At 66.4% G+C, this 46,146-nt stretch carries 44 protein-coding genes and 2 pseudogenes; 24 read left to right on the forward strand and 22 right to left on the reverse strand.

Annotated features, from left to right (window positions below; all coding sequences use genetic code 11):
- From AC3WON_RS23970 to pdeM, 4 genes and pseudogenes are all read left to right on the forward strand, one after another.
- Nucleotides 1–1,386, forward strand: a 1,386-nt coding sequence (locus tag AC3WON_RS23970) for an NAD(P)/FAD-dependent oxidoreductase (protein WP_492352873.1), incomplete at its 5' end; no start/stop codon positions are given.
- Between the two features lie 202 nt (nucleotides 1,387–1,588).
- Nucleotides 1,589–2,191 (forward strand): annotated as a pseudogene (locus tag AC3WON_RS23975) (DNA ligase-associated DEXH box helicase); the annotation flags it as partial.
- Nucleotides 2,182–2,700: pseudogene (locus AC3WON_RS23980) on the forward strand (DNA ligase-associated DEXH box helicase); the annotation flags it as partial. The pseudogenes AC3WON_RS23975 and AC3WON_RS23980, both read left to right, overlap by 10 nt.
- Nucleotides 2,697–3,413, forward strand: a complete 717-nt coding sequence (gene pdeM, locus AC3WON_RS23985; RefSeq protein ID WP_492352874.1) for a ligase-associated DNA damage response endonuclease PdeM — start codon at nucleotides 2,697–2,699, stop codon at nucleotides 3,411–3,413. The pseudogene AC3WON_RS23980 and the gene pdeM, both read left to right, overlap by 4 nt.
- On the opposite strand, the gene AC3WON_RS23990 is transcribed toward pdeM, so the two are convergent.
- Nucleotides 3,398–4,171, reverse strand: a complete 774-nt coding sequence (locus tag AC3WON_RS23990) for an SDR family NAD(P)-dependent oxidoreductase (RefSeq protein ID WP_492352875.1) — start codon at nucleotides 4,169–4,171, stop codon at nucleotides 3,398–3,400. The two genes, pdeM and AC3WON_RS23990, sit on opposite strands and share 16 nt — an antisense overlap.
- Nucleotides 4,172–4,528: 357 nt before the next feature.
- Between AC3WON_RS23990 and AC3WON_RS23995 the strand changes: the two genes are divergently transcribed.
- From AC3WON_RS23995 to fusA, 3 genes are all read left to right on the forward strand, one after another.
- Nucleotides 4,529–5,458 carry a LysR family transcriptional regulator gene (locus tag AC3WON_RS23995; RefSeq protein ID WP_492352876.1) on the forward strand — a complete coding sequence of 310 codons (930 nt, stop codon included), beginning with the start codon at nucleotides 4,529–4,531 and terminating at the stop codon, nucleotides 5,456–5,458.
- Nucleotides 5,459–6,027: 569 nt separating this feature from the next.
- Nucleotides 6,028–6,906, forward strand: coding sequence for an oxidoreductase (locus AC3WON_RS24000; protein WP_492352877.1), 879 nt, complete (start codon nucleotides 6,028–6,030; stop codon nucleotides 6,904–6,906).
- Between the two features lie 208 nt (nucleotides 6,907–7,114).
- Nucleotides 7,115–9,169 (forward strand): elongation factor G, encoded by a 2,055-nt coding sequence (gene fusA / locus AC3WON_RS24005; RefSeq protein WP_492352878.1) that lies wholly within the window; start codon nucleotides 7,115–7,117, stop codon nucleotides 9,167–9,169.
- A gap of 23 nt (nucleotides 9,170–9,192) precedes the next feature.
- Here fusA and boxA read toward each other — a convergent pair whose 3' ends face one another.
- From boxA to AC3WON_RS24025, 4 genes are all read right to left on the reverse strand, one after another.
- A complete protein-coding gene (gene boxA, locus AC3WON_RS24010) occupies nucleotides 9,193–10,473 on the reverse strand; it encodes a benzoyl-CoA 2,3-epoxidase subunit BoxA (protein WP_492352879.1) in 1,281 nt (426 codons plus the stop codon).
- A 193-nt stretch (nucleotides 10,474–10,666) separates the two neighbouring features.
- The gene (boxB, locus tag AC3WON_RS24015) at nucleotides 10,667–12,094 is read right to left on the reverse strand and encodes a benzoyl-CoA 2,3-epoxidase subunit BoxB (protein ID WP_492352880.1); all 1,428 of its coding nucleotides are present in this window, start codon (nucleotides 12,092–12,094) and stop codon (nucleotides 10,667–10,669) included.
- A 45-nt stretch (nucleotides 12,095–12,139) separates the two neighbouring features.
- Nucleotides 12,140–13,798: a 2,3-epoxybenzoyl-CoA dihydrolase gene (boxC, locus tag AC3WON_RS24020; protein WP_492317402.1), complete on the reverse strand. Its 1,659-nt coding sequence runs from the start codon at nucleotides 13,796–13,798 to the stop codon at nucleotides 12,140–12,142.
- Between the two features lie 159 nt (nucleotides 13,799–13,957).
- Nucleotides 13,958–14,920 carry a helix-turn-helix transcriptional regulator gene (locus tag AC3WON_RS24025; protein WP_492317401.1) on the reverse strand — a complete coding sequence of 321 codons (963 nt, stop codon included), beginning with the start codon at nucleotides 14,918–14,920 and terminating at the stop codon, nucleotides 13,958–13,960.
- A gap of 90 nt (nucleotides 14,921–15,010) precedes the next feature.
- Between AC3WON_RS24025 and AC3WON_RS24030 the strand changes: the two genes are divergently transcribed.
- The 4 genes from AC3WON_RS24030 (at nucleotide 15,011) to AC3WON_RS24045 (ending at nucleotide 20,127) form a co-directional block, all read left to right on the forward strand.
- Nucleotides 15,011–15,475: a DUF4863 family protein gene (locus AC3WON_RS24030; protein WP_492317400.1), complete on the forward strand. Its 465-nt coding sequence runs from the start codon at nucleotides 15,011–15,013 to the stop codon at nucleotides 15,473–15,475.
- An 8-nt stretch (nucleotides 15,476–15,483) separates the two neighbouring features.
- The gene (locus AC3WON_RS24035) at nucleotides 15,484–17,031 is read left to right on the forward strand and encodes a 3,4-dehydroadipyl-CoA semialdehyde dehydrogenase (protein WP_492352881.1); all 1,548 of its coding nucleotides are present in this window, start codon (nucleotides 15,484–15,486) and stop codon (nucleotides 17,029–17,031) included.
- Between the two features lie 85 nt (nucleotides 17,032–17,116).
- Complete coding sequence (locus AC3WON_RS24040) at nucleotides 17,117–18,721, forward strand: benzoate-CoA ligase family protein (RefSeq protein WP_492352882.1); 1,605 nt, start codon at nucleotides 17,117–17,119, stop codon at nucleotides 18,719–18,721.
- Nucleotides 18,722–18,768: 47 nt separating this feature from the next.
- Nucleotides 18,769–20,127, forward strand: coding sequence for an MFS transporter (locus tag AC3WON_RS24045; protein WP_492317397.1), 1,359 nt, complete (start codon nucleotides 18,769–18,771; stop codon nucleotides 20,125–20,127).
- 102 nt (nucleotides 20,128–20,229) lie between these two features.
- On the opposite strand, the gene ycaC is transcribed toward AC3WON_RS24045, so the two are convergent.
- On the reverse strand, nucleotides 20,230–20,856 hold the full coding sequence (gene ycaC / locus AC3WON_RS24050; RefSeq protein WP_010812838.1) for an isochorismate family cysteine hydrolase YcaC: 627 nt from the start codon (nucleotides 20,854–20,856) through the stop codon (nucleotides 20,230–20,232).
- A 91-nt stretch (nucleotides 20,857–20,947) separates the two neighbouring features.
- Nucleotides 20,948–21,625 (reverse strand): isochorismatase family protein, encoded by a 678-nt coding sequence (locus AC3WON_RS24055; protein WP_013953523.1) that lies wholly within the window; start codon nucleotides 21,623–21,625, stop codon nucleotides 20,948–20,950.
- A 152-nt stretch (nucleotides 21,626–21,777) separates the two neighbouring features.
- Here AC3WON_RS24055 and AC3WON_RS24060 point away from each other — a divergent pair, with 152 nt between their 5' ends.
- The 4 genes from AC3WON_RS24060 to AC3WON_RS24075 all read left to right on the forward strand — a co-directional run bounded on the left by AC3WON_RS24060 (nucleotide 21,778) and on the right by AC3WON_RS24075 (nucleotide 23,993).
- The gene (locus AC3WON_RS24060; RefSeq protein WP_492352883.1) at nucleotides 21,778–22,686 is read left to right on the forward strand and encodes a LysR family transcriptional regulator; all 909 of its coding nucleotides are present in this window, start codon (nucleotides 21,778–21,780) and stop codon (nucleotides 22,684–22,686) included.
- A 430-nt stretch (nucleotides 22,687–23,116) separates the two neighbouring features.
- A complete protein-coding gene (locus AC3WON_RS24065; protein ID WP_037023361.1) occupies nucleotides 23,117–23,341 on the forward strand; it encodes a hypothetical protein in 225 nt (74 codons plus the stop codon).
- A 98-nt stretch (nucleotides 23,342–23,439) separates the two neighbouring features.
- Nucleotides 23,440–23,661: a translation initiation factor IF-1 gene (infA, locus tag AC3WON_RS24070; RefSeq protein ID WP_008646230.1), complete on the forward strand. Its 222-nt coding sequence runs from the start codon at nucleotides 23,440–23,442 to the stop codon at nucleotides 23,659–23,661.
- Between the two features lie 77 nt (nucleotides 23,662–23,738).
- On the forward strand, nucleotides 23,739–23,993 hold the full coding sequence (locus AC3WON_RS24075; protein ID WP_018308947.1) for a hypothetical protein: 255 nt from the start codon (nucleotides 23,739–23,741) through the stop codon (nucleotides 23,991–23,993).
- A 30-nt stretch (nucleotides 23,994–24,023) separates the two neighbouring features.
- On the opposite strand, the gene AC3WON_RS24080 is transcribed toward AC3WON_RS24075, so the two are convergent.
- The 4 genes from AC3WON_RS24080 to AC3WON_RS24095 form a co-directional block, all read right to left on the reverse strand.
- Nucleotides 24,024–24,398, reverse strand: a complete 375-nt coding sequence (locus AC3WON_RS24080; protein WP_492317394.1) for a hypothetical protein — start codon at nucleotides 24,396–24,398, stop codon at nucleotides 24,024–24,026.
- A gap of 93 nt (nucleotides 24,399–24,491) precedes the next feature.
- Nucleotides 24,492–24,818, reverse strand: coding sequence for a hypothetical protein (locus AC3WON_RS24085; protein WP_492317393.1), 327 nt, complete (start codon nucleotides 24,816–24,818; stop codon nucleotides 24,492–24,494).
- 141 nt (nucleotides 24,819–24,959) lie between these two features.
- Nucleotides 24,960–25,262, reverse strand: a complete 303-nt coding sequence (locus tag AC3WON_RS24090; protein ID WP_492317392.1) for a hypothetical protein — start codon at nucleotides 25,260–25,262, stop codon at nucleotides 24,960–24,962.
- Between the two features lie 178 nt (nucleotides 25,263–25,440).
- Entirely contained in the window at nucleotides 25,441–25,644 is a 204-nt protein-coding gene (locus tag AC3WON_RS24095) for a cold-shock protein (RefSeq protein WP_010812830.1), read from the reverse strand.
- 324 nt (nucleotides 25,645–25,968) lie between these two features.
- Between AC3WON_RS24095 and AC3WON_RS24100 the strand changes: the two genes are divergently transcribed.
- A complete protein-coding gene (locus tag AC3WON_RS24100) occupies nucleotides 25,969–26,196 on the forward strand; it encodes a hypothetical protein (RefSeq protein ID WP_010812829.1) in 228 nt (75 codons plus the stop codon).
- An 81-nt stretch (nucleotides 26,197–26,277) separates the two neighbouring features.
- On the opposite strand, the gene AC3WON_RS24105 is transcribed toward AC3WON_RS24100, so the two are convergent.
- Nucleotides 26,278–28,515, reverse strand: coding sequence for an NADP-dependent isocitrate dehydrogenase (locus AC3WON_RS24105; protein WP_492317390.1), 2,238 nt, complete (start codon nucleotides 28,513–28,515; stop codon nucleotides 26,278–26,280).
- A gap of 338 nt (nucleotides 28,516–28,853) precedes the next feature.
- Between AC3WON_RS24105 and AC3WON_RS24110 the strand changes: the two genes are divergently transcribed.
- Complete coding sequence (locus tag AC3WON_RS24110) at nucleotides 28,854–30,215, forward strand: esterase-like activity of phytase family protein (RefSeq protein WP_492317389.1); 1,362 nt, start codon at nucleotides 28,854–28,856, stop codon at nucleotides 30,213–30,215.
- A 69-nt stretch (nucleotides 30,216–30,284) separates the two neighbouring features.
- Here AC3WON_RS24110 and AC3WON_RS24115 read toward each other — a convergent pair whose 3' ends face one another.
- Nucleotides 30,285–31,826, reverse strand: coding sequence for a methyl-accepting chemotaxis protein (locus AC3WON_RS24115; RefSeq protein WP_492317388.1), 1,542 nt, complete (start codon nucleotides 31,824–31,826; stop codon nucleotides 30,285–30,287).
- Between the two features lie 279 nt (nucleotides 31,827–32,105).
- Between AC3WON_RS24115 and AC3WON_RS24120 the strand changes: the two genes are divergently transcribed.
- Nucleotides 32,106–32,534 (forward strand): phasin family protein, encoded by a 429-nt coding sequence (locus tag AC3WON_RS24120; protein ID WP_010812825.1) that lies wholly within the window; start codon nucleotides 32,106–32,108, stop codon nucleotides 32,532–32,534.
- 12 nt (nucleotides 32,535–32,546) lie between these two features.
- Here AC3WON_RS24120 and AC3WON_RS24125 read toward each other — a convergent pair whose 3' ends face one another.
- Nucleotides 32,547–32,852, reverse strand: a complete 306-nt coding sequence (locus AC3WON_RS24125; protein WP_492317386.1) for a DUF1272 domain-containing protein — start codon at nucleotides 32,850–32,852, stop codon at nucleotides 32,547–32,549.
- A 167-nt stretch (nucleotides 32,853–33,019) separates the two neighbouring features.
- Here AC3WON_RS24125 and AC3WON_RS24130 point away from each other — a divergent pair, with 167 nt between their 5' ends.
- The 5 genes from AC3WON_RS24130 to AC3WON_RS24150 all read left to right on the forward strand — a co-directional run bounded on the left by AC3WON_RS24130 (nucleotide 33,020) and on the right by AC3WON_RS24150 (nucleotide 35,825).
- A complete protein-coding gene (locus AC3WON_RS24130; RefSeq protein WP_492352884.1) occupies nucleotides 33,020–33,223 on the forward strand; it encodes an STAS domain-containing protein in 204 nt (67 codons plus the stop codon).
- A gap of 255 nt (nucleotides 33,224–33,478) precedes the next feature.
- Complete coding sequence (locus AC3WON_RS24135; protein ID WP_492317384.1) at nucleotides 33,479–34,087, forward strand: C39 family peptidase; 609 nt, start codon at nucleotides 33,479–33,481, stop codon at nucleotides 34,085–34,087.
- Entirely contained in the window at nucleotides 34,084–34,995 is a 912-nt protein-coding gene (locus AC3WON_RS24140; RefSeq protein WP_492352885.1) for a hypothetical protein, read from the forward strand. Before AC3WON_RS24135 ends, AC3WON_RS24140 begins: the two co-directional genes overlap by 4 nt.
- A 32-nt stretch (nucleotides 34,996–35,027) precedes the next feature.
- Nucleotides 35,028–35,462 carry a hypothetical protein gene (locus AC3WON_RS24145; protein WP_492317382.1) on the forward strand — a complete coding sequence of 145 codons (435 nt, stop codon included), beginning with the start codon at nucleotides 35,028–35,030 and terminating at the stop codon, nucleotides 35,460–35,462.
- 48 nt (nucleotides 35,463–35,510) lie between these two features.
- Nucleotides 35,511–35,825 (forward strand): hypothetical protein, encoded by a 315-nt coding sequence (locus AC3WON_RS24150; protein WP_492317381.1) that lies wholly within the window; start codon nucleotides 35,511–35,513, stop codon nucleotides 35,823–35,825.
- Nucleotides 35,826–36,227: 402 nt separating this feature from the next.
- Here the strand turns inward: AC3WON_RS24150 and AC3WON_RS24155 are convergent, their stop codons facing one another.
- Nucleotides 36,228–37,157, reverse strand: a complete 930-nt coding sequence (locus AC3WON_RS24155) for a LysR family transcriptional regulator (RefSeq protein WP_010812822.1) — start codon at nucleotides 37,155–37,157, stop codon at nucleotides 36,228–36,230.
- A 178-nt stretch (nucleotides 37,158–37,335) separates the two neighbouring features.
- Between AC3WON_RS24155 and AC3WON_RS24160 the strand changes: the two genes are divergently transcribed.
- Nucleotides 37,336–38,310: a tripartite tricarboxylate transporter substrate-binding protein gene (locus AC3WON_RS24160; RefSeq protein ID WP_492317379.1), complete on the forward strand. Its 975-nt coding sequence runs from the start codon at nucleotides 37,336–37,338 to the stop codon at nucleotides 38,308–38,310.
- Nucleotides 38,311–38,318: 8 nt separating this feature from the next.
- Here the strand turns inward: AC3WON_RS24160 and AC3WON_RS24165 are convergent, their stop codons facing one another.
- The 7 genes from AC3WON_RS24165 to AC3WON_RS24195 all read right to left on the reverse strand — a co-directional run bounded on the left by AC3WON_RS24165 (nucleotide 38,319) and on the right by AC3WON_RS24195 (nucleotide 45,887).
- Complete coding sequence (locus AC3WON_RS24165; RefSeq protein WP_492317378.1) at nucleotides 38,319–38,606, reverse strand: XapX domain-containing protein; 288 nt, start codon at nucleotides 38,604–38,606, stop codon at nucleotides 38,319–38,321.
- Nucleotides 38,607–38,645: 39 nt separating this feature from the next.
- Nucleotides 38,646–40,106: an aldehyde dehydrogenase family protein gene (locus AC3WON_RS24170; protein WP_492352886.1), complete on the reverse strand. Its 1,461-nt coding sequence runs from the start codon at nucleotides 40,104–40,106 to the stop codon at nucleotides 38,646–38,648.
- A 160-nt stretch (nucleotides 40,107–40,266) separates the two neighbouring features.
- Entirely contained in the window at nucleotides 40,267–41,892 is a 1,626-nt protein-coding gene (locus AC3WON_RS24175; RefSeq protein WP_492352887.1) for an MFS transporter, read from the reverse strand.
- Complete coding sequence (locus AC3WON_RS24180; protein WP_492317375.1) at nucleotides 41,889–42,338, reverse strand: DoxX family protein; 450 nt, start codon at nucleotides 42,336–42,338, stop codon at nucleotides 41,889–41,891. The genes AC3WON_RS24175 and AC3WON_RS24180 overlap by 4 nt, the downstream gene beginning before the upstream one ends.
- 34 nt (nucleotides 42,339–42,372) lie before the next feature.
- Nucleotides 42,373–44,313, reverse strand: coding sequence for an amidohydrolase (locus AC3WON_RS24185; protein ID WP_492317374.1), 1,941 nt, complete (start codon nucleotides 44,311–44,313; stop codon nucleotides 42,373–42,375).
- A 5-nt stretch (nucleotides 44,314–44,318) separates the two neighbouring features.
- On the reverse strand, nucleotides 44,319–45,140 hold the full coding sequence (locus tag AC3WON_RS24190) for an alpha/beta fold hydrolase (RefSeq protein ID WP_492352888.1): 822 nt from the start codon (nucleotides 45,138–45,140) through the stop codon (nucleotides 44,319–44,321).
- A gap of 60 nt (nucleotides 45,141–45,200) precedes the next feature.
- Nucleotides 45,201–45,887 (reverse strand): hydrolase, encoded by a 687-nt coding sequence (locus AC3WON_RS24195; protein WP_010812814.1) that lies wholly within the window; start codon nucleotides 45,885–45,887, stop codon nucleotides 45,201–45,203.
- Nucleotides 45,888–46,146: the final 259 nt, after the last annotated feature.

The following is a 46,146-nucleotide window of genomic DNA, read 5'->3' on the forward strand; positions in this document are numbered from 1 at the left end:
CGCCCGTACGACCCCGCCTACGACCCGCTGCACACCCCCAACCCCGGCCACGGCCGCGAGTACGCGCCCACCTACTGGATCGGCACCGCGGGCGAGCCGCCCGCCGACGACGGCCCGATCACGCACGACATCGACGTGGATGTGGCGATCATCGGCTCGGGCTTCACTGGCCTGACCTGCGCCATCTTCCTGGCACAGGAATACGGCATCAAGGCCACCGTGCTCGAAGCCAACCGCGTCAGCTGGGGCTGCAGCACGCGCAACGGCGGCCAGGCGCAATGCGCGTCCGGGCGGCTCAAGCGCTCGCAGTGGATCCAGCGCTACGGCCTGGATACCGCGCTGCGCCTGCATGAGGAAGTCTGCGACGGCATGGAGACCTTCAAGGGCCTGATCAAGGACATCAACTGTGACCCGCAGCCGGGCGGCCACCTGTATATCGCGCACCGCGCCAAGGTGATGCCGGCGCTGGAGAAGGAGGCCAAGCTCCTGCGCGAAGTCTTCAAGTACGACGCACGGATCATGGACGCCGACACCGTGCGGCGCGAGTATGTCGACGACAAGGAAGCCGCCGGCGCCATGCATGAGCCCGAAGGCATCGGCATCCACGCCGGCAAGCTCGCCTTCGGCTACCTGCGCCGCGCGCGCGAGCTGGGCGCCAAGGTGCATCCGTCCAGCCCGGTGACCGGCTGGGAAACGCGCAACGGCGTGCACTACCTGCGCACCCCCGGCGGCATCGTGCGCGCCCGCGCGGTGGGTGTGGCCACCGGCGGCTATACCTCGCAGACGCTGCACCGCGAGCTCAAGAACCGGCTGTTTCCGATCCTGTCGAACTCCATCGTCACGCGCCCGCTCACGGCCAGCGAACTGGCCGCGTGCAACTTCCGCACCACGCAGGTCATCACCGACACCCGCATCCTGCGCCACTACTACCGCCTGATGCCAGACGGCCGCCTGCAGATCGGCAGCCGCAGCGCCATCACCGGCAACGACGCGCCGCAGGAGCAGTACAAGCACAAGCTGATCGGCGACATGTACCGCAAATTCCCAGCGCTGCAGGGGATCCAGGTCGATTACTCATGGTGGGGCTGGGTCGATGTCAGCCACGACATGATGCCGCGCATCACCCAGCCGGATCCGGCCCAGTCGATCTACTACGCCATGGGCTATGGCGGCAATGGCGTGATGTACTCCGCGCAGGCCGGCAAGCGGCTGGCGGCGTTGATTGCCGGCAAAGCTGCCGCGCTGCCGGAACTGCCGATCTTCCGCTCGCCGCTGCCGTTCCCGAACGTGCGCGAGATGGTGGAATCGCAGATGTTCGCGCCGTTCCGGAGGATGGGGCAGCGCGTGCTGTACCACTGGTATCACTTGAAGGATGACGTGCTTTGAGGAATGTGGTCGGGCGGCTGCATCGAGGACGCCGGCAACGCGATAGCAGGCCTTCGCCTCCCATCCTTGTCGGCCCCCCACCGACACCCAAACCGGACCCCACCGCCTCCCCAGCCAGCGCAACGCAGCAGTATGATTCCCAGGTCTCCCGCCCCGGGAGCATCGCGGCCGCGCACCGGCCGCAGTGCATCAGGAGGCACGCTTGGCCCTACCCCGGCCGCTATCGCCCAAGCCTTCCCATGCCGGCGACCTGATCGTCGCCCGCCCGGAGGGCCTGTATTGCCCGCCGGGCGACTTCCATATCGATCCCTGGCGCCCGGTCGAGCGCGCCGTCATTACCCATGCCCACTCTGACCACGCCCGTTTCGGCCACGCCCATTACCTGTGCGCGGAACCGGGCCGCGGCGTGCTGCTGGCGCGCCTGCCCGGCATCGACCTCAATACCCAGCCCTACGGCAAGCGCATCCGCCACCACGGCGTCACGCTGAGCTTGCATCCCGCAGGACATGTGCTCGGCTCGGCCAAGGTGCGCATCGAGTACGGCGGGCAGGTCTGGGTCGCCTCCGGCGACTACAAGCTCGAAGCCGACGGCACCTGCGACCCGTTCGAGCCGGTGCCGTGCGGTACCTTCATCACCGAAAGCACCTTTGGCCTGCCGATCTACCGCTGGCCACCGCAGGCCGCATTGATGGCGGAGATCTTCCACTGGTGGCAAACCAACGCGCAGGCCGGCCGCGCCAGCATCGTCCACGCCTACACCTTCGGCAAGGCCCAGCGCATCCTGCACGGCCTGCTGCGCGGCGCTTCCGCGAGATCGCGCGCATTGCCGGGCTGATCTTCCAGGGCTATCCCGGCGCACCCAAGAGCGCGCGCCAGTTGCAGGCGTCGTCGAGCCTGTTCTACGAGGTGTTCCGCAAGCACGCCCCCCGCAACCTGCTGCTGGGCCAGGCCGAGCGCGAGGTGCTGACGCAGGAGCTGGATGCGCACCGGCTCGCCGATACGCTGGAGCGCCTGTCGGCGCTGAAGCTCGACCTGCATGACCTGAAGCGGCCCACGCCGCTGTCGTTCCCGCTGGTGGTGGAGTTCCTGCGCGAGAAGCTGAGCACCGAGAAGCTGGCCGACCGCATCGCCCGCATGCTGGCCGACCTGGAACTGGCGGCAGGTCCGGAGCCAGGCGAAGCGGAAAGCATGCCGGCCGAGGCGCTGGCCGAAGCCGCCCGATTTGGCATGGCCGACCACGCCGGCCCGTCCGGGCGCACGCCGCGCAAGCCGCGCCGCGTGCGCAAACCTTCAAAGCCCTTACCGCTCCTATGAACCCGGATGCCCGCACATTGGAAGCGAACGGCGCTTTCGCCGTGACGGCCGCCGGCGAGACGCTGTGGCTGCTGCCCGAGCATGCGATCTGGTGGCCCGCGGCAGGCATGCTGATGGTGGCGGATGTCCGCTTCGGCAAGGCCGCGGCGTTCCGCGCACTGGGGCAGCCGGTGCCGCACGGCACCACCGGCGACAACCTGGCGCTGTTGACACGGCTGACCCGGCAGCTGTCAGTGGATGAGCTGGTCTTCCTCGGCGACTTCCTGCATGCGCGTGCCGCCCGTGCGCAGGCAGTGCTACGGGCGCTGGACGACTGGCGTCACCGCCTGCCGCCGCAGGTCTGCTGCACGCTGGTGCGCGGCAACCATGACGCGCGCGCCGGCGACCCGCCTGAGTCCCTCGACATCTCCGTGGTGACCGAGCCCGCCGTGGCGGGCCCCTTCGCGCTATGCCATATGCCCGGTGCTTCTGCACAGGGCTATGTACTGGCAGGCCACCTGCATCCGGCCTGCCGCCTGCGCGGCGCAGGCGCAGACAGCCTGCGCCTGCCCTGTTTCCTGTTCGGCCCGCATGGCGCCATCCTGCCGGCTTTTGGCGCCTTCACCGGCCACGCCACCGTTCGGCCGCAACCGGACGAGCGCGCCTATGGGGTCGGCGGCGGCCGGGTCTGGCCAGTTAGGCCTGCCGGACGTCCGGCTCAGAACAGCGTATAGCCACCGTCGATCACGAAGGTGTCCCCCGTGTGGTATGCGGAAGCCGGGCTCATCAGGTACACCGCAATCCCGGCGAAGTCGCTGCCCTCGCCCCAGCGGCGCATCGGCACGCGCTTGTGCACCATTTCCTGGAAGGCATCGTTGCCCTGGGCCACGCTGGTCATCTCGGTCTTGATCCAGCCCGGCAGGATCGAGTGCGCGCGGATGCCCTTGCGCGCGTACTCCACCGCCAGCCCCCGCATCATCGAAATCACGCCGCCCTTGGTGGCGGCATAGTGCTCGGAGCGCGGCGCGCCTTCAATCGCTGCAACCGAGGCCGTACTGCACAGCACCCCGCCCTCGCCCTGCACCAGCATCTGCCGCACCGCGGCGCGCAGCGTGAAGAAGGCACCGTCCAGGTTGACGCGCATGGTCCTGCGCCAGGCCTCGGTCGGCATCTGGTCGAACGGCCCCTTGTTGCCGCTGCCCACCCCGGCATTGGCAAAGCAGCCGTCAATGCGCCCCAGCGCCGCCACCGTGCGCTGCATTGCAGCATCGACCGCCTGCTCGTCGCCAACGTCGCAAAGCTCGGTATGCACCTTGCGCCCATGCTGGGCCAGGCGGTCGGCGGCGGCAGCGTTCTTGGCGGCATTCGTGCCCCAGATCGCGATATCGGCGCCGGCCGCGGCCAGCCCTTCGGCAATGCCCAGGCCGATGCCGCCGTTGCCGCCGGTCACCAGTGCCACTTTGCCGCTCAGGTCGAATGGATGCTTTGTCATGTGATTGTCTCCTTGGGTGGTGGGACATTGTTCACATGGCAAAGGGTTCAAGGCGTCGTCGGAATGGATGAAATCGCCGAGGCAGCTGACGGGCGCCGGACAGGCCATGAACGGCCAGCCGGTGAATGCGCATACGAACGAACTGGGCGTCAAGGGATTAGCCGAAATCGCGTTGGTGGGCGTGGCGCCGGCCGTGACCAACGCCGTGTTCCACGCAACCGGAAAGCGCGTGCGGGAGCTTCCGATCCGCGTCGAGCACCTGGTCGAGCAAAAGTCTGCGCACTGGCCTGCCCTTGCTGTTTTCGTACTACCGGCTGGCATTATGATGGCCACATTCCCAACCTCTGGTTGCCAGTCATGGACAAGGCCCGTGTCCTCACCCTCTTCCTCGGCGTGGTACGCGCCGGCAGCTTCCACCGCGCCGCGGTGGAAGCGGGCGTCACGCCGCAGGCCGCCAGCAAGGCCGTGCGCACGCTGGAGGATCATCTCGGCGTGCGCCTGCTGCACCGGACCACGCGCAAGCTCAGCCTGACGGAAGAAGGCGCACGCCTGTTCGAGCTGGCCGCGCCGGGCATGCGCCAGCTTGACGAAGCGCTAGAGCAGGTCCGCAGCAGCAAGAGCGACGACGACGGTCTGATCCGCCTGACCGCTCCGCCGTCGCTCGGCAGCCGCGTGCTGGTCCCGCTGGTGCGCGGCTTTCGCGAACAATATCCCGGCATCACCTTCGATGTGGTGCTGAGCGACCTCTTCACCGATCTTGTGGAAGCCAAGATCGACGTCGGCTTCCGCGTCGGCACCAGCCCCGGCCAGAACCTGGTGGCGCGGCGGCTGTGCGACCTGCCGCTGGTCATCTGCGCGGCGCCGGATTACCTGGCTCGGCACGGTGAGCCGGCCACCCTCGACGACTTGCTGCAGCACCAGTGCACGGGCTTCCGCCGCCCCGCGACCGGGCGCATGGTGCCGTGGGAGCTGCAGGTGGACGGCGACCTGATCTACCAGGAGGTGCCTGCGGTGGCGAGCTTCAATGACGTGGAAACCGAGGTCGAAGCGGTGCGCGCCGGCATGGGCATCGGCCAGCTCCCCGCCTACATGATCCACGCCGACCTCGTGAGCGGGCGGCTGAAGGCGATCCTGCCGGGGTACAGCAGCAGCAATGTCGGCTTGTACATGTACTACCCGCATCGCAGCCAGATGCCGGTGCGGGTCCGGCGCTTCATCGACTTCGTGGTGGAGGCGGGCCGGGGCGCGGAGCAATCGCTGTCGCGCCTGGTCGGGATCGTGCCCTGAGCCGCTTCACCACCGCTTGTTTGCAACGACGACAGCAGCAAGCACCCCGCCGCCAAAGCACGTCTGCAAACGCCCTCCCTCCCCTTTCGCTTGATTCTTCTCAACCGAAAACGCCGGAAATATCGTTTGTCGCGCAAGCCGACGACGACAACCATTACGCCAAGGCCAACCAACAGCGATCTCAGACCAGCTCTATCCGCTCTGGAGCGCGGAACCCGTCCCCAACTGCTCGCGTCGCGCGACCGCGCCACCGGCGAGTGGATCTTCCCGGCGCTGCCAGCCCGACTCGCCACTGGCGGACGGGCACGAGACCGTCGCCATCCCGGCACGGGCGTGCTCTACAGCTTCACCGTGTCCACCCCGCGCGCAAGAGCGGACTGGCTCCGCATGCGCTCGGCTATGTCGATTTCGTCGGCTCGACGCGCCGGCCTTCCATTCACAACTAATGGTTGTCGTTGAAACGCGATTACATCGCCTAGTGTTGTGGGCGTTGCCGGCCTAAATTGGTCTCCGTGGCCCCCGCCATCAGACATCGCAGTCAAACCGAGCACCCTGAAAGGAGATTCACCATGTCCGCCAACACCACCAACACCGCCATCAACGCTGCCAGCAAGGTCTGGTTCATCACCGGCGCTTCGCGCGGCTTCGGCCTGGAACTGACCCGTGCCGCGCTGGCACGCGGCGACCGGGTCGTCGCCACCGCGCGCCGCCCGGAAACCATCACCGCCGCACTGGGCGAGCACGACAACCTGCTGGGCGTGGCGCTGGACGTCACCAACGAAGCGCAGGCGATCGCCGCCGCCGAGGCCGCCGTGGCCAGCTTCGGCCGCATCGACGTGCTGGTCAACAACGCCGGCTACGGCCTGCTCGGCGCGGTCGAAGAGGCCTCCGCACAGGAAGTCGAGCAGCAGTTCGCCACCAACGTGTTCGGCGTGCTGACCGTGACGCGTGCGGTGCTGCCGCAGATGCGCCGTCAGCGCAGCGGCCGCATCCTCAACATTTCGTCGATCGGTGGCTACGCCGCGTATCCCGGCTGGGGCGTCTATGGCGCCACCAAGTTTGCGGTGGAGGGCCTGACCGAAGCGCTCGATGCGGAACTGTCGCCGCTGGGCATCCGCGCCACCGTGGTCGAGCCGGGCTTCTTCCGCACCGACTTCCTCGATGCCAGCTCGCTGGTGCGCGTGCGCACCGAGATCGCCGCATATGCCGATACGGTCGGGGCAATGCGCGAGCACATGGCTTCGGCCAACCACCAGCAGCCCGGCGACCCGGCCAAGCTGGCGGCAGCGCTGCTGACCCTGGCCGACAGCGAAACCCCGCCGGTGCGGCTGCCGCTGGGCTCGGACACGGTCTACCGCATCACCGAGAAGAACCGCAAGGTGGAAAGCGAACTGGCCGCCTGGCAGGCGCTGGCGGTGTCGACCGACCACGACGACGTGCGCCGCTGATCTTGCTGCAACGCAGCAGCGCACGCTTTGCTGCAATGCGGGCAAGCTGTGTGAAACGCGAAGCGGGGCCGGCCGCGCGCCGGCCCGCCCCCCGCCACTTGCGAGCCATCTTGCGTCAGGCAATGCACCGAGTCGGGCATCCGCGTATGTCGCTTCCGGCGAATTTGGCCAATAATTCCCGGACAGCCATTGCCGGACGAGAGCCACCATGCACGATAGTCCCGATGCCATCCGCACCGTCGCCTTGCTAGGGCACGCGGGGTGCGGCAAGACCTCGCTGGTCGAAGCGCTGTTGCACAAGGGCGGTGCCCTGCACACGCCCGGCAGCGTCGAACGCGGTTCCACGGTCTGCGACAGCGACCCGCTCGAGCGCAAGTACAAACGCTCGCTCACCACCGCCGCCGCCCACCTGCACTACCGCGACACCCGCATCTACCTGCTTGACACCCCCGGTTACCCCGACTTCTCCGGCCTCGCCATCAGCGCGCTGGCGGCGGTGGAAACCGCCGCCATCGTCATCAATGCCCAGACCGGCATCGAGATGACCACGCGCCGCGCGATGGCGTGGGCGCAGGCGCGCCAGCTGTGCCGGATGATCATCGTCAACGGCATCGACGGCGACAAGGTCGACCTGCCCGCGCTGCTTGCGGATATCCAGGAGGCCTTTGGCAAGGAATGCCTGCCGATCAACCTCCCTGCCGGCAACGGCAGCCAGGTGGTGGACTGCTTCTTCAATCCGGCCGGCGAGTCGGATTTTTTATCTGTTCCCGCCGCCCACGATGCGCTGATCGACCAGGTGATCGAGATCGATCCCGAACTGATGGAGCTGTACCTGGAACAAGGCGAGGCGATCACGCCGGAGCAGCTGCATGCGCCATTTGAGCGCGCGCTGCGCGAAGGCCACCTGGTGCCGATCTGCTTTACCTCGGCCGCCACCGGCGCCGGCATCACGGAACTGCTCGACGTGTTCGTGCAACTGCTGCCCAACCCGACTGAAGGCAATCCGCCGCTTTTCTATCGCGATACGGGCGATGGCAGCGAACACCGCAAGGCCGTGCGCGCCGAGCCCGTGCCTGACAAGCACGTGCTGGCCCATGTCTTCAAGGTGGTGATCGACCCCTATGTCGGCAAGCTGGCGGTGTTCCGCATCCACCAGGGCACGGTCACGCGCGACAGCCAGCTCTATATCGGCGACGGGCGCCAGCCGTTCAAGGTGGCGCACCTGCTGCGGCTGCAGGGCAAGGAGACCCAGGAGATCCCACGGGCCGGCCCGGGCGATATCTGCGCGGTGGCCAAGGTCGACGAACTGGGCTTCGATGCCGTGCTGCACGACGCCACCGAGGACGGCAATATCCACCTGACGCCGCTGGAGTTTCCAACCCCCATCTACGGCCTGGCGATCGAACCGGCGCGGCGCGGCAACGAGCAGCGCCTGGCCGAAGTGCTGCACAAGCTCAGCGCGGAAGACCCGTGCCTGCGCGTCGAGCATCCGGTTGGCACCAATGAGACCGTGGTGTTCGGCCTGGGCGAATTCCACCTGCGCTGCGCGCTCGAGCGGCTGACCGAGCAATACAAGCTGGAGGTGGTGACGCGCCCGCCCAAGATCGCCTACCGCGAAACCATCGGCGGCAAGGCCGAGGGCCATCACCGGCACAAGAAGCAGACCGGCGGCGCCGGGCAGTTCGGTGAAGTAATGCTGCGCGTGGAGCCGCTGTCGCGCGGCGAGGGCTTCGACTTTGTCGATGCGGTAAAAGGCGGCGCGATTCCCGGCCAGTTCATTCCCGCCGTGGAAAAAGGCATCCGCCAGGTGCTGGACAGCGGCCCGCTGGCGGGCTTCCCGATGCAGGACGTGCGCGTAACCGTGTATGACGGCAAGAGCCATCCGGTCGATTCCAAGGAAGTCGCGTTCGCGACCGCCGGGCGCAAGGCCTTCATCGACGCGGTGCTCAAGGCCAGGCCCAGCGTGCTGGAGCCGATCGTCGAGATCGAGGTGACGGCGCCGGGCACAGCCATGGGCGACATCATCGGCGACCTCTCCACCAAGCGCGGCCAGGTCCACGGCACGCGCACCGCGGTCGGCAACGCCGTGGTGGTGGCCGGCCAGGTGCCGCTGTCCGAGCTCAACGACTACCAGTCACGGCTGAACAGCATCACCGGCGGCCACGGCAGCTATACCATCCAGTTCAGCCACTACGACAACGTGCCGCCGGCGCAGCAGGACAAGATGGCATCGAAACACAAGGCGCAGCAGGATACGGATTGAGCGGTTCGCGCCCGCGGCTGCATCTAGTACGTTTCCAGATGCAGTCGCCCCTCCCGCTTCAACCCTTCAGCCAGCGCCTCCCATTGCAACCCCGCCTGCTGCGCTACGTCCCTCAGCGCCAGCACCACGCCCTCTTCCATGCTCTTTAGCCCGCACACATAGAAGCAGGTGTCGGAACTCGCCAGCAACGCTGCCAGGTCCGCCGCGCGCTCGCGCATCAGGCCCTGCACATAGCGCTTGGGCTGCCCCGGCGTACGCGAGAACGCCAGGTTGATGTCGATGAAATCCTTGGGCAGGTTCTGCAGCGGGCCGAAATAAGGCAGATCCTCCTGCGTGCGCGCGCCGAAGAACAGCATCAGCTTGCCGCCGTCGAACTTGCCGGCCTTGCGCAGGCGCCGGCGCCATTCGGTCATGGCGCGCATCGGTGCGCTGCCGGTGCCGGTGCAGATCATCACGATGTTGGAGCGCGGGTGGTTGGGCATCAGGAAGCTGGCGCCGAACGGGCCGATCACTTCGACCTTGTCGCCGACCTGGAGGTCGCACATGTAGTTGGAGGCCACGCCACGCACCGGGTTGCCGTCATGGTCCTGCAGCACGCGCTTGATGGTCAGCGACAGGTTGTTGTAGCCCGGACGCTCGCCGTTGCGCGGGCTGGCGATCGAGTACTGACGGGCATGGTGCGGGCGGCCGCCGGCGTCGGTGCCGGGCGGCACGATGCCGATCGACTGACCTTCCAGCACCGGGAACGGGGTCGCGCCAAAGTCCAGCACGATGTGGTGCGTGTCGTATTCGCGGCCCACTTCGGTCACGCGCACATTGCCGGTCACGGTAGCGGTGATGGTCTTGTTGGCGGACTTCGCGCCATACAGGTTGGTGTATGCATGCGCGGCGGACCAAGGCGGCACCGTGGCGCCGTAACGGGCGCCGTTGATGGCATCTTCGCCTGAGCCGGCCAGCGGCGACGCGGCGGGAATCTCCGGCGCGGCGGTCTGCAGCTCGGCGCCGGGTGCCAGGTCGGCCAGTTGCTCGGGCGTCAGCTCTTCGGGCAGCGTGTCCCAGCTGAGCTGCTCTTCGATGCTGTAGGCGCGCAGCTTCGGCATGGCGCGCCAGTTGTCGATCGAGCCGGTCGGGCACGGGGAAATGCAGGCCATGCACAGGTTGCACTTGTCGGCATCGACCACGTAGTTGCGCGAGTCGTGCGTGATCGCGCCCACCGGGCAGGTGGCTTCGCAGGTGTTGCAGCGGATGCAGATCTCGGGATCGATCAGGTGCTGCTTGATGACTTGAATTTCTGCCATGTCCATGGCGGTCTCCAGAATCAGAGTGCGTCCAGGGCGTGTATCCCTGCCCTCGGTGTTCCCCTCTCCCCTCAGGGGAGAGGGGAGGGTGAGGGGTGGTTTAAGCACCGGCGCTTCGTTGATGCTCCCGCCCTCACCCCACCCCTCTCCCGCATGCGGGAGAGGGGCGCAAACCCGCAGCGGGCGGATGGCCCGAAGCTCAGTTAAACCGCACGTACTCGAAATCCACCGGCTGGCGGTTGATGCCCATCACCGGCGGCGCGATCCAGTTGGCGAACTTGCCCGGCTCGACCACGCGGCCCATCAGGCTGGCGACAAAGGCGCGATCGCCTTCGCCGGGCAGCCACTGGTCGCGGAAGTCGCGCCATTCGGCGTCGGAGATCACGCGGCCGTCCGGCGATACCTTGACGCCCGCCAGCGCGCCGATATTGCGGTGGAAGGCCTTGTGCGGCACCTTCAGGCGGAACGGGATGCCGGCCTTCTCGATGACCTTGTTCCAACGCTCCACACCGCCCATGCTGTCCTTGATATAGTCGTCGCGCAGCACTTCATTGAGCGCGTTGAGCATCGGCACTTCCTTCTCGGTCAGCTGGCCGTTCTGCGCCTGCAGGATGCGGTAGGTCTGGCCCTTGAGCACGTGGTCGTCCATGCGCTTGCCTTCTTCGTAGCGGCCCTTGAGGCCGGTGCTGTAGAAGGTGGCGGCGTTGCTCGACTCATCGGCACCGAACAGGTCGATGGTGACGCTGTAGTGGAAGTTCAGGTAGCGCTGCAAGGTCGGCAGGTCGATCACGCCGGCCGCGCGCAGCTTGGCGGGATCGTCGGTCTTGAGTTCGTTCATCACCTGGCAGGTGCGCTGGATCACGCGCGACACGCCGGACTCGCCCACGAACATGTGGTGCGCTTCCTCGGTCAGCATGAACTTCGTCGTGCGCGCCAGCGGATCGAAGGCGCTTTCCGCGAGCGCGCACAGCTGGAACTTGCCGTCGCGGTCGGTGAAGTAGGTGAACATGAAGAACGACAGCCAGTCCGGGGTCTGCTCGTTGAACGCCTGCAGGATGCGGGGATTGTCCTGCTGGCCGCTGCGGCGCTCCAACAGGGCCTCGCCCTCCTCGCGGCCGTCGCGGCCAAAATACTTGTGCAGCAGGTAGACCATCGCCCACAGGTGGCGGCCCTCTTCCACGTTGACCTGGAACAGGTTGCGCAGGTCATACATGCTGGGCGCGGTCAGGCCCAGGTGGCGCTGCTGTTCGACCGACGCGGGTTCGGTATCGCCCTGCGTCACGATGATGCGGCGCAGGTTGGCGCGGTATTCGCCGGGCACGTCCTGCCACGCATCCTCGCCCTTGTGGTCGCCGAAATGGATCTTGCGGTTGGCCTCGGCCGGGTTCAGGAAGATGCCCCAGCGGTAGTCCGGCATCTTGACGTGGCCGAAGTGGGCCCAGCCCTGCGGATCGACGCTGATCGCTGTGCGCAGGTAGATGTCATGGCTGTGCGAGCCTTCCGGGCCCATGTCGTTCCACCAGCTCAGGTAGTTAGGCTGCCATTGCTCGAGCGCGCGCTGCAGGGTGCGGTCTTCGCTCAGGTTGACGTTGTTGGGGATCTTGTCGCTGTAGTTGATGCCGGACATGGTGGTCTCCTTCGGGGGACGATTCGGTTGTCGTGTAAGGCTGGATCAGACGCGGTTCCAGTCGAAGGCGGCCTTGTCGCCCTTGCCGTAGACCTTGAGCGCGCCCTTGTCGCCCACCGCGTTGGGACGCTGGAAGATCCAGTTCTGCCACGCGGTCAGGCGGCCGAAGATGCGGGTGAACATGTTTTCCTGGCCGTTGAAGCGCAGGTTGGCTTCCATGCCGGTGAGCGCATCGGGCGACATCGCCACGCGCTCTTCCAGCGCGATGCGCACTTCGTCGGTCCAGTCGATGTCGTCGGGGTTGGCGGTGACCAGGCCCAGCGCATAGGCGGCATCGGCATCGAGCGGCTGGCCGGCCTTGGCGCGCACCGCGTCCAGCGCGGGCTGCTCGTCGTAGAAGCGGCGTCCCAGGCGGCTCTGGCCGGTGGCCATCGGGTACAGGCCGAAATTGACTTCCGCCACGGTGATCTTCGGTGCGCGCGCCTCGTCGTCCGGCAGTGCCAGGTGGTAGCTGCGGTCGCAGGCCAGCGCCAGTTCCAGGAAGGTGCCGGCAAAGCAGGACTGCGGCTCGATCAGCGCGAACAGGCTGCGCGACGACACGTCCAGGCGGCTCAGCGTGCGGCGCAGCAGGCCGATGGTCTCGCGCACCAGCCAGTGGTCCTTGTGCGCGAGCAGCGTGGCGTCGGTGGCCAGTACCGCGGCGGCATCGCCGCTGGTCTTGATCAGCCAGGTGCCGATGTCGAGTTCATTGGTGCGCATCGACAGGATCGCGTCTTCCAGTTCGCGCGCCAGTTGCAGCGGGTACCAGGCGGCGCCGGCGGCGACGATCTCTTCGATGCTCTGCGGTTGCGCACCGACGGGCGCCTTCACGGTGAAGGTCGCGGTACGGCCGGTGCGATCGATCTCGACCGTCACATGCGTATAGCGCAGCGCATCCGCTTCGATCGTCCGCTCGATCGGCTCGAGCGCCACGCCCTGCGCATCGGCCGGACGATCGCTCTGCGCGGCCAGCGCCAGCGCGCGCTCCTGCACCTTCTGCGCGAACACGGCGGGCTTGGCGATATCGTCCACCAGGCGCCAGTCCTTGGCACGCTGGCCGCGCACGCCTTCGGTGGTGGTGCAGAAGATGTCGGCGAGGTCATGGCGCACGTGGCGCTTGTCGGTCACGCGGGTCAGGCCGCCGGTGCCGGGCAGCACGCCCAGCAGCGGCACTTCCGGCAGGCTCACGGCCGACGAGCGGTCGTCCACCAGCAGGATCTCGTCGCAGGCCAGCGCCAGCTCATAGCCGCCGCCGGCGCAGGCGCCATTGACCGCGGCCAGGAACTTCAGGCCGCTGTGCGCCGAGGAATCCTCGATGCCGTTGCGGGTCTCGTTGGTGAACTTGCAGAAGTTGACCTTCCACGCATGGCTGCTGACACCCAGCATGAAGATATTGGCGCCGGAACAGAACACCTTGTCCTTGCCGCTGGTGACGACCACGGTGCGCACTTCCGGGTGCTCGAAGCGGACGCGGTTGAGCGCGTCGTTCAGTTCGATGTCGACGCCGAGGTCGTAGCTGTTGAGCTTGAGCTTGTAGCCGGGGCGCAGGCCGGCGTTCTCGTCGATGTCCACCGCCAGCGTGGCGACGGGGCCGTCGAACGTCAGCTTCAGGTGTTTGTATTGGGCGGGGGCGGTCTGGTAGTCGACGCGGGGGGCGGTTGTCACGGCGGTGTCTCCTCTGCGAAACTGCACTATCGTGCATGAACAGGAATCTGGTGAGACGAACTATAGTTCATCGCTCAGATTTTCTGCAAGCACTATTGTGCAGATTTCTCAGGAGGTGCCGGTCGCTGGCCCCGATGCCGCGTTATTGCGCCCCAGCCGTCACAACGGCATGCGCAAGGCCTGGCGCACCAGCTCGCGCAGCGCGGTAAATGTGGGTTCCAGCGGTTGCGCGCTGGTGTCCAGCGCGAACTCCGCCTTGGAATAGAAGGCCGCGCGACCGGCCAGGATATGGCGCAGGTCCTCCATGGCCTCCTTGCTTGCCGCCATCGGACGGAAGTCGCCCTGCCCGCGCACCCGCTCCATATGGTCTTCCGGCTCCGCCTGCAGCCAGACCGTGGTGCAGTGGGCCAGCAGCAGGTTGAAGGTGGCCGGATCGGAGACCAGGCCGCCGGGCGTGGCGATCACGGCCTCGGGGTAGATCTGGATGGCTTCTTCCAGCGCGCGCCGCTCATAGCGGCGATAGGCGTTCATGCCATACAGGCCCTGGATCTCCGAGATGCTGCAGCCGGCAAACTTCTCGATCTCGCGGCTCAGCTCGACAAAGGGGAAGTCCAGGTCTTCGGCCAGCATCCCGCCCAGCGTGCTCTTGCCGGCGCCGCGCAGCCCGATCAGCGCCACGCGCGGGCTGCGCGCGGCCTGGCCGGCATTCTCGCCACCCGTGCCGAGCATCTCGCCCACGGCAATGCGCACGCGCCGCAGCGTGGCTTCGTCACGGTGCTCCAGCAGTTCGCGCAACAGGATCCATTCCGGCGACGAAGTGGTGACGTCGCCCAGCAGCCCGGCCAGCGAGCACTGCAGCGCATCCGCAATCTGCTGCAGCACCAGGATGGAAGCGTTGCCGCTGCCGTATTCCAGGTTTGCCAGGTGCCGCTCCGATACGCCGGCGGCCTGCGCGGCGGCCTTTCGGGTCAGGCCTCGGCAGGCGCGCAACTCACGCACACGCTCGCCCAGCGCGACCAGAAACGGGTTCTTCTCAGTGCCATTGGCAGCGCTTGCATCTGAATCATGGTGCATGTCGGCTGCCGGGGTTAACCCAGATTTATGCAATATAGTGCTTGACATGATTTCTGTGCGGCTCTATTTTCCATACATGCACAATAATGCATGAAGCCAGTGATAGCAACTGGCGAATCAGATGGAGCCCCCAACACCATGTCCCCCACAGAATTCCGCAGCCAGATCGCGCAGCTCACCGCGCAACTGGCAGGCCGCCCGCTGGATGCCGCACTCGATGCGTGGCTCAATGCCGAGCACGGCGCCGGCAGCCCCACCTACCAGCAACTTAAGGACGCCTGCCAGGCCGGCGTGGCCGAAGGCTGGCTGTGCGACCGCGAAGGCGGCGGCATCCGCTACGGCCGCATCTTCAAGCCGGCTGACGACCTGCACGGCTTTTCCGTCGACGTGGTCGACATGCAGGACATTGCCGGCCCGCATCACACCCATCCCAACGGCGAGATCGACCTGATCATGCCGCTCGAGGGCGACGCGCAGTTCGACGGCCGCCCCGCCGGCTGGCTGGTGTGCCCGCCGGGCAGCGCCCACCGCCCCACCGTCAGCAACGGCCGCGCGCTGGTGCTCTATCTGCTGCCGGAAGGCCGCATCGACTTCACGCGCTGAGATCCCCCATGACTGAATTGCTATCCAACTACCTCGGCGGCAAGTGGCAGGCCGGCAGCGGTGCCGGCACGCCCTTGTTCGATCCGGTGCTGGGCGACGAACTGGTGCGCGTTGACGCCACCGGGCTGGACCTCGCTGCCGGCTTCGCCTTTGCCCGCGAACAGGGCGGCATGGCCCTGCGCGCGCTGACCTATCGCCAGCGTGCCGCGTTGCTGACTGACATCGTCAAGGTGCTGCAGGCCAATCGCGATGCCTATTACGACATCGCCACGGCCAACAGCGGCACCGTCAGGAACGACTCCGCGGTCGACATCGACGGCGGCATCTTCACGCTGGGCACTTACGCCAGGCTGGGCGATGCGCTCGGCGACCGGCACTACCTTCCGGATGGCGAGGCCGCGCGGCTGGGCAAGGACCCGTTGTTCCAGTCGCAGCACGTGCTGGTGCCCACGCGCGGCGTGGCGCTGTTTATCAATGCCTTCAACTTCCCGAGCTGGGGACTGTGGGAGAAGGCGGCGCCGGCATTGCTGGCCGGCGTGCCGGTGATCGTCAAACCCGCTACCGCCACCGCCTGGCTGACCCAGCGCATGGTGCGCGACGTGGTCGAGGCCGGAGTGCTGCCGGCCGGCGCGTTGTCGGTGGTGTGCGGCAGCTCGGCCGGACTGCTGGACCAGTTGCAGCCCCTTGACGTGGTGTCGTTCACCGGTTCGGCCGATACGGCCGCGGTGATCCGCTCGCATCCCGCCATCGCGCAACGCTCTGTTCGCGTGAATATCGAAGCGGACAGCATCAATTCCGCCGTGCTGCTGTCGCAGGACGGCCCTGATACCGCCGCCTTCGACCTGCTGGCGAAGGAAGTCGTGCGCGAGATGACGGTCAAGTCCGGCCAGAAATGCACCGCGATCCGGCGCGTGTTCGTGCCTGAAGCGCTGTATGGCCAGGCCGCCGAGGCCATTGGCGCACGGCTGTCGAAAGTGACCGTGGGCAACCCGCGCAACGATACGGTGCGCATGGGTGCGCTGGTCAGCCGTGCGCAGTTCAACGCCGTGCAAGACGGGCTGGCAACCCTGCGCAAGCAGGCACAGGTGCTGCATGACGGCACGCAGCAGCCGCTGGTCGATGCCGATCCGGCCGTGGCCTGCTGTATCGGCCCGACGCTGCTGGGCGTGACCGATGCGGACGCCGCCGCCGCGGTGCACGACACCGAAGTGTTCGGCCCGGTGGCCACGCTGCTGGCCTATCGGGATACCGCCCATGCACTGGCACTCGTGCGCCGTGGACAGGGCTCGCTGGTGGCATCGCTCTATGGCAGCGACGCGGCCGCGCTCGGCGCGGCCGCCGTCGAGCTGGCCGACAGCCATGGCCGCGTGCATGTGATCTCGCCCGACGTGGCGCAGCTGCACACCGGCCACGGCAACGTCATGCCGCAATCGCTGCATGGCGGCCCCGGCCGCGCCGGCGGCGGCGAGGAACTGGGCGGACTGCGCGCCCTGCACTTCTATCACCGGCGCAGCGCCATCCAGGCCAGTACCGCGGTGCTCGACGCGCTCGCCTGACCGTTCAAGCCAACCCGCTTCACCGCGCCGCCACGTCCGCATGGCGGCGCGCGGCACACCGTACACCAGCAACGGGGAGACACCCATGACCGCCACGCCTTCAGAACCACCCGTCCGGCCACCCGGCACGTCCTTCAACTTTGCCGGGCACCTGCTCGGCTGCAATGCCGGGCGCGCCGGCAAGGTGGCCTATATCGATGACGACGGCCAGCTCACCTACGGCGAACTGGCGCAGCAGGTGCGGCGCCTGGCCGCGGCGCTGCTCGGCGCCGGCATCCGCCGCGAGGAACGCGTGCTGCTGCTGATGCACGACTGCAGCGACTGGCCGGTCTGCTTCCTGGGCGCGATGTACGCCGGCATCGTCCCGGTGGCCGTCAACACGCTGCTGACCGCCGACGACTACAGCTACATGCTGCAGCACAGCCGCGCGCAGGCGGTGCTGGTGTCGGCCGCGCTGCTGCCCGTGCTGCAGGAGGCGCTGGCACGTCCCGGGCATGAAGTCGGGCAAGTGTTCGTGTCCCGTGCGCATGAGCCGCTGCCTGATGGCATGGCGGCGCTGGATGCGCTGCTTGCCGCGCAAACGCCGTTGCAGGCGCCTGCCGCCACCAGTTGCGACGGCCCCGGTTTCTGGCTCTACTCGTCCGGCTCGACCGGCCAGCCCAAGGGCGTGGTGCACAGCCACGGCAACCCGTACTGGACCGCGGCGCTCTATGCAGTCCCGGTGCTCGGCCTGCAGGAGCAGGATGTCTGCTTCTCTGCGGCCAAGCTGTATTTCGCCTACGGGCTGGGCAACGGCCTCAGCTTCCCGCTCAGCGTAGGCGCCACCGTGGTGCTGATGGCCGAGCGGCCCACGCCCGAGGCCACCTTCCGCCGCTGGCTGCAACACCGGCCAACGGTGTTCTTCGGCGCGCCGACAGGCTACGCCGGCATGCTCGCCTCGCCGGCGCTGCCGCAGCGCGCCGAGGTCGCGCTGCGGCTGTGCTCGTCCGCCGGCGAGGCCCTGCCCGCCGATATCGGCCAGCGCTTCACCGCGCATTTCGGCTGCGAGATCATCGACGGCATCGGCTCCACCGAGATGCTGCATATCTTCCTGTCCAACCGCCCCGGCCAGGTGCGCTACGGCACCACCGGCTGGCCAGTGCCGGGCTATGCCATCGAGCTGCGCGACGAAGAAGGCCGCCCGGTGCCCGACGGCGAGATCGGCGACCTCTATATCCAGGGCCCCAGCGCCGCGCTGATGTACTGGGCCAACCGCGAGAAGTCGCGCGAGACCTTCCGCGGCGGCTGGACCAAGAGCGGCGACAAATACGTGCGCAACCCGGATGGCACCTACAGCTACGCCGGGCGCAGCGACGACATGCTCAAGGTCAGCGGCATCTACGTTTCGCCGTTCGAGGTCGAGGCCACGCTGGTGCAGCACCCGGCAGTGCTGGAGGCTGCGGTGATCGGCGTACCTGACCAAGACGGACTGGTCAAGACCAAGGCCTTCGTGGTGCTGAAGGCCGGCGCGCAGCTTGGCGACGGCGAACTGAAGGCCTTCGTCAAGGAGCGGCTGGCGGCCTACAAGTACCCGCGTGCGATCGAGTTCGTCGATGCGCTGCCCAAGACCGCCACCGGCAAGATCCAGCGCTTCATGCTGCGCGAACGCGAACTGAAGGCCGCCGCAGAGCGCGCCGTCGCGGTGGCGTGAGCGGCAACGCCGCCCGCCCCGTCATACCACCATACCGGAGACAAACCATGCGTCAGATCGATGTCCACAAGCTGGCCGACGAGGCCCGCTTCAACCGCTTCCATGCGCTCATCCTGTTCTGGTGCGCGCTGATCATCATCTTCGACGGCTACGACCTGGCCGTGGCCGGCATCGCCCTGCCGTCGATCATGAAAGAGATGGGCGTGACCGCCACCAGCGCCGGCTTCATGGTCAGCTCGGCGCTGTTCGGCATGATGTTCGGCGCGATCTTCCTCGGCACCGTGGCCGACCGCATCGGCCGCAGGCGCGCCATTGCCATCTGCATCGTGCTGTTCAGTGTCTTCACCGCGGCGGCGGGCTTTACCAGCGACCCGGTGACGTTCAGCGTCACGCGCTTCCTGGCGGGCCTGGGCATCGGCGGCGTGATGCCCAACGTGGTGGCGCAGATGACCGAGTACTCGCCGCGCAAGCTGCGCGGCACGCTGGTGACGCTGATGTTCAGCGGCTATTCGGTGGGCGGCATGCTGGCCGCGCTGCTGGGCAAGGGACTGATCGAAAGCTACGGCTGGCAGTCGGTTTTCCTCGCCGCCGGCCTGCCGGTGCTGCTGGTCCCGCTGGTGCTGCGCTCGCTGCCGGAGTCGATGCCATACCTGCTCCGCACGGGCCAGACCGACGCTCTGCAATCCGTGGTGTCGCGCCTGGTGCCGGCGCACCGGCCGCAGCCGGGCGACGTCTTCACCCTGGCCGCGGACGACAAGGCCGGCAGCGCGCCGATCCGGCGCCTGTTCCAGGACGGCCGCGGCTTCAGCACGGTGATGTTCTGGGTGGCGTTCTTTATGTGCCTGTTCATGGTGTACGCGCTCAGCTCCTGGCTGACCAAGCTGATGGCCGCCGCCGGCTACAGCCTGGGCTCGGCGCTGACCTTCGTGCTGGTGCTGAACTTCGGCGCCATGCTCGGCGCCATCGGTGGCGGCTGGCTGGCCGACCGGCTGCCGATCAAGCATGTGCTGATCGGCATGTACGCGCTGGCGGCAGTGTCGATCACGCTGCTGGGCTACCCGATGCCCAGCGCCGCGCTGTTCGTCGTGGTGGGCCTGGCTGGTGCTTCCACCATCGGCACGCAGATCGTCACCTATGCCTATGCGGGCCAGTTCTATCCGATGGCGGTACGCGGTACCGGCATCGGCTGGGCCTCCGGCGTGGGACGCAGCGGCGCCATCCTGGCACCGATCGTGATCGGCGTGCTGGTTGGGATGTCCCTGCCGTTGCAGCAGAACTTCATGGCGATGGCAATCCCGGCGGTGATTGCGGTGGGGGCGGTGTCGATGATCAATCACCGGAGGTCGGCGTCGGCGCAGGCGGAAGTCGCTGCGGTGCCGGTGCGGGCGGCTGTGAAGGAGGCCTGAGGAAAATTGCTTGCCACTTGGGCCCTCCCCCGTCCCAATTGTTTGCTCCCTCTCCCGCAAGCGGGACAGGGAGCAAACCAGCGGCTTGTTGAAGGGCGTTGCCTACTTGCTGCCCTTCACGGTCGTATAAGCCGTAATCAAATTCCGATAGTCCGGAATATGGTTCGAGAACAGCGTGCCCAGGCCCTCGATGTCGTTGCGCCAGTCGCGATGCAGTTCGCAAGCCACGCCGAACCACGTCATCAGCTGCGCGCCGGCATCCGACATCCGCTGCCAGGCCGAATCGCGCGTGATTTCATTGAAGGTGCCCGAGGCATCGGTCACGACAAAAACTTCGAAACCCTCTTCGATCGCCGACAACGCCGGGAAGGCCACGCACACTTCGGTGACCACGCCGGCGATCAGCAGCTGCTTCTTGCCAGTGGCACGCACCGCGGCAACGAAGTCCTCATTATCCCAGGCGTTGATCTGGCCCGGGCGCGGAATGAACGGTGCGTCAGGGAACATGGCCTTGAGCTCAGGCACCAGCGGTCCGTTGGGGCCATCCTCGAAGCTGGTGGTCAGCACGGTCGGCAGCTTGAAGTACTTGGCCAGGTCGGCCAGTGCCAGCACGTTGTTCTTGAACTTGTCGGGCTCGATATCCCGCACCAGCGACAGCAGGCCGGCCTGGTGATCGACCATCAGGACGGCTGCCTGGCTCTTGTCAAGGCGCTTGTAGGGCTTGCTCATGGTGTGCTCCTGTCAACAAAAAAAGGTACGCACGCGTGGCGTCTGCCACGCGTGCGTACCCCTGGGTATGCCGTGCGTTGCCGGCAAGGCGTCAGCGCTTGGAGTCCAGCACCTCGTGGTTCTTCTCCACGTCCTGTGCCTTGAGATAGCTTTCAATCAGCAGGCGGTAGGCCGGGAAGATCTGCGTGTAGACCTCGGCCCATTGCTGCGCGTCCGGGCGGTTCCAGCTCTGCTGCAGCTCAGAGGCCACGGCGGCGGTATCCATCGGCACCACGCCGGCCTGGACAATGCGCGCCAGGGTGATTTCCTGCGCCATCTTGGAATAGGTGCCCGATGCATCCACCACGGCAAACACCTTGTAGCCGTCAGCCACCGCGCTGATCGACGGGAATGCCATGCACACGCTGGTGATGGTGCCGGCGATGATCAGGGTCTTCTTGCCGGTCTCGCGCACCGCGGCGACAAAGTCGGGGTTGTCCCAGGCGTTGATCTCGCCCTTGCGCGCAACATATTTGGCATGGGGGGCGTTTTCGTGGATTTCCGGAATCAGCGGGCCGTTCGGGCCTTGCGGCACGGATGCCGTGGTGATCACCGGCAGCTTGCACAGCGTCGCCATCTTGGCCAGCGCGGCCGCACGGGCGCGCAGCTCAGGCATCGGCATGTCGCCAACGGTCTGGAACAGGCCACTCTGGTGGTCGATCAGCAGCATGGCCGTATCGGCGGGATCCAGTACCGGACGCTTGCCGTTGAAATTCGCGGGTGTGGTCATTTGGCTTTCTCCTATGCGGTTGGCGAAACCGGCGACTCTGGGCAATCCCCAAGCCGACCGTGTGGCGAAAGCATAGGTCTTGGCAGATCGCATCGCTAGGATGGAAAATCTGCCCTCAGCGTCCTACTGGCAGGACGACAGGAGCCGCCCGCTTGCATCCCGACCTGAATGACCTGTATTACTTCGCGCAGGTAGTCGATCACCAGGGCTTTGCGCCCGCCGGGCGCGTGCTCGGCATACCCAAGTCCAAGCTGAGCCGGCGCGTGGCCATGCTGGAAGAACGCCTGGGCGTGCGCCTGATCCAGCGCTCGACGCGGCGTTTCTCCGTGACAGAAGTGGGGCAGACCTACTACGCCCACTGCAAGGCCATGCTGGTGGAGGCCGAAGCGGCCGAGAGCGCGATCGCGCAGAGCCGCGCCGAACCCAGCGGCCTGGTGCGCATGAGCTGCCCGGTGGCGCTGCTGCACGCGCGGGTGGGAAACATGATTGCGGATTTCATGGCGGCCAACCCCAAGGTCATCGTGCACCTGGAAGCCACCAACCGGCGCGTGGACGTGGTGGCGGAGGGGATCGACCTGGCCATCCGCGTGCGCGTGCCGCCACTGGAAGACAGCGACCTGGTGATGCGCGTGCTGGCCGAGCGCGCCTGGTGCTTCGTGGCCAGCCCAACGCTGCTGGCCGGCCATGGGCCGCTGCTGGCGCCCGCGGACCTCAACGCGCTGCCAACGCTGGACCTGGGGCCGCCGCGCCCCTCGCACACCTGGTCGCTGTACGGCCCCGATGGCGCCAGCGCCGAGCTGCACCACAAGCCCCGCCTGGTGACCGACGACATGATCATGCTGCGCACCGCGGCCGTGGCCGGTGCCGGCATCGTGCAGCTGCCGGTCATGATGATGACCGACGAGCTGCGCGATGGCCAGCTGGTAAAAGTCCTGCCGGACTGGTCGGTCAGGGGCGGCGTGATCCACGCCGTGTTCCCCTCACGGCGCGGGCTGCTGCCTTCGGTGCGTGAACTGATCGACTTCCTGTCGCGGCGCTTCGCGCAGATCAGCGAACTCTAGGCACCGCAAGGCGGCCCCTCCAGGGGCACTGCCCGTCACGCGGGCAGGATTGACCCGGAAGTGGTATCATCCGGGATCCTATGCACGGATCGGCAACGCCCGACATCTGTGCGCCAGCCGCAAGACAATCCCACAAGAAGCATTCAGCGGCGGCATATCGGGCGTACACCCGATGCGTCTTTGGGCCAGCCTATGCAGAACGGCCCACCACCCTATCCGACCAGCGGCACGTCCGCTCCGCAACGATCGCCCCTGTACCTGGCGCATCGGCTTGCGCAGGCATGGTCCACTTCACGCCAGATGCAACGCCTGCGCAGCCGCGCGGGCCCGACGCTGGCCTACAGCAACGGCGAACGGCCGCCACCGCGCGACGCCTGCATCGGAACGATGCTCCGCGCCCCTGCGGCCGCGCCTTAGAACAGGCATCACATTGAATCGAGTCAACCCTACCCCTTACACCGTTTCCGTCTATCCCATCCAGCAGGAACCCGGCCTCTGGTTCGCGACCTACATGATTGCGGAATACCGCAATGGCGCCGAACGTATCGTCGCCAACGTGGCAATGCGCCACGACACGCACCGCTCTGAAGCCCGCGCCAGGCAGTCCGCCCGCCGTGCCGGCGAACGCGCCGCAGCACGCCTGCGCCAGCAGTAAGCCAGGCATCGCAAGCCCCATCCCATCGGCCAGTTGGTGTCCAGTTGGCCGTCACAACAGCTCGCGCACAAGCGGCGCGGCTACAGCAAGGAGCCTCCTTGGCAAAAGAAGAACTGGTCGAATTTGGCGGCAAGGTGTCGGAAGTCCTGCCCGACAACCGTTTCCGCGTGATCCTGGAAAACGGCTTCGAAGTCTGGGCGTATTCGTCCGGGCGGCTGAAGAAGAACCGCATCCGCGTGCTGGCGGGCGACCGCGTCACGCTGGAGATGTCGCCCTATGACCTCACCAAGGGGCGCATCAACTACCGGCACAAGTCGTAGGCCGGCGTCATGGCATGCGCCGCGCCGGCGCGTGCCGTCCCGCTAACGATTCATCCCTCAATCAAGGAGAACCGATCATGTCCGTCATCGAAGAATGGGAAGCCGTGCACCTGACGCCCGAAGGCTGGCAGGCAGGCAGTTACCGGCATGCACCGTGGCAGGCGGTTGAAGTCGCACCGCCCGCATCCGGCGTGCTGACCGTCAGGCGCCACGTGACTGCCACCTATTGCGGGCCGTCGCGCGCGGTGGAAGACCGTACTCCCGAGATCGCCGACATGGCACTGATCGAGGCGCTGCTGGAGCGCCACGGCAATCCGGTATTCCAGATCTGACCTGACCTGGCTTGACGATTGCGTGCGGCCTCAGCCGAGCACGCGCACATGCGGCCGGGCCGTCCTGAGCCCCGCGCCGACCGTCCTCAGCTCGCCGTCCCATGGCGAGGCGGCGAGGTCCAGCACCGCATCGCCCTCGCGAGCCTTGTCGTGCAGCTGGTCGCGCACCACCTGGCCGATGGCCAGGCGGCACAGCGCCTCGCCGCTGGCGGCAAGCTGGCCCTGCAGGGCCCCTGGCTCGGCCAGCACGCCGAACGACCGCCGCCCCACACCCACGAAGCTGGTGAACAACACCCCGGTGGGGCGCTCCGCATCGATAAAGCAGACCGCAACGTGATAGGTGATGCCTTTGCCCTCACCGGGCAACGTGCACAGAAAACCGGATGATCCCGAACGCATGTCCATGAACGGACTCCTTGCAGTCTGACGGATAGCGCCGCGCCTGTTTCCCCGCTCCGCAACTGGCCTGTGACCAGGCCGCTGCGGAACCGAAAATACCTAGATCGACGCCACGGATTCGCCGGCGACCAGGCCATTGATGATGTCTTCGCCGAACTGCAGCGCGCCGCGGCGCGCCGAGCCGATGTTCTCCCAGCGCGACTCGCTCATGGGGTACACGCGCGCATGGTCGCTGCCAGGGCGATAGCCCTCGCGGCAAATCACGATCGACGCGAGGAAGCTGCTGTCGGGCTTGGTGCGCGGCCAGGCCTGCTCAGGCCGATGGCGATAAACCAGGGGATACAGATCGAAACCCTTGTAGCTGGCAAAGGGCGTACTGCCGGGAACAGTGTTGCCGGGACTGCGGCTGGGACTGCTGTCGCTCACGACATCTCCATGCGGCATCGTGCCGCGCTGATGGGAAGGATTGCTGAACTCATGTGGATCACGCGCACGGCATGGGCCATGACCCCGCGCGGGCGTCAGCGGCGCAAATGCACCGCGGCGCCAGGGTCCGTCGTCGGACCTTCAGGACGCCATCGGCGCGCCGGCCGTTGTTACCGATACCCCCGGCACCGCGCCATTGATGATGGCCTCGGCATAGCGCAACGCACCGCGTCGCGCGCCACCGACGTTATCCCACGGTGCGGCGTCCAGGCGGAACGTGCGCGCCTGCATGCCTTCTGGTGACTCGCCTTCCAGGCAGATCACCACGGCAGCATCGAAGGAACGGTCGGGCCGCGGCTCGGGCCACACGCGCTCGGCGGCGTGCTTGTACACAAGGGGATAGAGGTCGTAGCCCTTGTAAGTTGCAGCCGGATAGATATCCATGGCAGCCTCCGCCGTGTGGTGATCCTGCCCCCACTCTACGCTTGTTGCCGCGCCAGCAGTGGCTTTATTTCACGGTTGCGGGGAATAGCGGCAACGGAAATAAAAAAGCTCCGCGTTGGCGGAGCTTTTTTCATTGGACTGGCGCCTCGGCGCTCAGCTCAACTCAGGTCGGTGCGATTCAGATCGGCTCGATCTTGGTCGCGGCCGGGCCCTTTTGACCGACGCCAGCGACGTAACGCACCTTCTGGCCTTCTTGCAGCGACTTGAAGCCGTTGCCCTGGATTTCGGAGAAGTGCGCGAACAGGTCGTTGCCGCCTGCATCAGGCGTAATGAAGCCAAAACCCTTCGAATCGTTGAACCACTTGACGGTACCGGTTTCCATGTTGGATTCCTCAATAAGTTTTTTCTCACCGGCAAAAGCGCCGGCAAGGCATGACGATCAAGGAAGACACAAGGAGAAAAAGTGGCGCCGTGTGGGCAAGCACCTGGACTTCTAGGTTGCTGCTTGAAAGATCCTGCACTCATCCTTATACAGGCCCCACCCAGGCATGTCAACGAACTTCACCGGATCGGGCCCAAATCACATGGAAAGTGCGGGTTGAGGTTCTCGCCGAGCGAATTCTCGAGTGCGCCGCATGTTCCTGCCCACTTCCGGCCCCGAAGGCGCCGGCATGCTACAGTGGCCGATCGAACGGAACAGACACGGATGACACTCTGCACTGCCTGCCAGGCCATTGAACGCCACGTGCGCGGCGCCCCCGGGCACGCGGCACTGCGCATCACCGATACCCGACGCATCAAGCCCGCCGGCTCCGCCGCCGTCACCATCAGCAGCTTCGTCTGCCAGGACTGCGGCGCGCTCTGGACCTACCGGGACCAGAAGAGCGGCCCGGAACAGGGGTGGGACATCCATATGGAAGCGCAGCAGCCATAACGCCTTCCGCGGCGCAAAGAAAAACCCGGGCCAGGGCCCGGGGTTGCGATGCCTGCCGGCCCGCCAGGCGGGCCAGTCCGGTCAGGCCGTCACGGTCGACAGCGCGGCGTTCAGCGTCTGGCTCGGGCGCATAGCGGCGCTGAGCTTGTCGGCTTCCGGCATGTAATAGCCGCCGATATCCACCGGCTGGCCCTGCACGGCGCCGAGTTCGCCAACGATCTTCTGCTCGTTGTCGGTCAGCGTCTTGGCCAGCGGCGCGAACTTCGCGGCCAGTTCAGCGTCCTCCGACTGGGCGGCCAGTTCCTGCGCCCAGTACATCGCCAGGTAGAACTGGCTGCCGCGGTTGTCCAGCTGGCCGGTCTTGGGCGACGGGCTCTTGTTGTTGTCCAGCAGCTTGCCGGTGGCAGCATCCAGCGTCTTGGCCAGGATCTTGGCCTTGGCATTGCCGGTCTTGATGCCAACGTCTTCCAGCGACACCGCCAGCGCCAGGAACTCGCCAAGCGAATCCCAGCGCAGGTGGTTTTCTTCCACCAGCTGCTTGACGTGCTTCGGAGCCGAACCGCCGGCGCCGGTTTCATACATGCCGCCACCGGCCATCAGCGGAACGATCGACAGCATCTTGGCGCTGGTGCCCAGCTCCATGATCGGGAACAGGTCGGTCAGGTAGTCGCGCAGGATGTTGCCGGTCACCGAGATGGTGTCCAGGCCGCGGATCACGCGCTCCAGCGTGTAGCGCATGGCGCGCACCTGCGACATGATCTGGATGTCCAGGCCGTTGGTGTCGTAGTCCTTCAGGTAGGTCTCGACCTTCTTGATCAGCTCGGCTTCGTGCGGACGGTACGGGTCCAGCCAGAACACGGCCGGCATGCCCGAGTTGCGCGCGCGCGTGACGGCCAGCTTGACCCAGTCGCGGATCGGCGCGTCCTTGACCTGGCACATGCGCCAGATGTCGCCCTGCTCGACGTCCTGCGTCAGCAGCACTTCACCGGTGGCCAGGTCGACGATGTTGGCGACGCCGTCTTCGGCGATCTCGAAGGTCTTGTCGTGCGAGCCGTATTCTTCGGCCTTCTGCGCCATCAGGCCGACGTTGGGCACGGTGCCCATGGTGGTCGGGTCGAAATTGCCGTTGGTCTTGCAGAAGTTGATGATCTCCTGGTAGATGCGGGCAAAGGTGCTTTCCGGGATCACGGCCTTGGTGTCCTTCGGACGGCCGTCGGCGCCCCACATCTTGCCGCCGATGCGGATCATGGCCGGCATCGAGGCATCCACGATCACGTCGTTGGGCGCGTGCAGGTTGGAGATGCCCTTGGCCGAATCCACCATCGCCAGTTCCGGGCGATGCTCGTGGCAGGCGTGCAGGTCGCGGATGATCTCTTCGCGCTTGGAGCTGGGCAGCGCCTCGATCTTCTCGTACAGGTTGACCAGGCCGTTGTTGACGTTCACGCCCAGTTCGTCGAACAGCGCGCCGTGCTTGGCGAAGGCTTCCTTGTAGAAGATCTTGACGGCGTGGCCGAACACGATCGGGTGCGACACCTTCATCATGGTCGCCTTGACGTGCAGCGACAGCATCACGCCGGTCTTGCGCGCGTCTTCGAACTGCTCTTCATAGAAGTCGCACAGCGCCTTCTTGCTCATGAACATGCTGTCGATGATCTCGCCATCCAGCAGCGAGACCTTGGGCTTGAGCACGATGGTCTTGCCGCTCTTGGTGACCAGCTCCATCTTGACGTCACGCGCCTTGTCCAGGGTCATGGACTTTTCGCCGTGATAGAAGTCGCCATGCTTCATGTGCGCCACGTGCGTGCGCGAAGCCATGCTCCACTCGCCCATGCTGTGCGGGTGCTTGCGCGCGAAATTCTTGACCGCTGCCGGTGCGCGGCGGTCGGAGTTGCCTTCGCGCAGGACCGGGTTCACGGCCGAGCCCAGGCACTTGGAATAGCGCTTCTGGATCGCCTTTTCTTCGTCGTTCTTCGGGTCTTCCGGATAGTCCGGCACCTTGTAGCCCTTGCCCTGCAGTTCGCGGATGGCGCTGACCAGCTGGTGCACCGAGGCGCTGATGTTCGGCAGCTTGATGATGTTGGTGTCCGGCAGCTGGGTCAGCTTGCCCAGCTCGGCCAGGTTGTCCGGCACGCGCTGCGCTTCGGTCAGGAATTCGGGGAACTCGCCCAGGATACGGCCCGCCACCGAGATGTCGCTGGTGGTGACGTTGATGCCGGCGGGCTTGGTGAAGGTCTGGATGATCGGGAGGAACGCACTGGTCGCCAGCAGCGGAGCTTCGTCGGTCAGCGTGTAGATGATGGTGGGTTGCTGGGTACTCATTGCTTCTCTCAGATCCTCGAACGGGTGGTAGGACATCCGCCTGCTGGGTCACAGCGCGGCGGCATACTAGGCGAAAAATAGAATTTTGCCTCAGTTTGCTTTCAGGGGCCTGAAAACCCACTGCTTTTTGCGCGGCTATCGGCAGAAATCCGGACGCCGGTGCCGCGTTGGGCCGTCCTCGCAGCATGATCGTTCGCAGATTGCACCGGCACGGTGCCCATATGGCACCTACGCTGCAGTGCAACATGCCGGGCCATGCGTCCCACGGATCACAGTTCTGTCAAACTTGGCGCCGACAATGCAGGGTTTTGTCATCTTGAACGCCAAGGAAAACCACAATGTCTCGTCATTTGCTGCTGGCCCCGGCGGCCATCGCACTGGGCTGCCTGGGCGCGGCGCAGGCGTGGGCGCAGGCCCCTGCCGCCTACCCCGCCACGCTGGCCGGCCACGCAGTGCTGCCGGCCCAGACCCTGCTTGCCGTGCCGAAGGATGCGCCCGCTGACCTGCAGGTCAGCGGCAAGTTCACCACCGCGCAGCGCGTGGACACGCCGGGCACGGTCGAAGGCAAGTCCAATGGCCGCCCCACCGGCGTGTCGCTGCCGTTCCGCGGCCAGCCGGCACAGGGGCATTCCGGCATCAAGCGCATGGCCGACGGCAGCTTCTGGGTGCTGACCGACAACGGCGCCGGCGCCAAGGCCAACTCGCCGGACTTCATGCTGTACCTGAACCGCTACAAGGTGGACTTCGGCAGCGGCCGCCTGCAGCGCCTGAAGACCATCTTCCTGCACGACCCCGACAAGAAGGTGCCGTTCCGCATCGTCCACGAGGGCACCAGGCAGCGCTACCTGACGGGGTCGGATTTCGATACGGAGAGCTTCCAGTTCGCCGATGGCGCGATCTGGATCGGCGACGAGTTCGGCCCGTTCCTGATCAAGGCTGACATGGACGGCAAGGTGCTGGCCGTGTTCGACACCAAGGTCGACGGCAAGGTGGTGCGCTCGCCCGACCATCCCGCCGTCACCGCGCCCGGCGCGCCGGACGGCAGCGTGAAGTTCCAGGTGCGGCGCTCCAAGGGCTTCGAGGGCATGGCGTCCTCGCCCGATGGCAGCAAGCTGTACGCGCTGCTGGAAGGCGCGCTGTGGGACGAGGCCGCCAAGGGCTACGAGAACGATGGCGGCAAGCCCTACCTGCGCGTGCTGGAGTTTGATGTCAGGCAGCAGGCCTGGACCGGCCGCCACTGGAAGTACGTACTGGAAGGCGCCAGCCACGCCATCGGCGACTTCAACATGATCGACGCCACCACCGGCCTTATCATCGAGCGCGACAACGGCGAAGGCACGCCGGACAAGGCCTGTCCGGCCGGGCAGAAGCGCCCGGACTGCTTTGACGACGTGGCGAAGTTCAAGCGCGTGTACAAGGTCGAGCTGAGCGATGCCAACGCCGGCGGGCCGCTGCGCAAGATCAGCTATATCGACCTGCTGCGCATTGCCGACCCGGCCAAGCTTGCGCGCAAGCCGTTGACCGATGGCGTGCTGGCGTTCCCGTTCTTCACCATCGAGAACGTCGACGTGGTCGACGCCACGCATATCGTGGTGGGCAACGACAACAACCTGCCCTTCAGCAGCAGCCGCGAGCCGAACCAGGCGGACGACAACGAGCTGGTGTTGCTGGAGGTGGGGGAGTTTCTGAAGGCGCGGTGAGCGTCCGCTGCGATGGAGATGCTCCCCTCTCCCGCTTGCGGGAGAAGGGAGCAAGCAAACAGCCTACGCTTACGCCGCCAGCCTGAACGTCGACACCGCCTCCTTCAGCCGCTGCGCCTGCTCCTCCAGCGAGCCTGCTGCAGCGGCGGCCTCTTCCACCAGCGCGGCATTCTGCTGCGTCACGGTATCCATCTGCGTCACCGCCTGGTTGACCTGCTCGATCCCGGCGCTCTGCTCGGCCGAGGCCGCGCTGATCTCGCCCATGATGTCGGTCACGCGCTTGACCGCGGCAACGATCTCCACCATGGTCTGGCCGGCCTGCGTCACCTGCATCGAACCCTTCTCGACGCGATCGACCGAATCGCCGATCAGCGCCTTGATCTCCTTGGCGGCGGAAGCGCTGCGCTGCGCCAGCGTGCGCACCTCGCCCGCGACCACGGCGAAACCGCGGCCCTGCTCGCCGGCGCGCGCGGCTTCCACCGCGGCATTGAGCGCCAGGATATTGGTCTGGAAAGCGATGCCTTCAATCACGGCGATGATGTCGACCACCTTCCTCGACGCGCCGTTGATCTCCTCCATGGTCTCGGCAACCTTGCCCGCCGCGTCGCCGCCCTTCTCGGCGATGTCCGATGCATTGACCGCCAGCGTGCTGGCCTGGCGCGCGTTGTCGGCGTTCTGGCGCACGATGCTGGTCAGCTCTTCCATGCTGGCCGCGGTCTGCTGCAGCGACGAGGCCTGTTCTTCCGTGCGCTGCGACAGGTCGGTGTTGCCGGCCGCGATCTGGCTGGTGCCGGACACGATCGACTCGGTGCCCGCGCGCACCTGGCGCACGATGCGCAGGATATTGGCGTTCATGTCCGCCAGTGCCTGCAGCAGCTGTCCGGTTTCATCGCGGCTGTCGACATCGATGCGGCTGGTCAGGTCGCCCGACGCCACGGTGCGCGCCACCGCCACGGCGCGATGCAGCGGCCGCGTGATGCCCGCCGTCAGCCATACCGAGAACGCGATGCCGATCGCCAGCACCACCACGCCCAGCCCGATCAGGCTGTTGCGCGCGTTGACGTAGATGCCGTTGATCTCGCGCGCGGTGGCGTCGATGCTGGCGCGCTGGATGTCGAGCAGCTTCTGGATCTCGCCCAGATAGGCGTCGCCGGCCGGGACGAACTCTTTCTCCAGCACCTGGTTGGCCTCTTCGGTCAGCCCCTCTTGCTTGAGTTTGGTGATCTTGTCGCGGCCGTTGTTGTACGGGTCACGCACGCTCAGGATCTTCTGGAATGCGGCCTTTTCCTCGGCCGAGCTGAGCATGGGCTGGAGCTTGTCGCGCAAGGCGGCGATGCCTTCGATCGACGCCTTGGTCTCGGCCGCGAAGAACGCGCCGAGCGACGGGTCGGCACTGCGCGCCACCGCCGTGGTGCGGCGCACGCTGGTGTGCATGAGGCGGTACCAGTCGCTGACCAGCCGCTCCTTGGTCAGCGGCTGCTGCATCATCGCGTGCGTGCGCTCAGCCACCTGTTGCAGGCGCATCATGCCGAATACCGTCATGAGCGCAGAAAGCAGCAATACCACCCCAAAGCCGATGCCGAGGCGGACCCCGATGCCTAGATTCTTCATGTCTTCTACCTGATTAGCACTGGTTACGGCGAAGTGCCGGTCCGCGCCTGGGACGGCGCGGCGTTCTTCGCTCTCATCGTCCGCGGACGCGCCCGGTCGGGCCGACGCACTTGCGGGCTATGGATGCCAACGGCATGGGGTCCGGAAACTTTAGGGTCTTCCTCGATTGACGGCCAGAAGTGTGCGGATACCGGCTATAGTGGACAGGAACCCGGCCGAAGGGCACGCTCCATCCCCGCCGCCGGCCACCCTGCCAGTCCTTCCAGAAGGAGACCCAGCATGGCCACGCCTCCCAATCCCTTTGCAGACTTCACCAAGATGATGGAACAGTTCCGCCTGCCGGGCGTGGACATGAGCGCGGTAATGGAAGCGCGCCGCAAGGACATCGAGGCCCTGACCGAGGCCAACAAGCTGGCCTATGAGGGTATCCAGGCCCTGGTGCAGAAGCAGCAGGAGATCTTCGCCCAGACCATGCAGCAGCTGCAGGCGGCCGCTCAGCAGTACAGCACTGCAGGCAATCCTGCCGAGGCCATGGCCAAGCACAGCGAATTCGTGCAGCAGCAGCTGCACCAGGCATTGGAGAACATGCGCGCGCTGGCCGAAACCGCGCAGAAGGCGCAGGCCGAAGCGCTGGCCGTGATCAGCAAGCGCGCCGAGCAGAATGTGAAGGAGGCTGGCGAGTTGCTCAAGCCGAAATCCAAGGGCTAGCCCAGGCCACCGCTAGCGCTGCTCGGGCGGGACCGGGGCGATCGCTCCGGCAAAGCGGGCATGCACCTCGAGGTCGACCGGCCGGTGCTTCACCCTGGTACTGGCCGGGTTGTTGCCGAGGTAGTTACCGTTCTTCCAGTCGCGTACCGGGCGCACCGGCCGCGGCACGAAGCCACCCCCGCAGTTCGGGCAGACGTTGCTGAGCCTATCCACGCAGTCTGCACAGAAGGTGCATTCGTACGAGCAGATGCGGGCTTCGGTCGATGCGGGTGGCAGGGGCTTGTTGCAATGCTCGCAGCCCGGTCTGAGTTCCAGCATATCGCTTGCTTCCTGTGTGGGTGAACGATTGGGGATCGACGCTATCGTAGCCGCATTTCCGGTGGCGAGGCTCGCCCGTTCCCGCGCGGCATCGCAGCCGGCCCCGGCCTGATGCCCGGCGCCGCCGAATTGCTGCGCTACCACCGCAAGGATTATCAGCCGGGCCTGTGGCAAGGCCACTTGGCTTCTACGAACTGGCCCACTACCCCGAGGCCCGGCCCTTGCCAGGGCTGCTGATCTACCGCTTCGAATCGCCGCTGACACCCTTCAACGCCGATTTCCTGCGCCAGCGCATCCTGGCGCTGACCACGCGGCACGAGGTGCGCTGGGTCGTGACCGATGGCCCTTCCGCCGCAGGCTCAGCACCATAACGCCAGCCCCCACCAGCGCGATGCCCAGCCATTCGCGCGGGGCAGGCCGCTTGCGCAGCGTGCTGATCGCGAAAATTCCCCGCGTCCCGCAGACATCTCTCTGCCCCAAACGGCCAGAACTGCATGGCCTTGCAGAATCGGCCGTCTCCGCAAGCCCGCTGGCGTGGCTAACCTGCGGCATATCGGAAGTAATGAGAACTATTTTCATCTCAGCGCTGCTCCGGACTTCGCAGAACTTGTTCCAGACGCCCCGACATGAAACGCAAGGCCATTTCCTTTCTCGCTCTGACACTAGCCCAGGTTTGCGAAGCGACCGCGGTAGGCACGCCCTCAGTGCGCTCATGGACGGCACTGCGCGATACCGGCGTGATCAAGCAGAAATTCGACTACTCCTGCGGCGCCGCTTCGCTGGCGACCTTGCTGCACCACTACTACGGCGATCCGGTAGACGAAGCCGCGGTCCTGCAGCAGATCGCCGCGACGGGCCCTGCCACCTTCAGCGCGCTGTCCGCGGCGGCGGCCCACTTCGGCTATGAGGCGCGCGGCTATTCGCTGTCGCTGGACGCGCTGCGGCAGCTCGCGCTCCCTGCGATCGTCTTTCTCTACGCAGGCAACGACAACCATTTCTCTGTCTTGCGCAGCATCGACGCGCATTCGGTGGAGCTTGCCGACCCGTCGTACGGCAACCGCATCTACGCCATCCCCGATTTCCTGCGCCTGTGGACCACCCGGCCCAGCCGCGACTATCCCGGCCGTGCGCTGGTGGTGCTGCCGCGCAAGGCGGGGCAGGCCGGCAATGCGGCGTTCATGCGGCCAATTCCCGCGAAATTCGGCGGGCTGCCGTTGAGGCCCATCCAGCCATGAAGTGGCGCCTGCGCAGAATGGTCGCGGTGACCGCCACCGCCTTCGCCCCGTGTTCCGCGTCGGCGCAGATCGTGCCGACGCTGGAGGACTTGCTGACGGCACAGAACCGCTGGCGCGCAAACCTGGGGCTTTCGTACTTCAACCATGAAGCCAATGGCACCGCGGCTAGTGGGCCGATCTATATCCAGGTCGGGCAGAACATCATCCCGGTAGCGACGGGTGTCATCCCAAAAACGCGGAATGTGGATTCGCTGGTCGCTTATGCCGGGCTACGCTATGGCTACTCGGCCGACACGGAACTCTCGTTCTCCGGTACCGGTTCGCATACCAGCGAGCGCACCTTGTTCGAGGGCGTCGGCAACCGCTCGAGCACGAACACCAACTTCTCCAGCCTGTCGCTGGCCATCAGCCATCGCTTCCTTAAGGAACGAGGCAGTCCTGGGCTGGTGGCCTATCTGGAAACCGGTGCCGTGGAACACACCGGCGATGCCACCACCTACTTCAGCAGCTTCACCGCCGGCGGCACGCTCTATCGCACCATCGATCCTGTCGTGCTCAGCCTGAACGCTGCCTATCGGCTGAACCTGCCGCGCCATGATGGCGCCTCGCCCACACCGGGCAACGTGCTGTTGCTGACGCCACAGGTCGGCTTTGCCGTCAACGAGACCGTGACGCTCTATGGCGGCATCAAGTGGCAATTGCAGCAGGCCGAAGACGACCCGCAGGGCTTGCCCTCGCAACGCAACACGCAAACCGCATTGGTCCTCGGGCTGGGTTACCGGGCCAGCGACCGGACCACCATTTCACTGAGCGGCAACGCCAATATCAGCGGCCGCGGCGGTGCACAGGTAACGCTCAGCACAGTAGTGAAGCTGGGCGCCATGCCCGAAAGGGAACGTTTTCAGTGAGTGTTGACCTTTGACTTCAAGGAGAGCTACCGATGCAAGTCGTACCAAGAGCTTCTGCCGCCATTGTCCTGGCGTGCCTGTGCTGCGGCGCGTGGGCCAAGGCGCCCGTGACATTCAGCGATATCGAGCGGATGGATAGCACACCAGGACTGCATATCAGCCAGTTGTCGAGCATGGAGATGGATACTATCGAAGGATCTCTTGCTCCAATAGTGGTCGCTGCAGGAGTGGCGGGGGCAGCCGTTGCCAGTGGCGCAGGATATCTTATGGCCGCGGACAACCCCAACGCCAGAGATTTCGCCTGGTACACCGGCTTGGGCTTTACCGGCGGGACATTGGCAGCCATTGCCGCAACGATGCCGCCTGTTGCAGGCAGCATCACTACGTTAGGAGGGGCCCTGTTGCCCTTGCTCCCGCCACCGCCGCGGGACTTCAACCCGGACGACTGCGCCGTCCGCGCGTGCTGACACCTTGATCCGACAGCCCGGGGATCGCCATCGCCGGGCAAGGTGAATATGACTATGGAATTAGGCGTCAGCAATTTCGACAAAGTAAAAGGCTTGTACAACTCGGTGGTCTTCTTCATGCTCGTACCGAGATACCTGCTGTTTCCGCAGCTATTTAAGGAGCGGTACCTGACGGTTGCGATACATCTTCTGTGCTGCTTTGTAGGGAATTTGTTTGTCCTTACCTTCTATTTCCCGGGATCCCGGATTCCACCCTTCTATGAAGCGATGTTCAATCCGGTGATGAGCTTCTGGATGGCAGTGGTCTTGTGCATCATCGAACAAGCGTATCCGGGTTACTACAAGGACCTTGATCGCCGTTAATTTCGCGAGTCCCGCCATGCCGGATATACAACTCAGTACTTCTGACATTACCAAAATCTTTTACTTGGGCATCGTATTCGTTGCACTTGTTCCCCGGTATTTTCTGTGTCCACTTATCCGGCGGCGTCGCTATCAGGCGCTCATCGGCGCGATGTTTGGCATCTTCCTCGCAAACTTCGCAATTCTGGCGTTGCTGCTACACGGCAAGCTGGGGCTGGCCTATTTTCAAACGTTCGGCGCACTGTTGGTGAGCATATGGGTGTCGTTACTCCAGTGCCAGATCGACAGGACGAACGCCGGAAAGCCCGCCCCCCGCCAGGGCCAAAGCAAAGGCCATGCGAACGGGCGTTGTTCACGAAACGGAGAAGACGGGCAAGTCCCGCTGACTTTGCCGCGCCCCCCTCACCGCACCCACCCCCTCTCCATCAACGGCACATCCCACGGCGGCTCGCCCTGCAGCCTTTCCGCCAGGTAGTCCACCAGCACCCGCACCTTCAGCGCCTGCCGCTGCGTGGCCGGATACACGGCGGCGAACTCGAACGATGACAGCGCATAGTCGTGCAGCACCGGGACCAGCCGGCCGGCCAGCAGGTCTTCGCTGGCGACCAGCGTGGGCAGGCAAACCACGGCGGCACCGCTGACCGCATAGTCGCGCAGCAGGTGGACGGAGTTGGTGCGCATGCGCGGGGCCAAGTCGATCTCGACCGATTCGGCATCGCGCGAGAAGGTCCACTTGTTGCGGGTCGGGTAGGCGGAGTACAGCGCCACCTTGCTGCAGATCAGGTCCGCCGGCCGCTCCGGCTTGCCCCAGCGCTCAATGAACTCCGGGGCCACGCAGAAGATGCGGCGCAGCGTGAACAGGCGCCGCGCGATCAGCGAATCGTTCTGGGGCGCGAAGATCTGGAAGGCCACGTCGAAGCCTTCCTCGATCGGGTCGATGACGCGGTCGTTGACGACGACGTCCAGTTCGATATCAGGATACTGCTGGCTGAAGCCGGCCAGGATATCGGCGAAGTGGCCAATGGCGAAGCCGGGCAGCACCTGGATGCGCAGGCGCCCCGCCGGGGTGGCGCGCAGGTCGCGCATCTGGTCGGTCAGGTCGGCCAGGTTGGCGACCACGTCGGCGCATTGACGGTAGTAGGTCTCGCCCACTTCCGACAGGCGCACGTGCCGCGTGCTGCGATGGAACAGCGGCGCGTTGATGTACTTCTCGAGCTGCTGCACGCGATGGCTGACGACGGAATTGGTCACGCCGAGCTGGCGCGCGGCCTCGGCAAAGCTTAACGTGTCCGCGACCCTGACAAAGGCTTCGATACTGAGAAAACGGTCCATGGCAAACCCGTGCGAAGAGGATCATGACCCACCGCAGTGCTACCATCTGGCCCTCGCCGGGCCAGCAAGGCCGACAACGTACCGCGGTTGCTTGCACAACGGTGGGGCGCGGCGACATCCCGGCCGCGATCAGAAGGCAGTTCGACGGCAATCATAGCGAACGAGGGGCAGATCCGTCATGCAGATCCGTGCATTGCATCGCCGTCGCCTGGTGCTGGGCGGCGCCGCAGCCATGCTGCTGGCCGGCCGCGCCGGCGCACAAGCGCGCAGCAACGGCCCGCTGATGCTGGTCGTGCCGTTTGCGCCAGGCGGCGTGGTCGACAAGACCGCGCGTGCAGTCCATGTTGGCCTCGGACGGCGGCTCGGCCAGACCGTGGTGATCGAGAACCACGACGGCGCCGGCGGCACCATCGGCACGGGCATCGTGGCGCGCAGCAAGGCCAACGGCCACACCATCGGCCTGGTCTATGACTCGTATGCGACCGAGCCGCTGGCCTACCCGAACCTGCCTTACCGCGCCGGGCGTGATCTGACCGGCGTGTCGTATATGGTGCGCGCGCCAATGGCGCTGGTGGTGCCGGCAGCGTCGCCGTGGCGCACGCTGCAGGACTATGTGCGGGCATGCCGACAATGGCGCGAGGTGTCTTATGCCTCCGTGGGTATCGGCAGCTCCAACCACCTGACCGCCGAATGGTTCCACCAGGCCGCCGGCACCCATGGCCTGCACGTGCCGTTCCGCGGCGGCGCCCCGGCACTGAAAGACCTGCTGGGCGGCCATGTCGATTCGATGTTCGCCAGCCTGCCGCTGGTGCTGGCGCAACTGCAGGCCGGCAAGCTGCGGGCGCTCGCGGTCAGCTCTTCTGCGCGCAATGCGCATCTGCCGACGGTGCCCACGCTGGCCGACACCTGGCCAGGCCTGGTCACCTATTCCTGGGTCGGCATGATCGCGCCGGCCGGCACGCCGGCCGCGCAGCTCGACCGCCTGGCCGCCGCAGTCAGCCAGACGCTGCGCGAAGCGGCCGTCACGCAGTACCTGTACGACAATGGCTTTGAAGTCGTGGCCAGCGGACGCGAGGCGATGAATGCACTGGTCGCTTCCGAAGCGGCGCGCTGGGCGGAACTGGCGCGGCAACGCACGCTGGCGCTGAGCTAGCGCGATGCCTAGTGCGCCTGCGGCTCGTCCCGTGCTGCTTCCGCAGCCGGGCGAGCCGCCGTCGGCGCCGACGGTGCGCCGGTGATCTTCGGCACGCACTCGCCACGGAACCAGGCCACCGTGACCGGCTCGCCCGCCAGCAGGCGCTTGACGGGCGGCACCACTTGCTCGCCGATCAGCATGCCCAGCAAGCCGATCAGCGCCACCACCGGCGGCGCCGGCGAGCGCACCTGCAGCAGTGCATAGATGATGCCGACCAGGATGCCGGCGGCCAGTGATACCAGATAGAGCTTCATTGCCTTCTCCCTGAAATGATTGGTGGTGCCGCGCGGGCTTCAGCGCGCAAAGTGCGGCGCAATGCCGGCATCCACGTTGATCCATACCGAGCGCGACTCGGTGTAGCCGTGCATCGCCTCGAACCCCATGTCGCGCCCGTAGCCGGATTCACCCACGCCGCCGAAGGGGCTGCCCGGATGGACGCGCTTGTAGCAGTTGACCCAGCACATGCCACCGCGGATATCGCGCGCGAGGCGGTGCGCGCGGGCCAGGTCGCGCGTCCATAGCCCGTTGCCCAGCCCGTATTGCGTGGCGTTGGCGATGGCCAGCGCCTGCTCGTCGCTGGCAAAGCGCAGCACCGTGACGACCGGGCCGAAGACCTCTTCCTGGGCGATGCGGTCCTGCGGGCGCGCAGCGACCACGGTGGGCTCGACATAGAAGCCCTGGCGCAGGCGAGGGTCGGCAGGGGCCTTGCCTCCGGCCAGCACGGTGCCAGTCTGGGCCTGTGCCATCTCCACAGACTCGAGCACGCGGTCGCGGTGAGCGGCCGAGGTCAGCGGCCCCATCTCGGTGGCAGAATCGGCCGGATCGCCCACGCGGATCGATTGCGCCAGGGCCACGAAGCGCTCGAGGAAGGCATCGGCGATGTCCTCATGCAGCAGCAGGCGCGAGCCGGCGATGCAGGCCTGGCCCTGGTTGTGGAAGCTGGCCCAGGCCGCGCCCGCCACGGCGGCATCCAGGTCGGCATCGGCAAAGACGATATTGGCGCCCTTGCCGCCCAACTCTAGCTGGATGCGCTTGAGGTTGGCGCGCGAGGCCTCGACGATGCGCCGGCCGGTGGCAGTGGACCCCGTGAAGGCGATCTTGTCCACGTCGGGATGATTGGCCAGCCGCTGCCCGGCCACGTTGCCGAAGCCGGGCACGACGTTGATCACGCCCGGCGGGAAACCGACGTCAGCCGCCAGCGCCGCCACGCGCAGCGCGGACAGCGGCGTCAGCTCTGACGGCTTGAGCACCACCGTATTGCCCGCCGCCAGTGCCGGCCCCAGCTTCCAGCCGGTGAACATCAGCGGGAAGTTCCACGGCACGATCTGCCCCACCACGCCGACCGGGGCCCGTTGCACATAGTTGAGAAAACCGGGTTCGACCGGCACCACGGTGCCTTCGATCTTGTCGGCCATGCCCGCGAAGTAACGGAAGCACGCCGCGGTGCGCGGTACGTCGAGGCCGCGCGCATCGCGGATGGGGTGGCCGGTGTCGGCGCTTTCGAGCTCGGCCAGACCCGTGTCGGCCTCGATGGCGTCGGCCAGCCGTGCCAGCAGCCTGCCGCGTTCGCCGGCGGCGAGGCGCGACCATGCGGGAAAGGCGCGCCGCGCCGCGGCCACGGCGCGGTCGATATCGAGCTGCGCGCCCGCGGCCACGCGCGTGATCAGGCTGCCGTCGTGCGGATTGACGACGTCGAGGGTGTCCCCGTCAAGGGCGTCGACGAAGCGGCCGTCGATAAACAGCTGGTTGTGCATGGGGATCCTTGGGGACGGGGAACGCGTAGGTGGCAGGGTGGCGGCATTGCCTGAAGGGCGGTGTCGGTGCGCCACGCCTGCCCTCACCCCTGCCCCGCTCCCGCAAGCGGGAGAGGGGAGTTCCGCAGCGGCAGATCGGAAGGCCGTCGCTATGGCTTGCTTATTCCAGTGGCCGCCCCGCTGCCAGCAGGTGCCGCACCCGCGGCGGCCCTTCGCCGGTGTGGAAGCGCGCGACCTCGCGCTGCAGGTCTGCGTCCGCGTGCGGCACGCGCTCGTGCTGGCGCAGGTGCTCGGCCCAGGATTCGACCAGGAACCACTCGGTGTAGGCCTCGGCATCGGCCGGGTCCTCCATCACGCCCCAGTTGAAGGCGCCGTCGCGCAGCCGTTCCTCGGACAGCTTGTGGATGGCTTGCAGGAAGCCTTGGCGGTCGGCCGCGCGCACGCGGTATTCGATCAGGATCATCACCGGGCCGCGGTCGTGCGCCACCTCCTCGGCGGCTTCGGGCGCAGGCCAGTGCCGTGCCGGGCCCAGGTCTTCCTCGCCACGCGGCAGCTTGACGCGGTGCATGACGAAGGCGGCCACACACAGCGCGGCCGCGGCGATCATCAGCGCCGCCGGCGTGCCCAGCCCCTGCGCGACAAAGCCCCACACCAGGCTGCCCAGCGCCATGGCGCCGTTGAACACCATCTGGTAGACCGCCAGCGCGCGGCCGCGCACCCAGTTGGGCAGGATCGCCTGGGCCGTGCCGGCCAGCGTGGTCAGCGCCAGGATCCATGCGGCGCCAAGCAGCAGCAGCGCCAGCATGGCGACCCATGCCGGCGGCGCCACCGACAGCACCGCCATCACCGCCGCGGTAGCCAGCGCCGCGGCCAGCATCAGCTGGTCCAGGTCCAGCCGCTTCTGCAGGCGCGGCATCACCAGCGCGCCCAGGATTGCACCCACGCCGACCGCGCCAAGTAGCATGCCGTACAGCGATGCGCCGCCGTGCAGCATCTGGCGCGCCACCAGCGGCAACAAGGCCCAGATGCTGCTGCCCAGCGCAAAGTAGCAGGCCGCGCGCAGCAGCACCACATGGAGCTTGCTGTGCGCCCTGGCAAAACGCACGCCGGCGCGGAAAGCACCGAAGAAATGCTCGCGCAGCGGGTCTTCGGCGCGTGCCGGGCGCTTCCACCACAGCAGCGCGGCAATCACGAACAGATAGCTGGCCACGTCCGCGCCATAGGTTGCCGCCGCGCCGAACGCGGCCAGCAACAGGCCGCCCGCGGCCGGTCCGATGGCGCGCGCGATATTGACGCCCAGCGAATTCAGCGCCACCGCCGGCTTCAGTTCACCGGCCGGCACCAGCTCCGGCACGATCGACTGCCAGGTCGGCCCCATCATCGCGGTGCCGATGCCGCCCAGGAATGCCAGGCCGATCAGCAGTTCGATGGTCAGCCCGTCCTGCCATGCCAGCAGCATCAGCGAACCGCTGACCATTGCCAGCCCCACCTGGATCACGATCAGGAAACGGCGCCGGTCGAGGATGTCAGACAGCACGCCGGCGGGAATCGCCAGCAGGAACACCGGCAGCGTGCCGGCCGCCTGGATCATGGCGACAGCGGCGGGCGAGCCCGACAGGTCAGTCGCCAGCCAGGCGCTAGCCACATCGCGCATGAAGCTGCCGATATTGCCCAGCACCGTCGCCGCCCACAGCACGGCGAAGGTGCCATGCGCCAGCGGCGCGAAGCTGCCGCCGGCCGGGGCGGCGGCACCGGGGACGGGCGCGGGCTTGGCGGCCGGGCTCATGCCTGGCCCCTGGCCGCGCGGCGTTGCCGCAAGTCTTCCCAGGCCACCAGGCAAAGACCGCCGGCAAGCGCGATATGCTCGAAGAAGGCGTTGGCCTGCCCGAAGCGCGCATCCGGCGGCGCCTGCCAGAAGCGGTTGGCGACAAAGGTCGCCAGCACGGTGAAGACGGCCAGCGCCAGCGCGCCCAGCCACCGCAGCCGCCCGCTCAGCATCAGTGCGCCCGCGCCCAGTTCCAGCACGATCACGGCTGCCGCCAGCGGCACGGCCGGCGCCAGGCCGAAGTGTTGCATCTCGGCGATGGCGGCACCAAAGTCGGCCGCCTTGACCAGTCCACCCTGCAGGTAGGGCGCGGACAGTGCCAGCAGCGCCAGCCAGCGCAGCCAGGCCGAAGGCGCGCCGGGCTGGGTCGCCGCGCCCGCCGTGGGGAGGATGGGATGGGCAGTCATGATCGGGCCTCCTGGTATCGGCAATGCAGCGGCATCAGAACGCCCAGCATGAGCAACCCAGCGCGCCCCAGAACGTACTCTCGTCCGAGGTGGGCACGCCGGCCGTCCAGGCCCTGGCATGCGCATGGCCGTGCACGCCGCACGAACTGGCACAGCCGCAGGCGGTGTTCAGGGCCAGCTTTTGGGCTTGCGGGCGCGGCTGGTAACCGCCCGCGTGCCGCACCGGCGACCAGTCCGGCATGGCCGGCGGGATGGCGGGCGACAGCTTGCCGAAGTCGCCGTCACCATAGACCACTTCGCCGCCGAGGATGGTCAGCACCGAGGTGATGTCCTGGATCTCGTCGCCCGGCACGCTGAAATAGTCCGCGGACAGCACCGCCAGGTCGGCCAGCTGGCCCGCCTTGACCTGGCCCTTCTTGCCGGTTTCTGAAGAGAACCAGGTATTGGCCTCGGTCCACAGCCGCAGCGCGGTCTCGCGGTCGAGCAGGTTGGCCTGCGGGTACATCGACATGCCGCCCACGGTCTTGCCGGTGGTCAGCCAGTACAGCGACACCCACGGGTTGTAAGAGGCCACGCGCGTGGCATCGGTGCCGGCGCCGACCTTGACGCCCTTCTCGAGCATCTTCTTGATCGGCGGCGTGGCTTCGGCGGCCTTGGCACCGTAGCGCTCGACAAAGTACTCGCCCTGGTAGGCCATGCGGTGCTGCACGGCGATGCCGCCGCCAAGCGCGGCGATGCGGTCGATGTTGCGGTCGGAGATGGTCTCGGCGTGATCGAAGAACCAGTTCAGGCCGTTGAACGGGATGTCCTTGGCGACCTTTTCATAGACGTCGAGCGCGCGCGTGATGGTCTGGTCATAGGTCGCATGCAGGCGCCACGGCCAGCGCTTCTCGGCCAGCAGGCGGATCACCGGCTCCAGGTCGGCTTCCATCGACGGCGCCATCTCGGGGCGCTCGACGCGGAAGTCCTCGAAATCGGCAGCGGTGTAGACCAGCATCTCGCCGGCGCCGTTGTGGCGGTAGAGGTCGTCGCCCTGGCCTGGCTTGACGGTCGACGTCCAGGTCTTGAAGTCGCTCAGCTCTTCCTTGGGCTTCTGCGTGAACAGGTTGTAGGCGAGGCGCACCGTGAGCTGCCCTGCCTTGTGCAGCTCCTCGATGATGTTGTAGTCCTCGGGATAGTTCTGGTAGCCGCCGCCGGCGTCGATCACGCCAGTCACACCGAGCCGGTTCACCTCGCGCATGAAATGGCGTGTCGAGTTCTTCTGGTACTCGGGCGGCAGCTTCGGCCCCTTGGCCAGCGTGGCGTAGAGGATCGTCGCGTTGGGCCTGGCCAGTAGCAGGCCGGTGGGATTGCCGCGTGCATCGCGCACGATCTCGCCGCCCGGAGGGTTCGGCGTGTCCTTGGTGTAGCCAACGGCACGCAGTGCGGCGCCGTTCAGGATGGCGCGGTCGTACAGGTGCAGGATGAAGACCGGGGTGTCGGGCGCCACGGCATTCAGTTCCTCGATGGTCGGCAGCCGCTTCTCGGCGAACTGGTGCTCGGTGAAGCCGCCCACTACCCGCACCCATTGCGGCGCCGGCGTGCGCGCGACCTGTTCCTTCAGCATGCGCATGGCGTCGGCGAGCGAGCGCACGCCGTCCCAGCGCAGTTCCATGTTGTAGTTCAGGCCGCCGCGGATGATATGCATATGGCTGTCGATCAGCCCGGGAATGGCCCGCCGGCCATTCAGGTCGACCACCTTGGTCTGCGCGCCGGCCAGCCTCATGATGTCCTGGCGCGTGCCGACGGCGACGAAGCGTCCGTCGCGGATCGCAACGGCATCCGCCTGCGGCCTGGACTTGTCGAGCGTGGCGAACTTGCCGTTGACGAGGATGAGGCTGGGTTGGCTGCCAGGCGACATGGCGAAGGTCTCCGAGAGAGGCGCCGCGCCGAGCGCGGCGGCCGAGGCGATAAATTGCCGGCGGGTGACTGACATCGGGCTCAGGCCTTCAGGAAGGCCAGCAGGTCGGCGTTGACCTGGTCGGCATTGACCACGCACATGCCGTGCGAAGCGCCCGGATACACCTTGAGGGTCGCGCCCTTGACCAGTTCCACCGACCGCTTCGCCGAAGCGTCGATGGGCACGATCTGGTCGTCATCGCCATGCAGGATCAGCGTGGGCACGTCGAACTTCTTCAGGTCCTCGGTATAGTCCACTTCCGAGAATTCCCTGATGCAGGCGTACTGGCCCACGATGCCGCCGGCCATGCCCTGCGCCCAGAAGGCATCGATGGTGCCTTGCGAGGCCTTGGCGCCTGGCCGGTTGAAGCCGAAGAACGGCGTCGCCAGGTCCTGGTAGAACTGCGAGCGGTTGTCGGCAACGCCCTTGCGGATGCCGTCGAACACATCGATCGGCAGCCCGCCGGGGTTGGCCGCGGTCTTGAGCATGATCGGCGGCACCGCGCCGATCAGCACCGCCCTGGCGACACGGCCGGTGCCATGGCGGCCGATGTAGTGCGCCACCTCGCCGCCACCGGTGGAATGGCCCACCAGCGTGGCATCGCGCAGGTCCAGCGCGTCCAGCAGCGCGGCCAGGTCGTCGGCATAGGTGTCCATGTCGTTGCCCTGCGCCGGCTGGTCCGAGCGGCCATGGCCGCGACGGTCATAGGCGATCACCCGGAACCCCTGCTGCACCAGGAACAGCATCTGCGCGTCCCACGCGTCGGCATTGAGGGGCCAGCCGTGGGAGAAGACCACGGGCTGGCCACTGCCCCAGTCCTTGTAGAAGATCTGCGTGCCGTCCTGCGTCGTGATGGTGCTCATGATGGGGCTCCTGGATGCAATCAAGGGATCGGGTGAGCTTGCGGCGGGTTCAGTGCCGGCTCAGCGGGCAGGCACCGCGGCCAGCGCCTCATGCGGCGTGGCGGTGCGCTGCGCGGCCTTGTGGACCATGGTGTACGCGTAATCCACTCCCATACCGTAGGCGCCCGAGTGCTCCTTGACCAGTTTCATCACCGCGTCATACGTGTCGCGGTGGGCCCAGTCGCGCTGCCATTCCAGCAGCACCTGCTGCCAGGTGACCGGCACCACGCCGGCCTGGACCATGCGCTGCATGGCGTAGTCGTGGGCTTCCTTCGAGGTGCCGCCGGAGGCATCGGCCACCATGTAAATCTCATAGTCGCCTTCGGCCATGGCGCAAAGGGCAAAGCTGTTGTTGCAGACTTCGGTCCACAGGCCGGACACCACCACCTTCTTGCGGCCGTTGGCCTTGAGGGCGTCACGCACCTTCTGGTCGTCCCAGGAATTCATCGAGGTGCGTTCCAGCAGCTTGTGGTCCGGGAACACATCCAGCAGTTCCGGGTAGGTGAAGCCCGAGAACGACTCCGTTTCCACCGTGGTGATGGTGGTCGGGATATTGAAGATCTTCGCCGCCTTGGCCAGGCCGACGGTGTTGTTCTTCAAGGCCTGGCGGTCCATCGACTGCACCCCGAAGGCCATCTGCGGCTGGTGGTCGATAAAGATCAGCTGGCTGTTTTGCGGGGTCAGGACTTCGAGCTTGGGGTTCGTCATGATGATCTCCGGTCAGGGGGCGCCTGGATAGGCTAAGAAGTTAGTGGCCGCTACCGCTGCATTCGTTCACCAGTAGCATTCGTCTGGTGTGCGTGCATAGTAGGCAAGGCGCCGTGCACTGACTACGGAGCAAAGTCCGAGGACAGTGTTCGCGATTTGCGAATAATCGGAAGATGCAGTCGGGCGGCGGGCCGTGGCGGGAAATGGCGGGCGTGAGGGCGCTGCCCAGCGCTGCGGGGTGGGTACTACTGCCTGGGGG

The sequence above is a fragment of the Cupriavidus sp. FW305-46 genome (assembly GCF_058787075.1).

Bases quoted from the DNA above. Each gene is read 5' to 3' on its own strand.
- pdeM (WP_492352874.1), top strand. From the start codon at position 2,697: ATGAACCCGGATGCCCGCACATTGGAAGCGAACGGCGCTTTCGCCGTG.
- AC3WON_RS23990 (WP_492352875.1), bottom strand. From the start codon at position 4,171: ATGACAAAGCATCCATTCGACCTGAGCGGCAAAGTGGCACTGGTGACC.
- AC3WON_RS23995 (WP_492352876.1), top strand. From the start codon at position 4,529: ATGGACAAGGCCCGTGTCCTCACCCTCTTCCTCGGCGTGGTACGCGCC.
- AC3WON_RS24000 (WP_492352877.1), top strand. From the start codon at position 6,028: ATGTCCGCCAACACCACCAACACCGCCATCAACGCTGCCAGCAAGGTC.
- fusA (WP_492352878.1), top strand. From the start codon at position 7,115: ATGCACGATAGTCCCGATGCCATCCGCACCGTCGCCTTGCTAGGGCAC.
- boxA (WP_492352879.1), bottom strand. From the start codon at position 10,473: ATGGACATGGCAGAAATTCAAGTCATCAAGCAGCACCTGATCGATCCC.
- boxB (WP_492352880.1), bottom strand. From the start codon at position 12,094: ATGTCCGGCATCAACTACAGCGACAAGATCCCCAACAACGTCAACCTG.
- AC3WON_RS24025 (WP_492317401.1), bottom strand. From the start codon at position 14,920: ATGTCAAGCACTATATTGCATAAATCTGGGTTAACCCCGGCAGCCGAC.
- AC3WON_RS24030 (WP_492317400.1), top strand. From the start codon at position 15,011: ATGTCCCCCACAGAATTCCGCAGCCAGATCGCGCAGCTCACCGCGCAA.
- AC3WON_RS24035 (WP_492352881.1), top strand. From the start codon at position 15,484: ATGACTGAATTGCTATCCAACTACCTCGGCGGCAAGTGGCAGGCCGGC.
- AC3WON_RS24040 (WP_492352882.1), top strand. From the start codon at position 17,117: ATGACCGCCACGCCTTCAGAACCACCCGTCCGGCCACCCGGCACGTCC.
- AC3WON_RS24045 (WP_492317397.1), top strand. From the start codon at position 18,769: ATGCGTCAGATCGATGTCCACAAGCTGGCCGACGAGGCCCGCTTCAAC.
- ycaC (WP_010812838.1), bottom strand. From the start codon at position 20,856: ATGAGCAAGCCCTACAAGCGCCTTGACAAGAGCCAGGCAGCCGTCCTG.
- AC3WON_RS24055 (WP_013953523.1), bottom strand. From the start codon at position 21,625: ATGACCACACCCGCGAATTTCAACGGCAAGCGTCCGGTACTGGATCCC.
- AC3WON_RS24075 (WP_018308947.1), top strand. From the start codon at position 23,739: ATGTCCGTCATCGAAGAATGGGAAGCCGTGCACCTGACGCCCGAAGGC.
- AC3WON_RS24080 (WP_492317394.1), bottom strand. From the start codon at position 24,398: ATGGACATGCGTTCGGGATCATCCGGTTTTCTGTGCACGTTGCCCGGT.
- AC3WON_RS24090 (WP_492317392.1), bottom strand. From the start codon at position 25,262: ATGGATATCTATCCGGCTGCAACTTACAAGGGCTACGACCTCTATCCC.
- AC3WON_RS24095 (WP_010812830.1), bottom strand. From the start codon at position 25,644: ATGGAAACCGGTACCGTCAAGTGGTTCAACGATTCGAAGGGTTTTGGC.
- AC3WON_RS24100 (WP_010812829.1), top strand. From the start codon at position 25,969: ATGACACTCTGCACTGCCTGCCAGGCCATTGAACGCCACGTGCGCGGC.
- AC3WON_RS24105 (WP_492317390.1), bottom strand. From the start codon at position 28,515: ATGAGTACCCAGCAACCCACCATCATCTACACGCTGACCGACGAAGCT.
- AC3WON_RS24110 (WP_492317389.1), top strand. From the start codon at position 28,854: ATGTCTCGTCATTTGCTGCTGGCCCCGGCGGCCATCGCACTGGGCTGC.
- AC3WON_RS24115 (WP_492317388.1), bottom strand. From the start codon at position 31,826: ATGAAGAATCTAGGCATCGGGGTCCGCCTCGGCATCGGCTTTGGGGTG.
- AC3WON_RS24120 (WP_010812825.1), top strand. From the start codon at position 32,106: ATGGCCACGCCTCCCAATCCCTTTGCAGACTTCACCAAGATGATGGAA.
- AC3WON_RS24125 (WP_492317386.1), bottom strand. From the start codon at position 32,852: ATGCTGGAACTCAGACCGGGCTGCGAGCATTGCAACAAGCCCCTGCCA.
- AC3WON_RS24135 (WP_492317384.1), top strand. From the start codon at position 33,479: ATGAAACGCAAGGCCATTTCCTTTCTCGCTCTGACACTAGCCCAGGTT.
- AC3WON_RS24140 (WP_492352885.1), top strand. From the start codon at position 34,084: ATGAAGTGGCGCCTGCGCAGAATGGTCGCGGTGACCGCCACCGCCTTC.
- AC3WON_RS24145 (WP_492317382.1), top strand. From the start codon at position 35,028: ATGCAAGTCGTACCAAGAGCTTCTGCCGCCATTGTCCTGGCGTGCCTG.
- AC3WON_RS24150 (WP_492317381.1), top strand. From the start codon at position 35,511: ATGACTATGGAATTAGGCGTCAGCAATTTCGACAAAGTAAAAGGCTTG.
- AC3WON_RS24155 (WP_010812822.1), bottom strand. From the start codon at position 37,157: ATGGACCGTTTTCTCAGTATCGAAGCCTTTGTCAGGGTCGCGGACACG.
- AC3WON_RS24160 (WP_492317379.1), top strand. From the start codon at position 37,336: ATGCAGATCCGTGCATTGCATCGCCGTCGCCTGGTGCTGGGCGGCGCC.
- AC3WON_RS24165 (WP_492317378.1), bottom strand. From the start codon at position 38,606: ATGAAGCTCTATCTGGTATCACTGGCCGCCGGCATCCTGGTCGGCATC.
- AC3WON_RS24170 (WP_492352886.1), bottom strand. From the start codon at position 40,106: ATGCACAACCAGCTGTTTATCGACGGCCGCTTCGTCGACGCCCTTGAC.
- AC3WON_RS24175 (WP_492352887.1), bottom strand. From the start codon at position 41,892: ATGAGCCCGGCCGCCAAGCCCGCGCCCGTCCCCGGTGCCGCCGCCCCG.
- AC3WON_RS24180 (WP_492317375.1), bottom strand. From the start codon at position 42,338: ATGACTGCCCATCCCATCCTCCCCACGGCGGGCGCGGCGACCCAGCCC.
- AC3WON_RS24185 (WP_492317374.1), bottom strand. From the start codon at position 44,313: ATGTCAGTCACCCGCCGGCAATTTATCGCCTCGGCCGCCGCGCTCGGC.
- AC3WON_RS24190 (WP_492352888.1), bottom strand. From the start codon at position 45,140: ATGAGCACCATCACGACGCAGGACGGCACGCAGATCTTCTACAAGGAC.
- AC3WON_RS24195 (WP_010812814.1), bottom strand. From the start codon at position 45,887: ATGACGAACCCCAAGCTCGAAGTCCTGACCCCGCAAAACAGCCAGCTG.